Raw genomic sequence first — 57671 nt, forward strand, 5'->3', positions numbered from 1 at the left:
CTTTATATCAGTTAACTCCGACTTTGGCTGGTGAAACGGTTCTATTACTGAAATCGACGGCGTTAGCTTCAACGATCGCTGTTGTAGATTTACTTGGTGCTGCAAATCAGGTGCGTTCGATGACGTTTGATATTTACAAGCCTTTATTGGCGGTTGCTGTTATCTACATCGTTCTCACTTACCTGATTGAATTTGTCTTTTCTCGTATTGAGAAACGTATTCCGGTGCAAGGCTAGGGAGTCAATATGACAGAAGTGAATAAAGGGATTCTATTTAGTTTTGCGGCTTATATTTGTCTTGCAGCGCAAGATGCAGTGATGAAATGGATGGTCTCAGATTTTTCAGTTGCCGAGCTTCTGTTTTGGCGCAGTTTATCCATGGTTGTGGTGTGTTTGATTATTGGAGGTAAGACAATGGTCTCCGATACATTAAATTCACCGGTACTCAGACCTCTTATTTGGCGCAGCTTCGTCGCGGCAATGGCTTGGGTTTTTTACTACTTGTCTGCAATTACGTTATCTCTGGCTCAAATGACGACGCTTTATTACTCAGCGCCAGTGATCGTGGTTACGTTAGCTGTTGTACTGCTTAAAGAGCAGCCGACAAAAATGCAGTGGTCGGCAGTGGTCATTGGCTTTATTGGCGTGCTCGTCGCATCACGTCCAGGTTTTACTGACCAAACGCTTGCTGTCGGTTACGCGCTATTCTCCGCATTACTCTGGGCTTATACCTACATATTGCTGCGTAAGTTGTCCGGAAAAGTCAGTGTTCTGATTCAAATGTTTGCTGCGAACTCAATGTTTGTTGCAACTACAGGCGCAAGCTTGCCTTGGACATTTACCGCGTGGGACACGGGTACTGTTGTCCTCATGTTGCTGATCGGCTTGATTGGTGGTCTTGGTCAGTACTTTTTATTCGCAAGTTTCGAGCGCGTAGAAGCGTCAACACTCGCTCCAATTGAGTACAGCGGTCTGATTTGGGCTTTTTTACTTTCATTCTTTATCTGGGGAGATAAGCCAGACAGTTATCTGGTGCTAGGAGCGATTTTAATTGCGTGCAGTGGAATTATTTCAGTGATTGCAAATGGCCGGAAAACACGTGCGTTAGCCTGCAATGCTGGTTCCTGATTGAGTTAAACAAGGAGAAGTTGATATGAATAAGGCTCTATTGGTACTAACTGGCCTTTTGGCCACCCAATCTGTTTTCGCAGCAGAAACAGTGAAGTTTTCTGTAGCGGCAGAACCATACCCACCATTTGCTACTAAGCAGGCAGATGGTACCTGGCAAGGGTTTGAAGTTGATTTGATCCATAAGATTTGCGAAGAGGCGAGTTTAGATTGCCAGATCAAAGAGATCGCTTGGGATGGTATTATTCCTGCGCTTGTAAGTGACAAAATCGATGTAATTTTTGCTTCGATGACGGTGACAGACGAGCGTGCTAAAAAGGTATTGTTTACTCACCCATACTACAATACGTACCCTGCGGTGATTGGTCTTCAGGGGCAAGAGTTTGCGCTGAATAAAGATGCGCTGAAAGGCAAAATTATCGGCGTTCAGACATCGACTATTGCTGCTTTCTATGCAAAAGAGAAGTTTGGTAAGTTTGCCACCATTCGCCAATATGACACTCAAGATGCTGTTAACTCAGATTTATTGGCTGGTCGTCTTGATTACATGATTGCCGATGACATCCCGGCAACAGAGTTCTTCAATTCAAACAAAGCAGGCCTGGAGTACTATGGTAAAGTCCCTTACGAGCCAATTTTAGGTAAAGGTATTGCAGCAGCAGTAAGACTGGATGAAACCGCTCTGGAACAAAAGCTTAGCGCTGCTATCGATAAAATCGTGAAAAGTGATTATTACGACAAACTCTCCATGCAGTATTTCGGTACTAATATCGCGCCATAACCCGTGGGCACTTGAGCGGGTTTAAACAGCTCGCTTAATCAAAATTGATTCGTTATTAAGTAGAGATTATCAGGAGAAATAAATGTCTGAGTATGGATGTCAGTCAATGGCTGGAAAAATGACGCGAGTGTTGATGCGTAAACCGGGCTCAAGCTTTTTACACGCAGACGCTGAGGAGTGGCATTACAACCACCTTTTCAATCCAGAGAAAGCACTAAAACAGTATGAAGTGTTTTGCCAACTTATCGAGGAAAGTGGAGCAAAAATTGAATGGATAGACGATGAAGGTGATGGTCTGTCTGATGCGATGTTTACTCGTGATGCATCTCTGGTTACTAAAGCGGGCGTCATTCCACTGCGCATGGGCAAAACACTAAGAAAGCCTGAACCAGAACTGCATAAAAATAAATTCAGCCAATTAGATATTCCTATTCTTGGTGCGTTAACCGATGATGCCAAGATCGAAGGCGGGGATCTTATCTGGCTCAACGACAATACTTTACTCGTGGGCATTGGCTTCCGCTCAAATGAAGAGGGAGTGAGCCAACTTAATGCTCTGCTTAATCCACACGGAATTAACGTCCTTGGCTTTGACATGCCTTATTGGTCTGGTGAGAGTGCCTGTTTGCATCTGATGTCGGTTATTTCGCCACTGACAGAAAATAAGTACCTGGTTCACCCACCGTTGATTCCGACTCGCCTTTGGCAACTAATGCAATCTGAGGGCATTGAGTTTGTTATTGCACCTGAAGATGAGTTCGAAGCTTCGTTTGGCTTGAACTTAAACGTATTACCAACATCACCAGATAATTGCATCATGATAGACGGCTTCCCTAAAACTAAACAGGTGATGGAAGATCATGGTGTTAAGGTTAGCGTTTTTGAAGGGGATGCTTTGTGTATCGCTTGCGAGGGTGGCCCCACGTGTTTAACCAACCCAATTGTCCGAGAATAGTTTTACCTGGATACTTTGTGACCACTATTCTACTTTTACGAGTTGTAAAGCACTGACCTCTTCGGGACAAAGGGTCTTCATGTCCCGAGAGGCTTTTTATCACCGTGATATTTTAGGTATGCTTTGAAGTCGTATAAAACTAACAATTAGGATTTTGTTTGAGTTGGAATGATATGACCAATCAGGATAAGAAATTTGTCCGTTGTGAGCCGGATGAACGAAAAGAGCTATTAATTAACAGTGCTATTCAATGCTTAATCGCGGAAGGGTATGCTGGCCTGTCAGTGAGAAAAATAACCAAGCAAGCTCAGGTATCTCAGGGGTTGCTCAACCACCATTTTGGTTCGGTTTATAACCTTATTGCTCAGTCATACCGATACATCTCAGATAAGTATTTAACACTGATAAAGGACAAAATTGAGAATAGTCCTCAAAAAAGTGCTTCGGCAAAAATGCAGCTCTTTTTTGATGAATACATCTCCGCCGAAGTCCTTGATCCTGACTTACTGAAAGCTTGGTTAGTTTTCTGGAGCCTTACCCGAGATTCGCAGGAGATGTATCAAACCTATTCAGAAGTTAACCAGCAGACTTTAGAATTACTCAAAGATCTGCTTACTGATATTTGCAAAGAAGAAAATCTCTCAACCGACAACCTTAGCTTTGCGGCAGATAGCTTAATGGCGTTAATTGACGGGATCTGGGTAAGAGAATGTCTATCTTGTTCTGGTTTACCTGATGCCGAGAAGGGGCAACGTATAGCTGAACATTGGCTGAAAGGCTTTCGTAACGGTGCTTTTGACTAGCATCTCATTCACTCTCTAAGCTACCTTATATGGCTATCTCATCTGAACTGCCAGGTGTTCTAACTTTGATATATATAATGATCAGCCTTAAAAACTAACAAAAGCTTTTGTTCTTTGAGGTACGAAGATTCTCTTTCCGTTCTCATCAATACGGATATGCATAAAGTATGATTGGAGTAAATGAATACTAACTGTACCTGGTGGATGGTAATCCATAAACTTACCTGTATCGCTGGCTGTAATTCTAAAGAGCTTTGAACCTTTTACATGACCCATTAGATCTTTAGGGACTAATACTTCGAGCTTTATATTAGGGAAACTTTTTTCTGTAATGTTGTCTATCTAAGGTAACTGATTTGGAAAAAGTTGGATTCCTCATAGTTTTTAGAATCTTCAAATAGTGCATTTCTCTTATGGTGAATTAAGTTCCAATAACTAAAGTCAAGATGCGTTTTACTAAATAATGGATCTTCGATGAATGCTTAAGCTGTAATTGATTGGTTTGTTATTAATTGCTTGGTTTTAATTGAAGTTGATTCCATTAATGCTTATTGGAAAAACTCTACTCTTCATCACAAATTTTAAAATTTCACCGAGATGCAAAAAATTGCACCTTGGGGGAAATAAATCCAAATATAGACATCATATTATTGATTCGCCTTCTGGTTAGATATCAAGGAGAACATTTTATTAATTAATTTCAATGTTCATTCTTCTATTTATTGATATGGATAAATATTAAAGGATTTAAAATGAAAGAGAAGTTTTTCAATTCGAAACTGAAGCGGTTTGATGGTATTCCATCTTTATTGAGCCGGTTTATAGTAATTGGGCTATCTGTTGTAAGCCTGGCTGCATGTAATGACTCTGATACTTCTGTTATTTCTGATGCTTATCAACTGACGGTTCCGACATCAGAACATGGAGAGGTTAGTATTACTCCACAGAGTTTTGAATATAGTCTAGGAACCGAAGTTACCTTAACCGCTACCGCAGAAAGTGGTTATGTGTTTACTGGTTGGAGTGGAGATAGTACGAGCTTGGACGCGAGTATTACTCTGGTGATGGATAAGGATAAAACGGTAGAGGCCACGTTTGAGCGAGGCGTTATCATTGAGTTAGCTGACAGTGAGAATGGTCAATACACGGTAGAGCCACAAATTACTTCAGGAACAACGGTTCCTTTTGGCACTGAATTTACGATTACTGCGGTGCCTGACGATGGCTATGTATTGGACTCTACCTACAAAATGTTGTGGGTTATGGAGCCTGGCTGGAGTGATTACGTGGATGAATCCTTTAGTTCACCGCATACCATTCAAACTGATGCAAACGATGCTCGTTTTAAAATCTTTGGCGGTGAAATGGATAAATACGTCATCGGAGCGAGTTTTACTGCCGAAGATACTTGGGGAGAATTGCAAGAAACATTGAATGTGGTTTATGCAACACCAGGTAGTAAACCTCTAAAATATGATATTTATGCACCACCGGGTGCGATTGATTTACCAATTGTCATTATTGTACATGGCGGTGCATGGAGCTTGAACTCGGAAGACATTATGCGTGGTCAGGCGAGATATATTGCCCAAACCGGACGTTATGTCGTCGCGAGTATCGATTATCGTCTATTGGTCGACTTGGATAGTCCGGCACCAACCAAAGCGGATATGATCAATGATGTCTATGGTGCAATTGCTCACATACAGGAGAATGCTGAAGTTTACGGTGGTGATCCACAACGTATTATTATCACAGGGGATAGCGCTGGCGGTCATCTTAGTGCTTCAGCGGCGTTATTGACCCGTTATATTGGTGACCAAGGGTATACAGGAGAAATCGGCACATCTCATTTCATGCCTAGTTATATTCCATCTAGTATGTCTGTTGATGATGTTCGAAGTTCTATTCAGTCTTCCCTTATCGCTGTGGCTCCAAGTTATGGTGCATTTATCAGCACGGATAGGCTAGGGGTGATGGATCCAGCTGTAGAGCCAATGAGCAATATACCTTTGGCTAGCGAGTGGGTATTACCACCTCATTATCTACAAGTGGGTTCTGATGACACAACGGTAGGTCCTGAAGGGGTAAGACAATATGCGGCAGCACTTCAAGCCGCTGGTCAGCAAGTTCAGTTTGTAGAATACCCTGGGGTTGGCCATGCGTATTTTGACTGGAAACCGGAAGAACGTGTACTGGAAACCTTTAATACTATAGGTAAGCCAGCACTGGATGAGATGATCGACTTCTTTGATGCAGTCGTTACTTCTACCGACACGCAACCGTAACTTTTCTTAATGAAGCAAAAACCCCAAAGGGTGATAACTCTATGAGCTATCGCCCTTTTCAAACGTTTCAAGTTGAGCTAAATCACCGAATCCAACCACACTAAAATCATTTCAGCGTATAGGGTGATCAGCCCAATCACTAATCCTATTGCCCCAACCAGCAGAATCAGAAGGCTCATCGGTCACCTCCACGTTGCTGGCGATGCCAATGCACGACGTAAGCCAGAGAGGCGGTAACCCCAGCGAGTAACAGGGTAGGAATCCAGAGCCATCCGCTGCCGTCTCTCGCCAGTAATTCGTAAAGCATTAAGGCGATAAACAGGCCAGCTAAAAACAGTGGTGTATATCCCTCGTCCTTAACTTTGTACATAAGTGCTCCTCAAGTTCGCATTGCTGTTGATTATTGTTGTTAACCAGCAACTGTATCTCGGTTTTGGCAATATGGCCGTACCGATGTTTGAACTACTTATGAGTATAGATATGACAGGCTTTTATGACAGAACTGAAACAATAACAGCCGGCTTTGTTGCCTCAGCAAGTCGTGAATATGGCGCTACTCAGCGGCATTTTTTGCTGCGATGACCTGTTTTGCTATCTGTTCCAGATGGTTGTCCCAGGTTCCGCAGCAGCCACCCCAAATATCCATATGAGGGTAGCGCTTAGCAAGATCTCCGCATTGCTCTCCCAATTCTACAGGATCACCATCCTCCAGATGTCCAAGTTTACATAGCGCGATTTTTTCCATTTTTGATGCATTTGGTCTAACTCCACGAACTCGATTCATCCAGTCGCTTTGTTCAATAGCGGGTTCGTACTCGACAGGGTGAGAGCAGTTGATCAAATAAAACTCGACCGCATTATCCGTCTCCCTATCAATAGTTGAGATTGCCTCGGCTAAACTCGGGCCAGAGTTAAGTTTTGAATTGCTATCTAGTGTGAGTGAAATCGCCAGAGGTACACCTATTTTTTGGGCTGCTCGAACAACACCAATCGATTCCGGAATGTTATTAAAGGTTATAGCTAACGCTAAATCCACTTGGGCATTCTTTAAGGTTTCTAGTTGAACCGAGTGGTAGTCCTCTGCTTCATTCGCTGTGATCTTGTGATTGGTCGAATACGCATCGCCACGCGGACCTATAAGCCCTTGAAACAGAACTTCTGGAATATCAGCAGCGTACTCTTTCGCTACCTCTCTAAGAAACTCTATGCATTGTATATTTGCGTCAGCCAGACTTTGCGGAGAATAGCCCAACAGCGCACCCCAGTCAGGACTCGCTCGATAGTCGAGACCGCCCATAAGTGCACAAAGTTTATATTTTGCCGCGATGTTCAGGTAGCTACGGAACATTTCTCTCATCTTTTCAACTGCAGCGGGGTTGTCGAGTAAGGGGTACATAGCAAACTGAGGTAATTCAAAGCCGTACTTATACATGAGTTCTGTTTCCGTCCCACCTTCAGTGAGATAGAGTCGTCCATCTTGTTGAGTTGGAAAAGATCTTTGCGCGACCATTCTGAAACCTCCATCTAAGTGAGATGAGAATCGCTCTTTGTAGTTTAGAAACAAACCGCCATTAGTGACACTTAGAATGATAGATATATTAATAGATACGTCAGAAAGAGGGGAGATTATTGGCTTCGCACACCCCAGCTTCGCCTATACTTTTACACACTAATAGAATGAGCGATTAGTTGTGTATGGTGGGGACGGTGTAATGGAATTACTCGATAGCGACGACTACGGTTATCAACCTGACAGTGAAACTGAAAATATATCAGCGCTTTATCGGGAAGTTGACTGGCTAACGAATGTCATCAGTCAGGTGATTTGTAGCTATCTCAAACAAGACGGGCATGAGCAACATTGGTTTGACATTCCTCCTCCAGCCACAGCGCCAGGTAGCAGTTTATATGCAGATACGGTTATTAATTGGGAATTGAATGTGTTTGAGCGTCTTGCATTGGCGCTGGCAATGGCACCTTCTGTCCGCCCCGATGCACTCGATTTCTTTTTCGGCCTAAACGGTATGATTGATCGTCCGTTTACTGAATTCGGAGGCGTCGCTGACCGAACATTTAGTGGCTTCGTACCTACCGGTCAGACTCTTAACTTCTTGATTTGTGCCAACAACCCTGAGTGGCGTATCCATACCATGTCGATTCTCTCTCCTCGTCATAAATTAATGGCAGAGCAAGTGACAGAATTACTTTCTGTGGAGTCAGGGATTCCGGGTTTAGCTGGTGTTTATCGCCTCAATGATCATTGGCTTAATTATTTCATCACGGGAGAGCAGCATAAGCCTGAGCTTAGTGCGAGTTTCCCTGCTCATCCTCTAGAGACACCACTCGAGTGGTCGGAATTGGTGCTGGAGCATAGTGTGATGAGCCAGATTGAGGAGATTCGAGCCTGGCTGGCGTACGGCAGCACTCTGATGCAAGAGTGGCAGTTGGCTAAAAAGGTGAAGCCCGGCTATAGGGCTGTATTTTCCGGACCTCCAGGAACCGGTAAAACATTGACTGCGGCGTTACTCGGTAAATCTACCAATAGAGAGGTGTATCGCGTTGATTTGTCCATGGTGGTTTCAAAATACATCGGAGAAACAGAGAAGAACTTATCTCGCGTTTTTGATGCTGCCAGCTATAAAGAGTGGATACTGTTTTTTGACGAAGGTGACGCTCTGTTTGGTAAACGGACAGAGGCCAGCTCTTCAAATGATCGCTATGCTAACCAGCTTACGGGATATTTATTGCAAAAGATTGAGGACTTTCCCGGAACGGTGATTGTTGCAACCAACCTGAAAAGAAATATGGATGAAGCGTTCACCCGTCGATTCCAGAATATGGTGCATTTCACGGTACCCGGCCCTGAGGAACGTCTACAGATATGGAAAAATGCCTTCCACAATGTATGTGATCTCGGTGATGACGTCGACTTAAACAGCATAGCCTGTGATTACCAGATGGCGGGTGGGCAAATAATTAATGTACTTCGTCAATGCGCACTTACGGCAATACGTCGAAAAGAACGAATTGTATATCAACAAGATATCATCTCCGGAATTCGTCATGAGTTCAGAAAAGACAATAAACTGGTCTAAATTGACGATTGCGCTTTATTGCATAATATTCGTTCGATCCTAGACTCAATGTAAGCTAGAGCAACGTTTGAGGATAACCAAAGTGTTTTCTGAGCTTAAACAGCAATCCATTTCCCAGTACACAGATTCTGTCCAACGTAAGTCTGGTCAATCCAACGCGCAAGTACTGGAAGATAACCGTGACTTGAATTCTATCCAGCGTAAGCCGAACCGCACAGGTCTACCGGACAATTTAAAGTCTGGTATGGAAAGCCTGAGTGGTAAGAGCCTTGATCACGTAAAAGTACACTACAACTCAAGCAAACCCGCTGCCGTTCAGGCTCACGCGTACGCGCAAGGTAGCGATATTCATCTAGCATCCGGACAAGAGAAACACTTACCCCACGAATTGGGACACGTCGTTCAGCAAATGGAAGGGCGCGTCAAGCCAACGACCTCTGTCGGAGGAATGGCGGTAAATGACAACCCATCTCTGGAAAATGAAGCGACAGAGATGGGGAATAGGGCGATAAAGAATATTTCATGAAAGCAAACAAAGCTTATGTAGAATTTATTTTAGGTGAGTGAAGCTATCACATTTTACAACTATTTATAGGTGGGAATATGTATACGAAAATCGACAATTCCAAAAAGCGCCCTACAGTTCAACTTGCAGCGATATTGAGTAAACGGAAGAAAAACTTGAGTCAAAGAGCAGGACTAGAAGACAATCGGCGTAAAGATATCTCTAAACAACTATTACAAGACAGTACTCGAAGTAGTTATCAACTCCAGAGATTAAAATTAGTTAGTTCCGGTGTTATACAAGGTAAGGGGATTAATTTTGATGCTGGTCAGGGGTCTTTATGGCATGTTCATAAAGATCATGTTAAATACAATGGTGACAACAGTTCTAGAATAAATTTTGAAGGACGTACAAAAACGTATATTAAGAAAGAGATGGAGATGTACCATAACACCTTGTCTCATAACAAAAATCGGCATCATACATATTTAGAATGTAGAAAATGGATTAACAAACATCTTTAGTTCAGATTTAGTACCTCGTCATAATAAAGCCCCAATAGGTGCACCTAAATATTCGGGGCTTATTTTCATTTGCTCTAAGGCTTATCCCCCTCCATTGTTAGCCATCTGACCACTAACAATATCCATATAATTAACGCCATAAAGCCAAGCAATATAGGAACCTGATATGTATGGAAGTATGGGTCTGAAATAAACACCAACATCAATGCAGCCAGAGAGCCTATACAAAGCAGCACAAAAGGTAACTGAACGAGGTATTGTCTCAGTTCGTAATACCAGTTGCTGACAATGAGTACCGAGGCAATACCAATAAAGATGACAAACAATATGGTGCGTAATAACCATCGGTTAGGACAGATCCAGTCCATGACGACCATGATCTGTTCCTGTATTGCTGCAAACACTGACGGCAATGAAGTGGCTTTTGGATAGAAGGTGTCATCGACCAATTGTTGGCTCAGTTCATTTAGTGGGATTGGTTGGTAAGCCGCACCGATAAAGCTCCAACTTGAAAGGCGAAGCAGCTGTGTCAGCTCAGTTTCTGAGTCACGATTAAATTCAGTGATCAACATGGGAACAATCTGTTTAAACAGTTTTTCAACTGCGAGTTGATCGCTTTGATTACTTAACCAGCGATGGATTTCTTGTATTTGGGTCAATTCTTGCTTCGCAATTGCAGCTGGGGTTGTGCTGCTTTTCCTTTCGACCTCAGGTCGTATGATCAGCAGGTTAGTCACTTCACCGAGTGCGTTAATGTTATCAAATGTATAGAAACTGCCTGTGTCTGTATCGGCATCAGCATTGAGAACTTTGTTAGCAGATATGATGATGTTGAGAAAGTAACGATCATTTGGTGATGCTGTCACGTCATCAATATTGGTGATGCTGGAACCTTCTTGTTTAAGCAGGGCAAGCTTGAGTGTGCGAACAAAGGTAATAAATTCTAGTTGGCTTGAGTTGTTTTTAAGCACTGATAAGTCGATATCAAGAGTAATACCATCCCCGATGCTTGGGATTGGCTCCATACCCAGTGTCATGATTGGTTTCATGCGGTTAATGATAGAGCTGTCGAGTGGTTGAGCAATCGCTTCGACCAGTTGATCGATTAGCGACTTGTCCAGAAGCGCTACAAGTGAGGGCGAGGTCATGTCTCTTGGTGTTGTCACTACAAGGTCCACTTCGCTGCGGTAACGATGAGCCAAGCGGATAAATTGGGTATTTTCAGGCTCTGTCTTCCAATTAGGTGGTAAAACGAGCAAGCTGCCACTGCTGTTTGGTTTTGCGACAGCGGCAAAAAATCCAATACGATCCAGTTGGCTGAAATTAATGATTTGTTGTTCTTCGGCCTGATACCAGTATGGGGAAAAACCATAAAACGTAGCGTTACTAAAAATGGAGTCACGACCGTCCTGACAGCCACAACCAGGAGGTGCTGTCCACACGACTGGCTTGCTCGTATCAGGGGCAAGTCCTGATTTATAGGCCACTTTAAGTACATTTTCAGCGTCACTGGACGAAGTATCCATGCCTTCAAGGGTCATTGCTGCTTGCATTAAATATTGGCTGGCAAATACCTGATTAACGATAGGCTCAAGCTGTTTTTGAAGGTTTGCGGGTATGACATAAATGTCCTGATTTTGAAGCGCAGTCGCAAGTGAATTGCTGTCTAATTGCCAGCTAATCAAAGGTGCTGTTGTTTTCGTAGTAGCACTGGTGCTGCTTTCGGTCACACTCTTTGCATCATCAGTTGCTTTTTGGCTTGCTTCGCTGTTGCTATCACTGCCAGAGTCACTAGAGGTGCTTGTGCTTGTTCCTGAAGCAGGTGTGGAGCTTGAGTTTGAATCAGAAGTAGCACTTGAATTAGAACCAGAGCTTGGATCAGAACTCGTGTTTGCAGCAGATGTAGAACTTGGTGTTGAGTTTGTACTAGAACTAGAACTAGAACTAGAACTAGAACTTGAGTCTGTGGTCGTAGCAGTACTTGAACCAGAATCTGAGCCATCACTGCTCTTACTGGTTTGAGATGTTGTGGTGCTTTCTGTTTCGCTATTGCTTTGTGTGGCCTGGTCAATACTCTGAGATTGAATAAAGCTGTTGAGATCCAGCTCTGGGTTAAAAGTGACATCGAGCTGATCTATCAGGGTGACTAGCTGGTTATACAGTTCGCTGCGCTGTGAGAACTGCTGTTTTCCTAATGCGGTCAGTGCAGTGAGGGTGGCTTGACGGTTGAGATCATTGTCGGTCAGTTGATAGTAGTAACTTGTGATATTGGCTTGCGTGCCTGTAGATGAAGTTATTGTGGAACCTGAAAGCAGGTCGGGAGTCAAAAGTTCAGTAAGTTGTGTGGAACTTAAACTCAGTAGTTCACCTGTTGAGACGGTATCCCTCCAGTCCGGAAATACGGCACTGATCTTTGCAGCACGAGAAAGGTCTTTCAGTGTCGTGTCAACGAAATCTGAACTACTGCCGGACGTCTCAACTACGGTATCCGATACATTAAAGTCATTGCAAAAATTAATTAGCCACTGACGGGTCACTGGTCCGAAGATACCATCGGTAAGCATTCTGCCATTGGATTTTAGTGCTGCCTGAAAAGCAGAATCAGATAGATAAATCACCTTCAATTGTTTTTGAATGTCTCGCCCGTTATAACGATTGTCTTTTGTTGGCAATTGACCGCTACAACTATAGGCGGTAGAAACCGAGGGGGCCTGAGCCGACACCGATAAAAAGGATACCCAAATAATCGTGATGAGCATTAACCATCGCAGCACAGCGCGAGCGTGGATTTTTGGATGATGGTTATTAATCAGGTTCAGGAAAAAATCATTCATGATAAGTTATCCTCACCGCCACGTGACAAACAGGGGTTTGTCCATCCATGGGTATTTAATGGTTTGGAAGCTCCAGGGAATCTGGTCTAACAGCATGTCAAACGCACCAGATATCACGTTAAGCTGCCATTGCTTTTCTTCTTCCAAGAGTCGGCCTTCACGCAGGAGAAATGTTGTCCTCAAGCCTTCAATAGAGGTTGAACCAAGTGCACTCCAGTGGCTGATCATCGCCGTTAACAGGCCATCAATCATCGACATCGCACCATCAGGTAAATCGATTTGGTTCGGGATAGGTGTACTTAGTGGGACGCCACACAGTAACTTATTCAGTGTTAGTAAGTACTCTGGCGCTTCACTACGACCATCAACCATATATTGGAGGCAGAATAGGGCTTGAAACTTTGTCTTCTCACTGATGAACGCTTTTCCATCCGTGAGATTGAGCCGTTGAAAGAGAGTCGGAATATAGGTAGAAGAGAGGACTAAGCCGGCATTATTGATGGTTATCGGTTCTGACGTATTTCTCTCTTTTTCATTTTGATCTTTCCACAACAGAGGCTTGTTCACATTCTCTGAACGTCTTGGTTCAATCGCATCATAAAGGCGCTGAACTTGCGGTTGTGAACGGTCAAGCTCTACAGGAGCTGCAGGTGTATTCAACTTGGCCTTTGAAGTCGCTCGACTCAACGCTTCAAGCATCGGGACAAGTATCGACTGGCGAGAAACGTTAATTTTAGACGCTAACTGCTTTGTCTTGTCGTTTGTATTATCGGTACCAAGCTCGCTAACAATCGCAGGGTAGTGAGTGAGATCGTTAAGAATCAACTGAAGAAGTTGAGAGGCTGCTCCAGTGAAACCCTGAAGCAACAAGCGGTGATAAATTACACACCAAAATGCTTGCTTCCATTCTGGTGTATTCCCGAGAGAAAAAACCAGTGCCTGGTAAAGGCTAATCACTACGGGCATAAATTCGCTACGTTGTTGCGCGAACATTTCAAAGTGTTGATGAACGGCCAGTCTGTCAATCCAGCTGACTAGCTTGTCTTTATTTTGTAACTCGGTAGTCAGATGTTTCCATAAGGCGTGATGATAGCGACTCAGTGCGAGTTCTAATCGGTCATCATCCAATTGGTTCGATTGCAGAACATCCCAGTTTGTAATGTGTTTGATTGTCTCATCTTGTGTCGTCGAGGCTGAGAGCCAACGCTGGCGCTGAGCTAATGGAATATCTTTGGCTGAAGCTCGCTCAATTAGTGAATGTACTGTCTCTGAACATTGCTGCTCAGAAAAACCTGCTCTACGTCTTTTGAGTTGACGTACTAGTGCGTCTAACCAAGAGTGTACCGTTGTTGGTCTGTGTGGAGACAATAAATGTTGGTACAGCCATTGAACGGGTATTTCGAGATGATCAATTAGGTAGCAAAGCGCGGGTAAAAATGATTCGACAGATTGCGGTGTTGGGGCGATATGCGCAGTAATATTTTGAATTGATTGTAAGTCGTTTCGGAGTATCGATGCCGTTTCCGCTGATGCTTTTTCGAGGATCCACTCACGTAATTGCAAACGGCGTTTGTCGTTAAGTTTGAGTGTGGAATTAGCTGTCTGCACTTTTTGTAGCAACGATACTAAATCTGTTGGGCTTGAATGACTTTGCTGTAGAGCAGAATACTCAAGCACATTGCGAAGGTTTACGACCAATATTTGAGAGCCATTGAACTGCGAAGTATTGGACTTATCTGTTCTGAGCATAGCCTGAGCTAGCTCAGTGATTTCTATTTCGTAATGTTTGGCCAACATTCTAAGCAGTGAATTTAGCGCTGCTTCCGCACTGAACGGTTGTACTATGCGCGACAACACCGCATTAAAGAGCCATTGCCAAACTAAGCGATCAACGGACGATCTGACACTGGTTTTTGAATTGTTAGTTAAATAATGAACTGCCTCAACTATCCATGAGCGGACAGAAAGCACATCAAACGTGAAAGCCTCATACTGTTGATTTGTTAAAGCAATCAACTTTATGAGTGTTTTCTCGTCAAAGTTTTTAATCCAACGACTCCGTATCGTGTTGGACTCACTTAACCTCACGATTACGCAAGCAAGTGCTTTGGGATCGAGGCGAGCAAGATTTCCCTTGAGCACGTGCTGCCATTGATCGCTATTTGCATCCATCAGTGCCTGAACCATCTCGAAAGGTACTTCGGTGTGAATCGCAGCGATGTTATTTAACCGGCTTTGATCTGCCTTATTAAAGACGTGTATTTCGCTGGAATCTACCGAAGATGTTTTACGAGCGGAATTTGTCAGCTCTGGTAAAAGAGAGCGTAATGCTTTGACGAGGTGATGGTTGGCTTGACCATTTAACGAAGAAAGAAGCGAGCGAACCAGTTCGCGATGATGCACATTTCGGTGCGCAGCGATTTGATGAGTGAGCGAAAGTAAGTAACTTCGTTTATTAAATTCACTGCCTCGCTGAACTAATAAATAACTGAGGGTAAATTGCCACAAGCTGCTGCGCAGAGCATGGTCTTCAATTACCCCTGACTTAGCCTCAGTCGCAGTCGTTCTCTCAATGAGCTGGCGGCTGGAAAAAATGTCGTGAACCACTTCGTTCGCTTTAGGCTCAATGATGTCTACAAAGCGAAATAGAGTTTGGTTTGAAAAGTGTTCACTCCAATGCTCGCGAACGGCTGCTAATTGTCCAATCCAAACTAATAAGCGTTTGAGTACTTGTTTATCTTCAGGCAAAGCATGCAGCAGGCTTTGTTCGTTTCCTTGTTGAAGTATGAGCAGCAAAGCGCTGAGAGAGTCTGATTTATTTGTTTTGGGAATGACGATATCGCTCTGATTAGAAAGCCCGTCCCACGTGCTTTTTAGATCAAGCTTGCTCTTAAAAGTAAGGGTAGGCGATGAGCGTGAAGTCAGTGCTCTGATAACATTTTTCAGTGTGGTTGCTGGTAGTTGTTCCCATAAGTTTTGGCGAAATTTAGGCAGTGTTTTGAAAGCCCATTCAAATTGGGACAAAGACGCTGAATGAGTCAGCATCTGTTCTAAATGGGCAATTAACGTATGGCTGACTTTCAAGTCGATAATTTGCTGTACGAGCCAGGAGAGGTCGCTTGCTTCTTTGCTTGTACCACTCAGTGCTGTGCTGTTTGGCTTATTTGGAAATATTGCCGGTTCTATGTCATCCAAGAGAATCATCATTTGTTGTCTAAGTGAACTATTGACACCAATATGAAGAAGCGTGTTGCGAAGATCAGAGAATAATTCGGATGTTTTGAGGTTTTGCATCGCCGCCATTTTAATGATCATGCTTTTCATATACTGCTGTTTGTTGAAGCGACTGCCACGCTCGACCAACACATAGTGAAAAGTGAAGTGCCATAAATGGTGTGTAATGTTTTGACTTGATGCGACGGTGTTGCCTGTGCCTAAAGTTGTCATAGACTGCGTATCGACAGGGAGTAACCACAATGCCGGACTGGTTAAGAGCTGTACCAGAAATGGATAATTTAACGGCTCCAACCGTTCTAATAAGGCAAAACGTTGGTCTTCGTTAAGTGATTGGATCAGCAACAAGGGCAATTGAGCATCTCTGCTGTGTTTACCGATCGCAAAAAGCAGTCCTGACGAATCGCTCGTCATGAGCCGATCCCAATATGGGAGTAGTGAAGCCAGGTTTCTGTTTGAAATGGCTGAATCAATCAGGCTATTCCAATAACGTATTAGGTCTCTTGTCAGCCGTGATTTGTGGCGAACACCTGTTTCCAGTAACGCAATCATCAGAAGGAAACGGTTTTGCTGGTTCAACAGCGGTAATAGTTGCGCTAGCGACTCATCAGGAAGTTGCATTGCTAATCTTAAACAGAGTGTGACCGGGTTTTGAGAGGCACTCAGCGAGTTATCTATTCGTGCTGGATAATTGAGCAGCACTTCTACTAAACCTGTTTCGGACAAATGCTGGTTGTGTTTAAACGGCCAACGTAATTGCCCGGACTCGATAAAAAACCAAGCCTGTTGCCAGCGATAATCTATGAGCTCATGTTGAGTGATACTATTATCAACACTTCCACCACGCTGATTTTTAGCGTTATTTGTGACTGAGGTTCGCTCTTTTGTTGGAATGTCGGAATGAGTCTTTTGGTAGATCTCTTGGTACAACTGCTGCAATACCTGTTTGTGTAGAGAGCGGCGCAGGTTCTCGCTGGTAATATATCCAGTATCGATTTCTAATTTATCAATACAGATCATGGTATCTGCTGAGCAAAATTGGCTGAGTAGTTCGTCAATGGAAGGCAGAAGTTCGTGCATGAGCCACTGGTAAACCTTGGCTTCGAACTGTTCAGCAACGCGAGCAGAGTCGAAGTTTATATCGAAGTCTGCTTTCATTATTAAATGAGTTTGAGGCTCAGGATTCAGCGCTATTTTGCCAGCTTTGTTCATACGCTTGACGCCTCCTGCGTAAGATTTCGATTTTGCAGGAATTCCAATAATTTGGTCGCTAGATCGTCACAGTTCTGGATCGGCTCGCTGTAAGGCTGTTTGAGTGCCAAAGCTTTCTGTTTACGCCATGCGAGATAGTGGTTTTCAAATTCATAAAACGCAGCAAAATCTAACCACATCAGTTGAATATCCAGATGTGCCGGACTGTTGATTCTGATAAGTTGTTCAGCTTGTTGCCTGAATAATGGGCTGCAGTGACGAGAAGTGAAAGATGGCATCACAACACATACCGTATTGGCCAGAGAGGCAATATTGCTCTCTTTTTGACGCAGGGTTATTGGCTCTACAACATACAGCGTTTCTGACTGTTGATTGATTTCAACCAGCCAAGCTTGTAACCAGTGACAAAAACGAATCAGCTTTTGTTTGTGGTTATAACGTCCTATGTATAACCAACGTCTGTCATGGCTTGACCCCATATCAAAGAACAGTCTGTAATCACCCGTTTTTGCGCGTTTGAGCACCCGATAACGCTGATTGTCTATACCAGACTGTAAGAATGAATTTGGCAATGTCTGGCCGTTCAGAGCATACACAGAAGATCGAATTTTTCGCTTTTGCTCTACAGAAAGCGATATTTTTTCCTGGCTTTCAGGCAGGGTCTCAAGATGAGGCAAGACGCTGGGTTTAAGCTCGAAAATGGCGTTTTTACCGATATCACTTTGCAGGTACTCTTCATCGGGCACAATCTTCATCAGATAGCGACTGATATTGATCCCGACACTCTCTTGCTCTTCAGTGGAAGGGGACATGCCAAGTAGTAGCGCTAATCGTTGCTGATATCCACCTCTGTGTTGAGGAGCAAGCAGGTTATCTCCCAAGCCTCTTTGGTTACTGATCGTCACGATATTACGAATAAAGCGTTGTTTGTACTCAAGCAGCAGCCAGTCCATCTCACGTTCATTGCAGTAAGGGGTGAACATCCGATGAAGTTTATCGGGGTACTGTTCGCCATACAGTGCAATTAAGTAGTCATAGATGCGGCCTTTCCGTTCAGGGAAGTTGTCTAATTCAGATTGCAACGAGCGTAGACGCGATATGGCGTCAGCAGGGTAATGCTTTTCGATACCGTTGAATTCCTGCGGTGTTAGCGAGTGTATGTGATAACTGGATTGCTGCTTGTATGATGTAGAAAACAGGTCTGGCAGCTGGGTGAGGTCCTCACAGAAATTAGCCATCAATTGATCAAACAGCAGCAGGTAACTGCGCAACTGATGACGCTGTGCCTGAGATTTTGGGTCATTGCCAACATTGATTTTTGTTGCTAACTGATAGTTCCGTGGGAACAAGTTTTGTATTGAATCGTAATGGCTGAGGTCACGATGTTTACCAGAAGGTAGTGGTTTTGTTGTCGTAACCTGATGGCGTTCAATTGCTTGCTGTTGCAGCAGTTGCTCTATTTGAATCGCCACATCCGCAACTTCCAGATCGACACTATGCTGGTTTTGGATGATATTAAGGCGGATGTCATGCTCGGTTTCAGGCATGATCAAACTGGCGTACTCAGGAATGTCGGTTATCGCAACGCATGGCTCATCGGGTAGCGTTTCCGCTTCAAATCTTATATCGCTTACTTTTTGGATACTGACAGCGCTCAAAATCAGTTCTTCAAGCTCATTTAAATCGCCGTTGGTTCTTTGTCTTAACCATTGCGCACAGTGGTAATAAACACGAGCTGCGATCTGGTTCGCGTCAACACCGTCATTGTTGATTTCAATGGTTGCGGCGAGATGAATAGATGTTTCACCTATAACGCTGATGCTTTCGATGTCTTCGCCTAATCCTCTTACCTGGTGATAGGCTTGAACAATCTTTTGTAAGGTATGGTCGCTTTTTTCGGAAGGTGACTCCGCGCCAGTGCTTTGACTACTCTGCTGTTGGCGGCGATAGAAACGTTGCAGCAACCCCGAGATTTGATAGAGACCAGAGTCAGGGTACTGTTCAGAGGTTTGAAACCAAACTTGTTCCAACTGCGGAACCGTTTTAACAATAAAGTTTTCGTACTCATAAGCTACCTGAGGTGGTGGAGAAAAAATGTCATCGGGGCGAGCTAAACCATAGTGTGTGTAGTCGATTCTTCCATAATTATCAGCCAAGAGGTCACACACCGCAAAATCACTGCGATAGATAATATCGGTAAGCGCAAAACATACCTGTTCGAGGATAGTGACACCAGGGTCATGGGTATTGTAGTCAGTCCAGACTTTGCCAGTTAATTGCTGGACGTAGGTAATACCAAGCTGGAACAAGCGTTCAAACTTATCCGGGTCATTCTGATGTTCTTGCTTAGATATGGTCGCAGGCATAGTTAGTCCTGTTTATCCTCTTGGATTATCTCGCAATTGCTCATGTAGTCGTCGTCCCATAATTTAGTAATGTGGTAGCGGATATATCGGTTGTCTCCGTAACTGGTGTTGGTCCGAATCTGTAACCGGTAAGGTCGTTTGGTACCTTTTTCTGTATCGTGCTGCCACCTTAGCTTTAACTTATCTGCAGGGGAGCGAAAGAAAGCGTGTTGAGCCTTAATCGGGTTTTTTCTGCGCCATTGCCACCACCAGTGATTTGGCGCACAAGTGTTGATTGCGATGGCGTGGAGCATGGCATATCGACCTGTATGTCGGATGCCGATACCTGCAACGACTTCGAGCATATGACATCCTTCTAATGTTTCTGTGATGTCGTGCCATTTACCGTCAGCAGGGATAAGAGCCTCGACCGTTTCAATTCCCCTCCGGCCTTGTGAGGAGAGTGTCCCTTTAACATCGAGCGCGTGCTCGGGAGTATCTGTCTTGATACCGACATTTCCATTCGGCGCTAACGTTAAGTTGGTTTCAGGGACCTTTTCGTTTTCTGAATCGGTGACGTTAGCTAGTGGGTTAGCCTTAAAGTGTAAATTGGTGTTTTTGGCATCTAACCCCAGATGCCATAGAGCGGTATTGCGATCACTTTGCTGATAAAAGCTCAGTAAATGTTCCTGATCTAAGGCGGTTAATTGCAAGCCTGTCGCAGGTGGCTTCTCAAATCCATCCTCAACCTGATTGACGCAGGAGTCGATCAGATCCGCGAAGTGTTCCGCAGACGGCATATTGCCAGGCTGGAAAAAGTTCTTGAGTGTGCTTCTATTGCGTTTTGGCATAGTTATTCCGTCCCCTTATGATTATGCGAAGGAGTTTCTCCTTCGCTCATTGGTGAGTGGGGCTGAGTGCTGCTGTTAATAATGAACTCTTCTCCGATAACAAGATCGCCAACGCCAGCAGGCTTTGGCTCTAATTGCTGATGCGTTGGCGCTATGGTGATGAAATGGTGTCGAGAGGGAACCAATAAATACCAAGGTAATTCCGCCCCAATTGGCGCTTCATTTCGAGCGCTGTCTTGCAAGTGATAGTGGCTTGCTGATTGGTGGCTTATCTTAAGCACAGAAAGGCCGCTTATACTGGTAACGTGTTTTTGTTGGCCGATAAATGCCGCTAATTTTGAGAGTGACAGTTGCCATCCCAATCCCATGTTCATCCCTTCGTGATTCCACGGGCAGAGCGTCTGCATGATCGCGTACTCTAATTGGCGTAATGCTAATCCATGATGGATACCTTCCGTGAACGTGACAGCGCAGCGCACCTGGATGGTTTCATAACCCGGGTTCCGGACCTCAATTTTTGTGTGCGAGCGAGACACCGACATCAGGTAATCCCGAATCGCAATGAGTGTGGTTGAATCGATATATCGCTGCTGACAAGGGCTGTGATTACAGTCGCTATGTATTGGCATAACCGTAAGCAATAGGTGCCCAGCTTTGTTATTGTTCGAGTTAAACTGCTTGGCAGGAAAACAGTTTGCAGCGCTTATATCAGGAAACTGTTCTAACACCAGACGTTCGTAATCCCATGGTGTAATTGCTCTCCCTTTATGGCGCAGAAGCTCGCTGGTTCTCGTGATCCAGTGGCCGACGCTTTCATCTGGTCTCAATTGTTGTATCGGAGTGAGCTGCGTAATGGAGCCGAGGTTGGCGGATTTGGTCCGGCTTTGCCAGGATGCGAAAGGTGGTGTCTTATCTTCAGCATTTTGACCACCTTCAACTTGTATGACGTGTGTTGCTATCTGATGACATTTTGGATATTGATCAATACCTTTGTTCGTACTTACTCTCAGCCAATAAAAGTCCGACGGCATAATAGTGTGCTGGGTATTGATAGACTCGGGGATATCCAAAGTGATGATGCCCGACGTTAAAAAACGGTGGGTAGTATCATGAATGATCTGTTTAGCCGGAAGCTCGACCCATTGATCGCCAACAAGGTAATACCATTGATACTCGGTCGACGGATAAGGGGTCAACATCTTTGCTTTATCACCCAAGAGAAAATAGAGATTGAGGTAACCTGAGAGCTCTGAGGCAGTTAAACCTATAAACAGGTGACTGTCTTCCATGTAGTGAGCAAGAATACGAGGATAAGCGAATTTGTGTTTGTCACTGCGCGGATAGATCTCGACTTCGCCGAATGGGTGGAGGTGAATCATCCGACACTGTGTTTTAGTGGTCATATCGCCGAGCTCTACTTTACGCCTCGCCTCGTAGTTAATCGAAAGGCTGTTTAACATGGGCGTATATGGAGCTTTCGGTAGTGGCTTCTGTTTCTTGGACTTTGCATTCTCAGTCAAAGTCTTACTTAAAAGTAAGCCGTACGCATCGTGTCCAAAGGCATCCGGCGGTGTGACCAGAGTGATCTTAAACAGGCCATTACGAATGTTTGATTGAGGGCTGTATGGTGTCTGTGGCCAATTTTGGGTCGTGGGGGTGTAGCTGTTACTAATTTTACCAAACGTCAAAATATTCGAGCGCTCAAGGGCCCCGTCTTTGGGGGTGAACAGATTTTGTGTGCCCTCATCCATGGTTTCCCATCGGCCATTGTTCAGTACTTCTGTAACTACTCTGAAACTGTGGTTGCGGTACGGAAAAGGATATTCGCTATAGTGATCGCGAAAGCCATCACTTCCCTGCGGTAAACCAGACCAATCAAGGTGATAAGTGAGACTTTTAAGCGGCTTAGTCGCTAATTCTTTACTCGCTACAACCAAATACGAGCCTTCTTTAGGTTGCGCGCCTAACGGAAGGAAGGGGCGGCTTGGATCTGCCTGACCGTCCTGATTAAACAATTGAATCTGTGTCACTCCTTTTACTTGGCATTCCATTAAAAGCTGAGCGAATTCAAAGTCCCTGAATACGGTGTAGGGGAAGCAATTACTCTGAGCTTTTAAGCAAAGCTTTAACGCCGGCGCGGCAAAGTTCCATTGCGAATTGTGAGTTTCCAAAGAAGGGATGGTTGTTGCTGGAAACCCCGGTTCTAGCCGGATGTGAAGCCCAAGTTCCATCGTAAATTTACTGCCGTTTTCGACAGGAATGACTTGAGCGAAATCGACATTTTCCCATCCTTGAACCGTGGAAATTTTCACATCAAATATATCTTCAAATAACTGGTAAAAGGTTTGAATACGTGAATAGCTAAGTAAAAGATTGACAGTGTCTTTCACCGCATCGTCCAGTACCTTTTCTTTTTTCAGGTGGTCAGTGAGCGACATGATCTTGTTAATGTCGTCAGCGGATAGCCATTCTATGTGGTTTAACGCGTAGCGTGACACTAACTGTCCAAGTACCCGGAAAAATCGTTCTTTTTGGTCTGCGGCATTAATGCTTGCGGATGACTGGGTCGCGACTTCTTCGAGCAACGCAAGTAATACTCCGCGATAGACGGCTCTAAGTTGTTCTGTGGGTTCTCTGTCGGCTAACTGCAAAATCCGGTCGTCATTGACTTTGTCGACAAGATCTTTGCTGTGTATTTCATAGAGCCAGGTGCCTATAACGGGAATTTGCAATGAAACAACTTCTTTCACCACCGCTTCCAGAGCATCTCTGAGCTTGTCGGTATCGTGCGCTGAGGATTGGATAGCTTCCTGATCATGCTCGATATAAAACTGAGATAATCTTTGATAAACAAGACCATTGCCAACTTCTTGCAGTTGGAACTGTAAAGTGAGTTCTCTGTGACCTTCCGCTAAAGAGAGTATCGGATCCGAAATAACGAGTCCTAGATGCTGTTCCAGACCACTGCCATCTAACTGGCTGGTATCAAACATCTTAAATGCTTGAGTCGTGTCAGTTTGCGATCCTGATTGCAATGGATTGAGTTCCATGTGTTGGCGACTTACACCCGAGGTAAAGCCAAGTTCTCGTTCAGGAGAAATCAGTGGGTCACGCCTTAGTGTAAAACCAAAGGCTTTCTTAACCTCCGCGTCAGTGACCTCCAAGGCGTAGGTGGTACGAAATTCGATTGGCTCGAAAGTCGCGGTATTTCCGGGAGTAAAGGTATGTCCTTTATCAATAACGACTGGTGTGTTACTCGCTTTATTTTGCGATAACTTCAGAAAAACAGGTGCTTCTTGTGCACGATGAGGGTACTGATTAAGCACGTCTTGGTAGTAAAACAAAAGGTGCTTGTGGGTAAACTGATTGATTTTTCGTTGAGCACGTTCAAACAGCTTTAAAAAACTGATGTAAAGTGCCAGTTGCGGAGGATGTTCCCCATGATGAAGAGATTTATTAAACGCCTCACGGCAATCGAGTTTCAGGGAAGCGACAACGACCAGAATCTTCGATAAGCAATGCTGAGCTTCATCTTTAATATTCGATACTTGGTCAGGATGGTTTTCATCTTTTGATTTAGCAGAAAGCATCCAAAGAGGATCAAAGTGATCGTACTTATTACTTAGATTTTTAGGAGTACACCTAAGTAGTTGTTGTAAAGGTATATTGAGATGAGTTTGGTAGCTATTGAGTAAGCGCAGTTTTAACTCGTAACTTAATTCCGGAGTACTTGGTAAATGTTGGTACCAACTGTTTAAGACCGTAAACAGGTTAAGTATAAAGTCTAACGTCTGTTCTTCATCGAGATATTGAGCTTGTTTGAATTGACGCTTTAAAGCGGCTTCATCCATGCTTAGTATTCCAGCGCAAACCACCAGTTCATTTTGTTCGAACATCGCACTCCAGTTACCTTGTAGTTGCTTGTTCTCGTCCATGTAAGGAACAAGCTCAGAAAACTTCTTCGCCCATAGAATGAGTTGTTCGAAGCTCAGCTCATAAGGTTGAAAAAAATCAGACCGGAGTGCAGGATTTTCCCTCTCTTTTTGCTGAGTCATAACGATTCCCCTGACTCAAAATTTGGCAGTAAATCAGGGCTAATGAGCGTGCCTTCTTGCAGGTAAAACGGGTAAACCATGTTGTCACGAGTGTTGGTTGTGACAATCTGATAATGCAGTTCAATGACTATTTTTCCGTCTAAGGGGGCTGGCGTAAGTGTTATCGAGTCGAGATCAACACGTGATTCAAACAGCAATATCGCCTGACGGATTTCATACTCGATTTCGGTTAATGTTGTTTTAGTCAGTTCAGCGAAGACATAGCGGTTAATTCGGCAACCGAAGTCGGGATGCATCAGACGCTCACCGGGTGCCGTGGATAGAAGGATTGCGAGACTTTGTTTGATGTCTTTTTCATTACTGCATAGCTCAACCTTGCGGTTGTCCGACGCAAAGGTAGGGGGAAATGCCCAACCAGTCCCTAAGAATCCACTGTCTCTATCCATAATCCAGTCCTTTCTAATTTACAACTAGCCACCAATGATGACCGTGAAGCAGCCCATCACAACGTTGCCACCATGGTTAGTGGTATCACCAATTCGTGCTGCAGGTTTGCCTCCGATCATTACGGTTGCAGAACCCTTCACTATGGTCGAAGGAGGACCAACACATGTGCATGTGTCACCGACGACCGCTGCTGGCATTTTGCCAATCAACACCGTGGGTACTCCTGGCCCAATCACGGGACCACCGACATGGGGGACAGGTGGCAAACCGGGTGTTGCCATTGGGCAAACGTGCATATCTGTGATCCTTGCTGCTGGTGGCATATTTTCGTCCTCTCTAGATTGGTCGTTAGTTGATCATGACGATGGCGCCTTTAATGGTTGTATTCCCTGAAGCGGAAAGCTCCGCAGTTGCAGAGCCTTTGGCGGTTAATGCAACATTGGCCTCTGCTGAGACGTTCATTCCTTTTATATTGGCGTCGCCGGTTGCATCGACACTGGTATCGCCAGTAGATTTCAACGAAATGTTTCCCGTTGCTGAGATCGTAATATCTTTGGGTGAATCTAACGTGATCCCGCTTTCATCCATTGTGATGGTATTGCTGTTTTGATCGGCAAGTTTAATCAACTTTTCATCATCACTAATGGTGATGGTATTTGTTCCGGGCGTAGTGATCGTGATGACTTTTGTCTCGTCGTTGAACTCTATTTTTAACTTGTTTTTGGTGACAATCGCTTTGGTGTCGTTTTCTGCAGTCAGTTCATAAGGCATGGTCTTTTGGCTGCTGTACAAACTGCCCAGAATGATAGGCTGGCCAGGATCTTGATTGATGTAGCCGAGTACAACTTCGTCGCCGACTTCAGGAATAAAAAAGTTGCCACTTTCGCTGGTCGCGTAGTAACTGGAAAGTCTTGCCCATAACTCGTTATTGTTATCACCTAAGGCAGGCACTTTAACTTTGATTCGATACTGACTTTGTGGGTCTTCATTGAGTTGGCTGACAACACCTATCTGTAAACCGTCGACGGGAGGAAGCCATCCAGCCGCTGGTGGTGCGCCGATATCACGATGTTCAGCAGACCATGCTGGAGTAAGTCCTAAGTCAACTGTGGTTAGCCACTGGCTCTGTTCGACACTGTGATGTACGGCTCCGATGTAGTGAGAACCATTAAATCGATCACCAACCCCAGCTAACGTAATGAGGCTATTAATTTGTGCTTTTGCATTACCCTGAAACGTGACACTGCCACGTACTTTAGAAAGCATCGATTTTGTACGTTGTCCTTTTGCCCAGTTAGTAAGACTCTCTTGCGTGTAACTGGCCGAAGTTTGCATTCGATATTCGTCAATACTTAGCACGCCAGCCAGTTCACTGGCGGTTAAATTACCCTGGTCACTAATGGAAGTAGCAGGGGATTGCTGTGATAACATTTGCTGTGTGCTCGGGTCCCACGCAGTACTGGTCACTTTGTCAAATTGATATCGAGCGTCTACTTCCGCACACAGGTTTATCAGATCTGTTCCGTAGGTAACGATAAGTGCCGCAGAATCAGTGACAGAAGGCGCTTTCACTGAGATTTCATTTTGCTGGTTCACGACCACCATGCCGTTTGCCTCAGCGCGTGTCAGCATAAAATCCCAGTCACTGCAGTTAAATTGAACTAACTCATCGTATTGGACTGAGGTACTGTCTACGCTTGACGCTGTTATATTCGAATAGTTATTAATAATGGAATTAATAATGTCGCTGTCTTTTTGTTCCAAATAGCATTGGCTTTTTCTGGCAATGGTCATCGCCACTGCCTGATCTTTGCATGTAACGTTTAGCGTGGTTTGGTTATTTCCACTGATTCGAATTGCGTGATTGGTAACAACACCCTCAAAGATTGTCTCATCGTCATTCCCGTAACCCGCATTGATAGTGATTGTTGAGCCAGGCTTGAACGTGTTGCCTGAACTGACATCGAAAGCTTGGGTTGCGATGTCTCCGTCACTGATTTCAAGTTCTGCGTAAGCAATATGGTTAATCTGATAAAAAATATTGACAGAGATAATGCCGATCGAGCTATCAATCGTACTTCCATCTGCTTTGATGGTTAGTGTCACAATATCACTGTTTGTTTCAGTTGGAGATTCAGCCATGTTGCCTCACTACTAGCTTAATGGTGGAAAGTAGAGCTTGGTTCCAGGAGTAATGTTGCGCACACTTGATAACTGATTGAACGCAGCCACTTCGGGATAATACGAACTGTCTTTATAAATCTGATAACAGAGACCCGGTAACGTATCTCCCGCTTTAAAGATCACATGATGCGTCAAATCAGGGGATGATTTTTTGGCGATTGCTTCTTTCTCTTGCTCGGTCAGAAACTTAGTAAAATCAAGATTTACTGTTGCCCTTAGAGGTACGCCACTCGAGTCAAAAAGCACATAGGACACGGACATGGAAGTGAGGCGACCACGAAAACTGACGGCTGTTCCCCAACTGATTTTAACCGGGTTCGGTTCGTGCTGTTTTCCGTTGTAGTCATAGATCACTTTCCTGAGTAACGTCAGTTGTTCCTGAACGGATTTGCCTTTTTTATATTCAACAACACCGGTTGCATCGATCATAATTTCAAAACTGAGTGTCTGACTCTGGTAGCCTTGAAACTGTACCGTCGGTGCAATATCCCCCTGGGATTGTCTGTGTTTACACGGATCGTCGGTATAACCAATCCCATAGTCCTGCTTAATTGAATTGGGATTAAGCATGGCATTAAATGTGGTTGCGGTATTTCCGGATGCAGCAATGGACTCAATTTTTAGTTTGTCGACCATGTTTAACGTTCTCTGGTTTCTTGTTTTAGTTTGCGGTGCATCCACTTCATGGTTTGGAACTGTGCAGTGTGTTGCGATGAAACTTCAGAGAGCGCACCAGAGCCTTTATCGTCACCAGCACAGCGATTTTCCTTCTCTTTCTTCGAAGAACGCTTTTCTTCTGTCGTGACATTCGAACGAATCGACATTTGCTTAATTTCTATAGGCATACGTTGGTTTCCTCGTGACGATTATTTTGTTCGGCTTACATTGCTGTAGCACAGTTCGATTTCTTCTATCGCTACTTCGTTTTTTGTAGAACTGAACCCTTCTACCCGCCATTTCACGGGGTAGGCGTTATAAAGCACCCAAACTCGACATGGTGAACCTTTTTCGTCAAGTAATCGTACCGAAACCGTTTTGGGCTCGATCGCTTTAGAGAGTTGTGCTCCCAGAATATCCTGACACCATTTCACCAATGCTGAGCCTGAGTCTGCAATTCCTCTCTTTAACAATAAGTTGGAGTGCTTAATCACTTTAGGGAGATGGTAGATCAGATTATTGCCACCTTCCTGATAGTCTTCGGTATCAATTTGTGCTTCCAAACCAGAGATTTCCTGAAAAGCCGAATCATCTTGGTTGTTGCCAATCACAACATTGAAGTAAAACGCGGGTAGGGGCCATTCATCTGCCATGAACGTCGTTCTCCTTTAATAATCGGTATCGATTCAAGGAGTCTGGCCACTGCACCGTTCACAGTGACCAGACCATCAAATACGCCCTATGAGGCTGTGATTTCTAAACCTTCATGTGCCAATTCTATGGTTTCTACGGCAACTTCATTACCATCGGATTTCAGGTCTGTGCCAGTGACTTTAGTTGGCCATGCATTTTTCAGTTTCCAACTCATCACAACACCGTCACTTTCATCCAGTAAGTTGATGGTGACTGCGGTTCTTGCAATGGTGTTCATCTGAATCTTGCTAAACCAGTCATAGAACTTGTTATCACTTTTAAAGATGCCTTTTTTCAGCGTGACGTTGCTGGTTTTCACAAGTCCCGGCATCTTTATCGTCGAGAATACTTTGCTGTTTCCGGCACGATATTCAATTGGCTGAGATTCGGTATCCAGGCCGGATACCTCTTGAAATGCGGCGACCATACTTGCGTCGGCTCCCGCACCGCCGTCCCATTTGACTTCAAAATGGAACTTGGGCATCGGCCATACGGTTTCTGATTGAGCTGAACCATCATCTGCCATGGTAGTCTCCTTTCTACAATTCGTTCGTAAAGTTACGAAGGACTACAACTAAAAGCCCTCTGCGCTTTTAAGTACTAAGTGATTATGATTCTTGCATTTTTTGCTGGAAGGTGATTTCAATAAACTCAGCAGGACGGCTGATCGCCACCAGTACCGTAATTCTTAAAATACCTTCTAGAATATCGTCGCCAGTCATAGTTTTACCGAGCCCGACGCTCACGCTATAAGCCTCTGCTGGTGAAGCGCCAGCCAAGCCACCCCGTTTCCATATACCGTATAAGAAATTACCAATCATGCTTTCCATTGAAACCCATGTACTGGATACATTAGGCTCGAAAACATAAGCTTTTGATGCGAGTTTTATTGACTCTTCAAGCATAATCATGGTGCGACGAACGTTGATGTAGCGCCAGTCCAGACTGTTACCATCAAGTGTACGTCCACCCCAAACCAGTGTACCTTCACCCACAAATGGTCGAATCGCGTTGATCGATTTACCTTGTGTAGTGACGTTGAGGTCTTCTTGTTCATCATCGCTGATATTAACTGTTGGAGAAATAACAGCGTTTAAGCTGACGTTAGCTGGTGCCTTCCAAACGCCTCTGGAGTTATCTACCATGGTATAGATACCTGCCATTGCCGCCGCGGGAGGAAGGATATTTTGTTGGTGTTTCACTTCTTTCATTATGGTTTGGTATAGCGGACTGATCGTCATAAGCACTTTGTTAAGTAGCACTTGCTCTTGATCAGATAGATCGGTACTCAACTTGGCAATTTCATCAAGTATTTGCTGTTTACGCGTTACTCGAAGTTTATTACCACCGCTGTTTAGTTCGTCATCGGTGAGACCATCCAAATCTTTAAATGCTTCATTGACTTCATTGGTTAGTAGTTCTGCTAATTTGTCCAAGTTACTAATATTATGGAAGTTGATGTCGCTGTCCTGAACGATAGAGGTATTGAGCCAAGGGTAATAAGCAGAAGAGTAATCCAGGTAATTGATACCAAGTTTGGAGCGGAAATTCTCAACGCAGTCACCACTCGGGTCCTGACGGTCTTTAAATCCTTCCCAGAGATCAAGAATGGCGACTCGATTTTTCATTTTTCCGCCACAATGTCCAAGCATGGCTTGCTGAACATTAATGCAGTCATTTTCAGCCAGTTGAACGCTTTCAGGTATGACTAACATGGTGGCTTCCGGCTCTTTAATCAGTGGATCAATACCCGCCTTGAGAACACCAGGGTCAAGATCATCACTATAGCCACCGACTGACACGATATAACAAGGCCCACCGCCATTCTGGAAGAAAAACAGCATGTTGTGATAGAGCGTATAGCGCGTATTCGACTGTTTTATTTGATAAGCCGTGTCTTGCTGACGGAAAACAACTTGAACGGCAGGATCGTCGCCGGCTTCGCTTATTTCGAAGGTAGGTAGAGGGGCTCCACCGAAGTACTGGCGAAACTCTGACATCGACGTGATTCGCCAAGGCACTTTCCTGAGAGATTTTCCGCCATTTTCGGCTTTCTCTGTATAGCCAATAAAGGCTGGCACAGCAGTCGCGACTTCGACAACAGAATTGGGGAAGGCATTTTTCTCAACTATGTAAACGCCCGGTGTTTTCATTACAACCATAGTTAAATCCTTTACGTGAGAATTGAATGGTTACCAAATGCTCGCGATAAGCTGAGAAAGACTTCACTCAGTACTGCTGTCATAGCGAGTCAGATACTCCTATATAATGTAGTAAACAAAATTCACTGCATTTTATTTAATATTAGATCTGCAAATTGATTTTTGTATCATTAAGATAAACTTGGAATATAAGTCACTGTTTTTAGTAAGGGGTTAGTTTTTATCGCTATGCTAAATAAATATGACAGAGTCGTTGAACGTGGTTATTAACGGTCTCAAACTCTATATGAGCAGGCTGGGCGGTGGCGAGGCGACGATAGACAACTTTGTGGTTTGCTTTAAGTTGCAGTGACAGTTCAGAGCGATGTAATACAGGTAAAGGTTCACTTGAACGGAAGACGAGGTAAGGCCGCTCACCAAGTATCACGGTCCCTTTATTGTCGAATTGATGCTCTCCATTGGAATCTATAATCTGATATTCCTTTGTATTATCTGATGTCAAAAAATAATACTGCCAATAAGAATAAGTATGGCTGTAAATTAATTGTATGATTTTGTTTTGATTATAAAAATCCGCTTTAGAAATCGTTAAGTTTATTATGCCCACCAGGTTCTGGCTTAATTCAAACTCAGAAATCTCTTCATATTGTGTGTTGTTGAGAATCACTTCTGGTGTAAGCCACTGTTTAGGGAAAACCGAAAGAGAAGTTTTGCTGTCAGCTTTGACTTCGAATAGTGCAGCAGCCATTGGGGTGGTGAGCGGTAAGTCGGTATAGTTACGAAACAATGGGTCATTACTGAACAGTTTAAATTGCAGTAAGCTATCTGAACTGGGAGCTGGAAGCTCTTTTAGCATGTCTGTGTCGGCGACAATGCAAACTCCGCTCAGTGTAGGTTTTAAAAACATATGGTGGTGTTTAAGCCATTCCACTGTGTTGCTTGTTGGAACCACATCGATCGGTACTTTTGCACGGCTGTTTGAGAAGTACTCATGGTCTACAGATAAGGAAACATAGGGCGCATAATTCGACATTATTGCTCCCTTTTCTGCAGGTTAGATTTTACGAAATTAAGTGGCCCTGACTGTAACAGTAGTGCTTCACTGTTCGGGATAGCAACACGAACCTGATAAACGCAAGATGGAAGGTAATGTGAGCCAAGCATACTCCACATGTGACTCAAATTGGCTTCAGAGAGGCTGGCCATTTCCATTGCTATTTGTTCGATAAATTCCGGCATATCCGGTGAGTTTTGTCGATTAAATAACGGATTTCGATTAAAAAATGCTAACAGGTGGGACAATATTTTCAGACCATCCGTGTAATTAGATGCAGAGAAGTTAGCGGCGACAACGACGGAAACCGCTAGATAGAGCGGCTTGTTCGATATCGCTGTTCTTGAGTGTGGTTGGAATGCAGCAATATTGCCCCCCTTAGAAAATGGATCTCTTTCCAGCCCACTAATAAAAATCAGCACTTTATTTTCATTAGCGCCGTTTCCTTGCTTATTACTATCAGTAGGGGACGCCACGACGACTAAGTTTTCTGACAAATCAAAAGCTGAGTTTATCGACTGATTCATACGGTCGCACAGGTATTCAAGGCAGCTATCTAGCATAGTTTTCCTCTCTTAATTAAATTCAGTGTAGCTACGTTTAATTGGAATGCTGTACCAGTTGATAAAATCTTGTGGGATTGATATTTGTTGAAACGGACTGTCTGTTTATAGAGATAAGAGCGTCTATTGAGGGGGCAAAAGAAAGGATTCAAAAAAGGCCCTTGGAGATATAGGGCCTACGAGACTAGTGATTAATGCTCAGGAATTTCTAATAACTTAACAACGGTATCAACGGTATTGTTAAGGGCTTCGTTATTGTCTAGCTTTCCTGAACTTGCAGGACCAAGTGCACAGTTGTACAAAACGAGCTGCTTGTCGAAAGGTAGATCCAGCTGTTCATATAAGCTTTGACGGATTTGTGCATGTAGTTCTGGTTCTTGGCTTGCAAGGCTAACTAGCGTGTCATAAATAAGGTTTTTCATCGTAATCACATTTTTACTGTTGGGGGTGCATAAAGTGTAATGCTTTACAAGCTGAAAATCCGACGCTTTGGTCACATATCAAGGTGTTTTAGAAGTCTTTATCGCATAATGCGGACGAATGCTTTGATGAGGATCTTATTATTAGCAGTTTTGACTATAAAAATGAAAGTTTTATATCAGGTTCTAATAAATCATTAAAGATTAGAGCAATGTCCAACTCAACCACTCGTTTATGCGCTTTAATTTACACAAGTGAGCGAAAGGATAGGTGGCAACATGTTAAGTAAATTAAACAATCGTCTCTCTACTGTGGCAGCACACATGGCTGACCTTGAGTATCAGCTTGGCACATATCTCCAACCTGACCGTTACACTTGTTCAGTGGAAGGCCAGGAAGTATTCCTCGAATATCAGCATGATTTAGAGTTTGAAAACGCTGCAGATCAGGCGGAAGCACTGCTGACGTTGTTCAATATCCCAGTAAATGGTGACGAAAGAAAACTGCTGGTTGAAGTGACCGGAAAAGGTAATACGACCAAACTTCACTTAGATTTATCTTGTGATGACGAAAATGATCTCTTGCTCAAGTATATTTGTGCGGAGCTTTTGTCTGCGTTTAAGGCGTTGAGCTAGAAGTAGCAGAAGCTCACTAACCCCGGCATTCCAAGTATTCCCGAAAAAATGGGAAGAGAGTATTGCGAGTTACAAAGTTCTTTGAAAAGAGAGCGTTTCTGCATTTTGGTAATCAACAGATGTAAAACATGGATAAATTAGACCAACCTAATTTATCCATGTGGAGTTTTTTGTGGCTTTATTTGGGCTTGGTTACATTGTTGGAACTTGTTGAGTAATACAGTGAATATTTCCGCCACCTAACAGGATTTCACGGGCATTGACTCCAACGAGAACATGCTCGGGGAAGGCTACTTCCAGTACGGTTCTGGCATCAGAGTCGGATTTTTCATCTAGCAAGGGATACACTACTTGTCCGTTGCTGATTAAAAAGTTTGCGTACGAGGCGGCGAGTCTTTCTCCTGCTTCGCGTTCCATCCCTTCACTTTGATCAATACCTACTGCTTCTTCCTCTGTCATATAAAGTGGTCCCGGCATTGGTAGTTTGTGCACCTTGATAGTTCGACCTTTTGCATCTTTTTGACTACTTAAGATATCCAAAGCTTCGCGACTGATTTGATATTGTGGATCACGTTCGTTGTCACACCATGTCAGTACCACCTCGCCAGGTTTCACGACATGCATAATGTTATCTACATGACCATTTGTTTCGTCGTTATAAAGTCCTCTAGGCAGCCAAATTACTTTTTCTACGCCAAGGAAGCTTTTCAGATGATGTTCAATATCAGCTTTACTTAATCCCGGATTGCGGCTTGGGTGCAGTAAACACTCTTCGGTTGTAAAGAGCGTACCGTCACCATCGGTATGTACCGAGCCACCCTCGAGTACAATAGGTGCTTGGTAAATATCATCTGCAGTAAGGTTGAGCATTTTACTCGCAACTGCATCGTCAAGATCCCAAGGAAAATAAAGTCCATCAACCAAACCACCCCAAGCGTTGAACTGCCAGTTAATACCTCTGCGAGTACCATTTTCATTGGTTACATAAGTGGCGCCTATGTCTCTCATCCAACAATCGTTATAGGACATTTCGACGACTTTGATATCTGCTGGAAGTCGAGCTCGGGCGTTGGCAAACTGAGAATGTTCAACCAGCATCACCACAGGCGTCGTTTTAGAAATAGCAATTGCAACATCAACAAAGGCTTTCTGAGCCGGTTTCCCACTGTATCGCCAGTTATCACTTCGTGTCGGCCAGGCCATCCATACTTCGTTATGAGGTTCGTGTTCACCGGGCATGCGAAAGTTTTCATTATACGGATACGAATAGATCGTTTTGCTCATGCTAATTCTCCCTTAACGATGCTGCTATTTAGGTGTTTTGCACGCAACAGCAGAACTTCACCAATAGCGAGCGTACCAACAACACCAACAAGAATTGGTAGTGTGTATTGCCAGTCAATGCTGCCGAAGATGATGTCAGGGAAAATGAACAACACGACAGCTTGGAGCACAATTATAAAGCAGATTGCGGTAATCACTTTTTGAACCCCAAGAGAGCCCGGTACTTTAAATGGGCGAGGTGTATGCGTATCAGCGATTCTGAGCTTAAGATAAGCAGGAAACATCAGCAGGTAAGGCATCAAAAATACACAGCTTGAAAACGCAAACATAGACCAAAACAGTTCTTCATTGCTATTCGCGAACATCGCATAGGTCAAAATCACTGAAGTGGAGATCAAACCGGTAATAATGTTAGCACCGACAGGTGTTGCGTATTTGAGTGACGTCTTGCCTACCATTGTCGGAAGTTCACCTTCGCGAGCTGACTCAGCCGCAGCACGGCTTGAGCCCATCGTCCAGCTGACCATGTTGCCAATAAAAGTGATAAGCGCAACTATGCCCAATGCGTATGTCATAAAGTGGCCAATAGCTCCGTCACCAAACAGAACTTTCAGGGTATCGATAATACCTGTGACCAATCCGACCTCTTCTGCTGGCAGAGCCATAAGAATGCCCAGAGTTCCGATTATATAAAGTAGGGCGGTTGTACCTATAGCTAGAAAAACAACTTTAGGCATCTGTTTTACGTCTTTCATTTCACGGGTCATCGTTGCAACCAGTTCAAAACCCATCAGGTTGAAAACAAGAGCCGGAAGGAAAGCAAAACCGGAGTCAAATGACGGCATCATAGAAGACAAACTAAAGTCGTTAGCCACTCCATTTTTTGCCGCATACATAAAGCCACCCACGCCTAATACAGAAATGATGATGACCTTTAGTACCGCACAGAAGTTTGTAATCAATACGCCTATATCTGTGGAGACGTTGCACACCCAGACCGTACCCCAAGTCAGCGCGACGCAGATCGCGACCTGAGCTGTGATGGATAGATCGGGAGCAAATAATTCTGAAAACATACCAGCAAACATGATGTATACCGCTGGCATCCATAGACCTACATTGACCCAATAGAACCATGTTGTACGGATTGCCCAGTTCGTACCAAACGCTCTTTTGACCCAATCGTAAATACCTCCTTCACCGGGATATGTCGAGCTTAACTCCGAAGTAATAAGCCCATATGGTAAGACGAAGATAACCAGAATCAAAGCCCACCATCCTAGTGAACTGACTCCTATAGCGGCTGATGCGGTCAATGTATCTACAACCAGAACAGCGCACAGACTAAATAAAGCAAGCGGTGTAATTCCCATCTTTACATCAGCCATAACATTAATCCTTTAATTGACCGTCTAAAGTAATCAGATGCTTGTAATGCTCAGGTCTTCTGTCTCTGAATAGGCCCCATGCGCTTCGTTGAAAAGCAATTTCATCTAAATCAAATTCATGAATAAGAACGCCTTCTGTTGTTCTGTCCGCCTTAGCCAGAATTTCACCTGTGTAATTAGCAATAAAGGAAGAGCCAAAGAAGGTGAGTTCCAAGTCTCGGAATTGTGCCTTCTCTGTTCCAATACGGTTTGATGCGATCACAGGAATTTGGTTAGCCGCCGCGTGCCCTTGCATTACACATTGCCAGTGAGGTTGTGAATCCAGTTCCGGTTGGCTTGGCTCGCTGCCGATTGCGGTTGGGAAGAAGAGAAGCTCGGCACCTTGCAACGCCATACTGCGCGCCGTTTCAGGGAACCATTGATCCCAGCAAATACCAACGCCGATTTTAGCGTAGCGAGTATTCCAGACTTTAAAGCCAGTATCGCCAGGGCTGAAATAGTATTTCTCCAGATAGCCATCGCTATCAGGGATGTGTGTTTTTCGATAGACACCTAGCAGTGAACCATCTGCATCGATCATTGCCAGAGAGTTAAATCTTACGTTTCCTGCTTTTTCAAACCAACTGAAAGGTAAAACGACCTCAAGTTCTCGTGCAAGTTTGGACATGCGTTGAAATGCTTCGTTTTCCTCAAGTACTGAAGCCAATTTGTGGTAAGACTCGTCGATTTCGATACAAAAATATGGCGTTTCAAACAACTCTTGAATAAGGATAATTTGCGCGCCTTTTGCTGCTGCTTCTCGGACTAGTCCTTCTGCTTTATTAACATTGTCACTGACGTCCCACGAACATGCCATCTGTGTTGCTGCTACGGTTACTTTTTTCATTACATTCCCTATATACGTTTTAACCTTTTCCCTATTTTTAATGTGATTTTTGTTATGATGGAAGTGCGATATTTTTATTATGATATGAAGGATTTCGATAACCTATGGATATGGACATCAATCAACTCCGGCTTCTGGTTGTACTGGAGAGGGAGAGAAACCTATCTAAAGCGGCTAGCAAACTGTTTATGAGCCAGTCCGCAGCGAGTCATGTTTTGTCTAAGCTTCGTACTCGCTTTGACAATCCACTATTTATAAAAACGAAAACGGGTATGGAGCCGACACCTTTAGTACATGCGCTATTACCCGACATACAGAAAGGGTTGAATTACATTGATATGGCTTTTGATAGAATGAAGCCTTTCAACCCCAAAGTAGATGCAAAAACCTTTTATATTGGTGCGATCGACTATTTCGAGTTTTACGCACTACCGAAATTGAGTAAAAGACTGGAATCAAAAGCGCCTAACGTTCGGATTGCGATAGATATTCTTTCTGAAAACATGCAGATGGAGCGGGTAGAACAAGGGCATATAGACCTAATTCTAGCGGTTGATGAGCTTCAGGTGATGCCCCGATACTACAACCGTTATCACTGGTTAACTGATCGTTATGTAGGGATCGTCTCGAAAAGTGCGAGCATACCAGACAAGCTGACATTAAAAAGGTTCGTATCCATGCCCCAGATTCACTTGCCGTTTATTAATAGTGGTGCTGACCCAATTGACCGATGGTTATATCAGCAGCATCAGTCACGACAAATATCTATGATTGTGCAAAGTTTTGCTGTGGGAGGTATGGTTACGGCTCAAACTAACAATTTGATGTGTGTTCCTTTAAGAATTGCAGAAGAGCTTGAGCAGATGCTACCTCTTAAAATTGTCGAATTGCCGAAAGGTGCTCCGGAATTGTCGTTAAGTATGTTTACACACCAGCTTTATGATAGTCAGGAGAGTATTCAGTGGTTAATCAAAGAGATAAATGCCTGTACCTAAATGAAAAATTACACTGTGTGTTTGTTTTCTTAACTCAAATATCAGCCGTTAATGTTGTTGAAGAGTGGTCGCTGGCTTAGGCGGCCACTGGCAATATATTTTAAACGGATTGGGTTTGGTCTCGGAATTGTTGCGGTGTAATACCCGCGTGGTTCTTAAAGGCAGCAAAAAAGGAACCTGGGTGCTTAAAGCCACTGTCATTCGCGATATTTTTGATTGGGTTTCGAGTGTTACTCAGCAACACTTTCGCATGGTTAATTCGCATAATAATCAAATACTGTTTTATCGAGACACTCAGCATATTTTTAAATAGTCCCATAGCGTATTTCGGATGCAGTTTCACATGAGCAGCGATGTCGTCGACTTTGATGTCTTTGTTGTGATTTTTAGCAATGTAATCGAGCATGAGCTGGACGTTTTTGTAGCCCGTATCATTTGGGTGGCGAGAGGAACCGTTACGCAAAAAGCTGAACATTTCGACATTATAGTCGAATGAGCAAAGGCGGCGTAACATTAACCAGACCTCGTCACTGACTATTCCACTTCTCACATTACTGTCACTGTGATAGCAGTTTAGCCAACGGTTACTTTCGGCAAGGCTGACAACCCCATCTATTTGAGACGTAATAACCCCGCCATGCATGACTTGCTGGACAAACTCTTGGGGTAACACCCAACCAAGAAATGCACTTAAAGGTATATTGATGATGCCAAGCAGAGCGTCTTCACTGACTTTACTCACTCGATGTGGCGTTACCGCCCAAAATACCGCCATTTCTCCGGCCGATATTTTCACGTTGGCATTATTAATCGCGTATTCGAGCGTTCCTTTATGCAATACATTGATTTCTATTTGCTGGTGCCAATGATAGTCCGCCATGTAAAAAGGTTTGCGCTGCTCAAAGCTCAACTCGGTGTCGACATCAATTAAAGGTGCTGAGCGCATATCATTGACTAAATAGCTGATGTTTTCAGACTGAAATACTTCTAATTTATGCATGTAAATTTGTCCAAATAGCGTTGATCGGGTGCCATAAAGTAAGTTTTCGAGACAAGACTATCAGATGGTGCTTATTTGAAATGTGATCTGTATTGGCTTTGTGGTCTTGTTTGTAGGGGGTTGTGAGGTTTTATGCTTGGTGTGGAATATGCCTTTTGGTTTCGCTTTTTATCTAAAGAGTCTTAAAAAGTAAGGTTTGGTGATGTGGGTGTTTTTTTCGATTTGATGACAAAAGAAGAGTCGTTTAATTTGATTGCAAGTTAATCGTTTGCCACATGTCGAGTAAGATGTAATGAAAGAAAAAAAATTAGTTGAGTTAAGCGGAACGGAGTCCCAACTTATTATTGAGGTTGGTGACTTTGCAGAAATTCTACACTGGGGTAAGAAGCTAAGTGGCGGCTTAGAAAACTTTCGCACAGCTTTGCATCGTCCGGTACCTCATGGACGCTTAGATAAAGACGTAGCCATGACAACGTTACCAGAACTTGGTCGTGGTGTATTTAGCAGCCCGGGCTTAGAAGGTCATCGCAATGGTCAGGACTGGGCGCCAGTATTCTTCTTAAAAGATATTCAACAAAGTGATACTCAAGTCAGTCTTGTAAGTGAAGATGAGCAGGCTGGACTACAACTGTTAACAGAGATTTGTTTAGATGAATTTGATGTGGTTAAAACACGTCACACATTAACTAACCTCAAGTCCGGGCAATATTTCGTTAATCGATTTGCGAACTCAATGCCGTTACCGGTTAGAGTCAAAGAATTGATGACATTCCACGGCCGTTGGGCAAGAGAGTTTCAAACACAGCGTCAACCGCTCCTTCACAACGGCTATCAGCAAGAGAACAGACGCGGCAGAACTTCCCATGAACATTATCCGGCAATGGTGGCTGGTACGTCTAATTTCAATGAGATACAAGGCGATGTTTGGGGATTCCATTTTGCATGGAGTGGTAACCACCGATTACGTGCAGATGTAAAAACGGATGGTCGTCGTGTGATGCAAGCTGAAGTGATCTATTTCCCTGGAGAAGTCGCGCTGGAAAAAGGGGAAAGCATTGCTACGCCATGGTTGTATGCAAGTTACAGTGAGAACGGACTTAACGAGATGAGCCATCACTTCCATTCGCATGTAAGGCACTCGATCATTGCTGAAGACTTTCAGAAGAAGTTGCGTCCGGTGCATTTGAATACATGGGAAGGGATCTATTTCGACCACGATCCTGAATACATCATGGAAATGGCCTCGCAAGCAGCAGAAATGGGTGTGGAGCGTTTTATCATTGATGACGGATGGTTCAGAGGTCGCGATGATGACTATGCGGCACTAGGGGATTGGTTCTTGGATGAGCGTAAATACCCAAATGGCCTTGAGCCAGTTGTCGATCACGTTAACGCGTTGGGTATGGAGTTTGGCTTGTGGTTTGAGCCAGAAATGATCAATAAAGACTCAGATTTATACCGCGAACATCCGGATTGGCTACTTGCTGTCGACGGTTATGATCAACCGACAGGCAGACATCAACATGTTATTGATTTGCAAAATGATGATGCGTTCAACTTCTTATACGAACGATTGGAACATTTTTTAAGCACCTACAATATTCGCTACATCAAGTGGGATATGAACCGAGAAATCGTTCAGCCTGCTCATAATGGCGTGGCCTCTGGACGCAAACAGACAGAACGTTACTACCAGTTGGTCGATAAGGTAAGAGCTAAATTCCCTCACGTCAGTATTGAGTCTTGCGCGGGTGGTGGTGGCCGTATTGATTACGAAATTTTGAAACGCACTGACCGTTTCTGGCCTTCTGATAATAATGATGCTCTTGAAAGACAAGGGATCCAACGTGGTATGAGTTACTTCTTCCCGCCAGAGGTGATGGGCAGCCATATTGGTTCTGATAAGTGTCATTGTACTCGCCGCCGTCATAGCATTGAGTTCCGTGGATTGACGGCACTGTTTGGTCATATGGGAATAGAGCTTGATCCGGTGAAAGAAGATAGCAATGAAAAAGCGAACTTTGCTCGTTATGTCGCTCTGCACAAACAATTACGTACGTTACTACACACAGGTAAAATGTGGCGAACACCTACTGACGATAACTCACATCAGGTTTTATCGGTAGTAGCAGAAGATCAATCTGAAGCGGTTGTTATGGTTGCTCAATTGGATATGCCAACACATTCACTAAGTGGCAACCTGAGAATATTAGGCTTGGATGATTCAGCAACTTACCGTATTTATGTTTTGGACGCGCCGGCAAATTACAACGACATTGTCGTATTCCAGCCGCCTTGGACTGAAGCTGGTTGCGAACTCAGTGGTGAGTGGTGCAAAGAGGTTGGTTTAAGCATGCCGCTACTCGACCCAGAAACTGCGATGTTAATTAAAGTCGAGAAGATAAATTGATTCGGTATCTCGGATAAATATAACGGCTTTGGCTATCAATGAAATGTCGTTGGTAGCCAATTATGCCGAAGACAAAGAACAGGGTAGTAACATGTCTAATCAAATAACGATAAAAACCAAAGCATCCTACGGACTTGCTGCATTAGGTAAAGATTTCGCCTGTGCACCTATTTATATTTTTTTAATGTTTTACTTTACCGATGTAGCGGGTCTCTCGGCAGGCTTTATCGGCACTATCTTTTTAGCGGCGAGAATAATCGACGCTGTGACAGACCCTATGATGGGGATGATAGTAGACAACACACGGTCGAAATTTGGAAAGTTCCGTCCATGGATTGTCATTGGAACACTTTTGAATGCCGTCGTTCTGATAGCTTTATTCCGCACTCACACGTTTGAGGGCACCCCCCTTTATATCTATGCCGCTGCGGCTTATATCTTATGGGGCTTAACGTACACCATCATGGATATTCCGTATTGGTCGATGATACCGGCACTATCCAGTTCCCGAGAGGAAAGAGAGAAATTAGTCATTTGGCCGCGTATGTTTGCCAGTCTCGCCTGGTTTCTAACTGGTACTTACGGCCTGACTATCATTGGCAAGTTAGGTAACGGTGATCAGGGTGAAGGTTTCTCCAATCTCGCAATGTTAATTGCTGTACTGTTTATTATGAGTGCATTCTTAGTCGCAAGAAATGTTAAAGAAAGTGTGACCGTTAATAAAACAACGGAAAAATTTAACTTAAAAGATGTGGCTAATATTTTAAAGTCTAATGACCAACTCAAAGTATTAATCAGTTCAGTATTGACGTTCCAGATTGCCAATATGATATTTGGTGGCTTCGCAATCTATTACTTCACTTATGCTTTGAATAATGCCGAATTGTTTTCTACCTATATGATGGTGTCAGGGATTGCTGAATTCATCGGTGTCGTTACTTTTCCTCGTATAGCAAGGTTATTACCTCGTAAAAATTTATGGCTCCTTGCATGTGGTCTGGCAGTTTTATCTTGCTTCCTGCTTTATGTAATGCGTGTCTTTATTCCTGGTAGCGTACTTTTGATAGCTATGGGAGCTGCCGCTAAATCATATGGTGTGGGTATTGTGAATGCACTTCAGACCGTAATGTTAGCTGATGTTGTCGACTATGGGGAGTATAAGTCAGGTCACCGAAGCGAGAGCGTCATTTTCTCAGTACAAACGATGTTGGTGAAGTTTGCAGGTGCAGCGGGCGGATTCGTTGTGGGTGTTGGCTTGTCATTTGTTGGGTATATTCCAAATGCAGTTCAAAGTAGCGAAACCATAGCAGGCTTGGAATTCATGATGATTGGCCTTCCGACGTTATTAATGATAGCCAGTGTCGTTGTTTACCGGAAGTTTTATCGCCTTCATGATGGCTTCGATAAAAATAAAATTGAAACTGCGATGGCACGATATGGGTTTAAAGTTCCAAGCATTGCTTAATAATTAAAAAGTAAGTTTATATTTCCATACTATTTAATCTTGTATGGAAGTTAAGGGATTTAATTATTAAATTCATCTCAATACAACATGTAAGTAATAAATAGTGATATTTGCTCTTCACTATAAATTGACTCTTTGATTAATTTTTATATTTAATTTTAATTCATATTAGTCATTGAAATTTATTCAGTAACGCAATCATTGTCTTTTTACGAAAGGGCGGGGTTTATATTCTCTAAATTCCATAACTTAATAAAAATAAATATAGGTAAAATCATGAATAGAACATTTAAACTATCTCTGGGCGCTGTCTGTGTATCATTTGCATTGTCGGCAACTGCTGGTGTGAATATCATTGATAATGAACTGGGCAATTTCTCGATTGCAGGTAACGTGGAATTGAACTTTAACTTCCGTGACCGTGAGTCAAACGCATCTGGTGACCAAGAGTTTAACCAGGACGGCCGTGTGCTCATTGAATTTGCAGGCGAAAAATATACTGATAAAGATTACTTTGTTGGTGTTAAGGCACAGCCACTATTTGAAAGCACAGGTAAGGTTGTATTAGATGATGCTTACTTTGAGTTTGGTAAAAAGGATGGCTGGGCGATCAAAGCCGGTCGTTTTGAGGGGGCAGATATGTTCCCTGTGGGTTTGGATGTATTCCTCGAATATTCGGGCGATACCTCAAATGACCTCTACACAGATGGTTGGGCATACACTTACCAAATGAAAGAAGCTCGTGGTCGTGGTTCTGATGGTCAATTGATGTATCACCAGCAGTTTGGCAACCTCTATGTTGAACTGGGTTCGATGATGGGCGACCGCTCTAACCTGTTTAGGGACGGTGTTGATGGTACTTATCATGGCCATGAAATCGATAAAAGCAAAGACTCATTCTTAATTCGTCCTCTTATCGCTTACGATTTAGGTCAATTCCGCATTGCCGCAGCGATGGAAACCAACTTAGTTTCTAATGCAGTTGTGGCCAATGGTGTCGATATCTCTGACCGCACAGGCTATGGTGTGACTGGTAACTGGTCTAACGATGGTTGGTCAGTTAACGTCAATGTCGCTTATCTAGACGCCGTCGATGAAACCAACTTTACTACAGGTGTAAACGCACTTTGGAATAACGTCGGCATTGGTTATGTGTATGCAGATAATGAATACGACAATAAAGAGCTTACGGGCTGGGTGGATGGCAAAGTTGAAGTGTCAACAATTTACGCATCTTATGCGTTCAGAGATGTATTAGACGTTCAAGATTTCTCTATCCTTCTAGGCTCATACTATACCTGTATTTCGAATAAGCTGACTCAGACCCAATCTGATGATTACTTCAAAGAAGATGATGATTTTGGTGCTCGAGTACGTCTGTTCTACGCGTTCTAAACTAACATAACCTTAGCCATAGTTAATACCAGCTTGGATATTAGCTATGGCTTGTTTACCTGTAGCCACAGCTTTCAACGAAAGTGAGACCGCAACGCCTCTCTATCACATTGCATTATTTATCTTGCTATTTATCTGCGCGTTAAGTGCTTATTTTTTACCTGCATGAATGTTGACCTTAATCATTCCATTCAGGCTTTTTCAACAATTCTCTTTAGCTCTGAATCTCACTCTAAATATCAGACATTTCCAGAATATGACTGCACCTATCGATGTGTATCAGTCTATTATTTTTATAACACAGAGCATGTATCTGGTTTGAGTAGGACAGTCTCTTATCTTGATAAATAGTGATGATAAACCTGACTATTCAAGATGAAATATAATGTGACCTGAGTAATGTTTTTATAGTGCTTAATGTCAAAAGGTAAGAATAAAAAGGTGACGTAAACACGGTTTGTAGGTATTGGATTGTACGACTACTTTGAGTCTATACACTTTATGGAATCGGTTTAGTCGTGGTTACTTGTGATTGTGTAAGGAATTAATTCATTTACTCTGGAAAAGTAAGAATTGGTGATGTGAGGGCAGAACTGGATTTGATGATAATTCAAGAGTCGGATAATTTGAATAAACAAAAAGAAATAACACGTACTCTACCATCCATATATTAAAGGACCGTGCATAATGAATTATAAGAAGCATCTATTAGGACTCTCAATTGTATGCATATGCTTTCCTGCATTATCGGAAACGCTGCCAGAAGGTGCGACGAAAATTCCGAAGGCTTCGGAAATACCAAATCGTTTATCTATTGAATATTTTTCTCCTGATCAAATTGTCGAGTTCAAAAAACTTGACCACTACTCTGAGCCTCAATGGCTCACCGATAATTACGTAAAAACCGGCAAATTGCCGCCAGTTGAACAACGTTTGCCTGATGTTCCAATGGTATTAAAAACGGCATCTATGCCTGACGGTCTTGGTGTTTACGGTGGTGTTCTTCGCCATGTTATTGGTGGCCGACCACAGGGCTGGAACTGGTCTGCTGCACACTCACAAGGCTGGGGAGGTATCAATTATACCGTGCAGCAATGTCTAACACGCACCGGTCCAATGTATCAGATTAAACCTGATGAATTAGAAGTGCTGCCGAACCTAGCTCAGAGCTGGGAATGGTCTGATGATGGTAAGGCGTTAACCATGCATCTGATTAAAGGCGCTAAATGGTCAGACGGTGAACCATTTACCTCGGAAGATGTACGCTTTTACTGGGAAGATACAGTTTTAGAGCCAAGAATCCCGTCGTTCTCTTCCCAAAACGCATTGGGTGAAGGGGCGACTCTAGAAATCGTTGACGAATACACCATTCGCTGGCATTTCGAGAAAGCGTTTCAAAATCAGGCTCTTTACAACATGGCATTTATGACATTTTGTCCAGGCCCTGCTCATATTCTGAAACCGCTTCATCCTAAATATAACAATAACGTCACGTTCGAGGATTTTAGCAACGCGTTACCTGCCAATGCAGTACCTACTGTAACGATGGGACCATGGGTACCAGTCAGTTACAAAGAAGATCAGATTATTGTGCTGCGCCGTAACCCTTACTACTGGAAAGTGGATGAAGCAGGTAACCAGCTGCCATATATCGATGAAATGCGCTACAAGCTTTCTACGTGGGAGTCTCGAACACTAGAAACCATGTCAGGCAGTGCGGATTTTTCCAATATGGAAAACCCACCGATATACATTGAAACGTTGCGCAAACTCGCTGCGCCTAATTCACCAACTCGAGCCATGTTTGGTCCGCGTAATCTGGCGTTCCAGATTCAGATGAACATGAACCCGACTTTATCTGTGAGTGATGACCGGGAAGGGGCCATTAGACAGTTAAATCGAGATCTCAAATTCCGCAAAGCGATTTCCCATGGCATAGACAGAAAAAGCCTAGGGCAAGCACTGGTTAAAGGTCCGTTTACTGCTGAATATGCGGGTGGCTTGCACCCTGAAACGGCATTTTACAGAGCAGATGACGTTGTTTATTACCCATACAATCCAAGCTTGTCTAAGCAATATTTAGCAGAGCTAGGGCTGGTTGATACTGACGGTAATGGTGTTGTGAACTTCCCCAAAGAGGTGAACAACGGTGATGACGTTGAGATTGTACTAAACAGTGGCAACGGCACGGCAGACGGTGTCTTCAATGAAAACCTGGTTTCTATGATGGCAGACATTGGTATCAAACTGATCCCAAGGTTACTCGATAGCGTTCAGGGTGACTCATCACGCGACGCAGCAGATTTTGACTGGCGTTTAAACCGTAGTGATAAAGAACTGATTGTTCCAATGCAACGAATGGAATGGTTAGCTCCAATCGCACAAAGTGGTCCGGTATGGCACAGAGGTACGGAGAATAACCCTCAGGTACTTCAGCCATTTGAAGAGAAGATGGTTGGCTTAGCTCATGAAATATTCGCTGAACGAGACACAGCAAAACAAGCGGATCTTATTGGTCAGTTAAACCATGAAATGACCAAAAATGTGTACCACGTCGGCTTGGTCGCCTATCCAGGGGCTTTACTCGTTAACAAGCGTATTAAGAACGTTCCTAACGCACCAATCACGGCATACCAGTGGGCTGAAGATGCAGTAATGCGCGAGCGTTTTTGGGTACCACAAGATCAGCAGCTAAAAGAACTGCAACCACACACTCTTCCTGAGTACAAGCTTGATACTAAGAAGTAATACAAGGATAAGGCGGGAAGCATCTCCCGCCTGAATATGGGATGTAACATGATTGAATTTATTACTAAACGGATACTCAGCACTATCGGTTTACTGCTTGTGCTTAGTGCTATCACTTTCGTCATCATCCAACTGCCAGATGGAGATTACGGCGATTTAATTAAGAACCAAGCGATTTCTATGGGCGGAGCCTCTCCGGAACAGGCGCAACAGTTAGCGGATGCAGCAAGGGAGCGTTACGGATTAAATGAGCCGGTTCTTACCCAGTACGTGAATTGGTTAAAAAATATCGTTTTCCATTTTGATTTTGGCTACTCGTTTGCTTACAACAAACCGGTTATGGACGTTGTAGGAGAACGTTTACCAAGAACGATTTTTATCGCGTTGGGGTGTCATATAGGAGCGACTTTATTAGGGGTGTTTGCGGGGATATTCGCCGCGACTAACCAAAATAGAATCGGGGACAGAGTGGCGACGTTATTGTCATTTATCGCGATGACCGTTCCTCGATTCGTTATGGCCATCATTATTGTTTATTTCATGATATTCGCTTGGGACATTGGCTCGATCGGCGCGATGAACTCTCCCGAATATCTATTTGAACCGATGTCCTGGAATAAGTTCTTCGATACCTTGGTTCACATCTGGCCGGTAATTTTTATTGCTGCCTTCGGTGGTATGGCATTCAACCTTCGACTGATGCGCGGTAACTTGCTCGATATTCTAAAAATGCAATACATCGAAACGGCTCGTGCAAAAGGGCTACGTGAAAGCAAAGTTATTTATAAACACGCAGTACCGAATGCCTTACATAGTTTGATTTCTTATCAGGGTGTTGCATTGCCTTACATGATTACCGGCGAGATGGAAGCGGCGATGGTGCTTGGTATACCGACTATTGGTCCTCTCATCATTTCTGCAATGGCGGAGCAGGATACGTATGTCATTGGCACGATTATGTTGCTGGTCGCTGCTTTGCTCATTATCGGCAACCTAATCTCCGATTTATTGTTAGCCATCTTAGATCCAAGAATTCGTTTATCGTAGGTAGTACTCATGAAACAGTCACAAAGTTACTCGAGCTTAGTTTGGATACGTTTCAAACGAAATAAAATGGCATTGATGAGTTTGGTTCTGCTTACTCTTCTTGGCCTGACGTCTATTTTCGCCCCGTTTTTTTCTTCTAACGATCCAACGGTGCGCTTTAGTGAAAATATTTATGACGCGCCAGCAAATATTCATTTTTTCGATTCAGAAGGTAATTTCTATTTACGTCCATTCGTGTACGAAAAAGTCGTGGATCTCGACCCTGTTACGTTTTTACCTGTCGTCACTGAAAATAAGGACAGTCGCATTCATTTAGAATTCTTTAATCAGGGCTGGGAATACGAATTTTTAGGTATGAGCTTTAACACTCATTTAGTTGGGTTAGAAGACGGCTCACCACTTTTTCTACTTGGTTCAGACAACTTAGGGCGCGATCTGCTTGCTCGTTGTTTCTTCGGTAGCCGAATCACCTTGATCTTTGCGATTACGGTTGTGTTCGTTGTGGTCTCTGTCGGTACAGTTGTCGGTATTCTGTCTGGTTATTATGGTGGCCGATTTGATTTCGTTGTGCAGCGAATAGCAGAATTGGCTTTAGCGTTCCCGGCGGTTCCACTCTATTTAGCACTGATTGCCGTACTGCCAAAAACCGCCGACTCACTGAGCGTATTCATCATGCTTATCGTTATTCTTTCGTCACTGCAGTGGGCATTTGTTGCTCGTCAGGTTCGCGCGCAAGCCCTGTCGATGCGAAACCTGGATTACATTCGTGCAGCCAAAGCAGTAGGTGCGAAAGATATGCGTATTGTACTTCGTCATATTCTGCCTAACGTCACCAGTAACGTTGTTGTTCTTGCGACAATTATGCTGCCAACCATCGTACTAACTGAAAGTTTCTTCAGCTTTTTGGCGGTAGGTGTAAAAGCACCGATGTTTAGCTGGGGATCACTGCTCAATGCAGCCGGACAATTCCAAACCATCGGCTCTTATCCTTGGCTGCTTTATCCCGTTGGTTTCATCTTAATAGCTGTATTAGGTTTTAACGCACTTGGTGATGGTCTGCGAGATGCAGTTGACCCTTACTCTAACTAACCGCTGATGTTGAGGAAAAATCATGAAAGATAGAAATACACCTGATAGTCAAGCGGCTAACAGACAGACAATTGCGAGAGTGGCAGGCCTTAATGTGATCTTTAAAACCGAAGATGGTTTGGTGGAAGCACTGAAAGGCGTGAGTTACAACATTAAAGCGGGTGAAATGGTCGCGCTGGTCGGTGAGAGTGGTTCGGGTAAATCCGTCTCAGCTCGCTCGCTAATGGGGTTACTGCCTAAACATGCTCAAGTTGGAGCCGAGAGTAAGGTAACTTATCGTGATGTTGATATCACGGCAGCACATGAGCGTCAGTTGTTGAAACTACGAGGCAATAAGATCTCAATGATCTTTCAGGAGCCTATGACTTCGCTAAACCCACTTTACACGCTTGGTGAACAAGTCAGTGAAGCGATCTTAGTTCACCAGAAAATATCCAAAGCTGAAGCTAAAAAGCGAACCATAGAGCTTTTTGAAGCAGTTCAACTTCCGCATCCGGAAGAACGCTTTGATCAATACCCTCATCAGTTGTCCGGTGGTCAACGTCAGCGGGTTATGATCGCGATGGCGTTGACTAATAATCCGGACTTACTTATCGCCGATGAACCGACGACAGCACTGGATGTGACGGTTCAGGCCAATATTTTACGCTTGATTAAGAACTTGCAAGAAAAAACGGGCATGAGTGTTTTACTGATCACTCACGATTTAACCATTGTTCGCCAGTTTGCAGATTACATCTACGTGATGAAGCGTGGTGAAGTGGTGGAGCACGGATTAACCGAGAATATCTTCACCAAAGCCGAGCATCCTTATACGAAAATGCTTATCGACTCGGAGCCGAAAGGTGTCGCTTCACCTGTTCCACAGGCTTCTCCGGTCATTTTGCATGCTGAAAAGATGCGAGTGGAGTTTAAATTAGGTAAGAAAGGTTGGTTTAGTCGCGAACCAGAGAAAAAACTGGTCGCGGTTGATGATATTTCCGTGTCACTAAAACGTGGCGAGACGCTGGGTATTGTGGGCGAGAGTGGTTCTGGCAAGACGACACTCGCAATGGCGATGTTTCAGCTACTCAATTCCGGCGACATCAAGGGTAAAGTGACTTACGACGGAAACTGTCTGAACAGCATTTCTAATGAACAACTTCGCGTTTTGCGTAAAGAGCTTCAAGTTGTATTCCAGGATCCGTTCTCATCTCTAAACCCTCGTCTTTCGGTTAAGCAGATACTTGAAGAGGGATTGATCGTCAATGGCCTATATCCCGATCCGAGTGAACGTTTGCTTAAACTGGAGAAATCACTATTGGATGCAGGGTTATCCGCTAATATTCTCAACCGCTATCCACATGAATTCTCCGGTGGGCAGCGTCAAAGGATTGCCATTGCCAGGGCTCTTGTTCTTGACCCGAAAGTGATTTTATTGGATGAACCAACATCGGCTCTGGATTTAACCATTCAGAACCAGATCGTCCAATTACTAAAGCAGCTGCAAGAAAAGCGCGGCATCTCTTACTTGTTCATTAGCCATGATTTACGAGTGGTGAAATCACTTTGTCACCGAGTACTGGTCATGAGACATGGTGAAGTCGTGGAAGAAGGTTTAACTATTGATGTGCTAGAAAATTCAAAAATGGAATATACACAAAAACTGATAAAAGCGGCTTTTGAAATAGCTGCGTAAAGATAACTTAAATTATATTTTCCATCCTGTCTTTATATTCAAGATGATCGTTATGATGCACGTTGAATTTCTTTAAAAGATAAATTTAACGTGTACTTATTCCTTAAATAAAATGAAGAATAGTTTTGATGGTTATTCGATTTTATTTAAATAGCCAAGGTAAAAAATAGTATGCAACAACTAGCAAAGGATCCTTTTCGTCCAACAATGCACTTTACTCCACCATTTGGTTGGATGAACGACCCAAATGGTTTGGTTTATATCAATAATGAATACCACTTATTTTATCAGTTCTATCCATATGCGAATAAGTGGGGACCGATGCACTGGGGACATGCCGTAAGTTCTGATCTGCGTACTTGGCAACACTTACCACCAGCACTTGTTCCAGATGAGAAAGGCATGTGTTTTTCAGGGAGTGCCGTGGTGGATTGGCGCAATACGAGTGGACTGTTTGATAACAACACGCAACCGGGTGTCCTGGCGTTTTACACCGCGTGTATTGCTCATGATGACGGCAGAGACAGTGAACAAATGCAGAGTCTTGCTTACAGCAAAGATGGGGGCTTTAGTTGGAATAAACTTGCCGATAATCCGATATTGCCAAATCCGGGTTTAAAAGACTTCCGCGATCCGAAAGTCATTTGGCACGAGCAAAGCCAGCACTGGGTGATGGTTGTGACGGAAGGGCAGGAGGTAGGCTTCTATCGTTCTAAAGATCTTAAAAAATGGGATAAAACCTCAACCTTCGGCTTAAACGAAGGCAAACATGATGAGATGCCGTGGGAGTGTCCGGATCTTTTTCCTATATTATTGGAAGACTCTGAGGTTTGTTATTGGATCTTGATTGTCGGGGTGCAACGTTGCAGTCACGCAGGCGGTTCAGGTACCCAATATTTTATCGGTCAGTTCGATGGAGAACGCTTTATTAATCATCATGATGCTGAAACCGTGCTGTGGCTTGATTATGGCCGAGATTATTATGCCGCCCAAACTTGGTCTGATGTGACAGATGGTCGTCGTACCTCAATCGCTTGGATGAGCAATTGGTTGTACGCTAACGACGTTCCAACACAGGCTTGGCGAAGTGCTATGAGTGCGCCACGAGATTTAAAATTATCACGAACCCAATCGGGGTTACGTGTTTTATCTTCTCTACCTGAACAATGGGCGAAGCAGCAAGCTTCTATTGTGGTACAAGAAAAAGCGCTGAGTACCGGTGATAGCTTAAATATCACTCAGGATTATCAAGCGGGAATGCTAGAAGGTGAATTCGTTTTGAGTAGAGGAAGTGCGATAGCTTTTGCACCTCTGGGCAATGAATCTCTGGTTTATACCTTACAGCGCGGTGAAGAAGGTTATCTACTGACAAGCTGCAGAACTATTGACTTTGAGGGTGAGGAAAACTACCAAAAGGCATTTAGCCATGAAGTCAGTTTGGAGATTCCAGAAGCGGAATCTATTCAATTTACAGGGCTTATCGACCGATGTTCAAGTGAGCTCTTGCTACAAGATGGCGAGTTTTGCATAACGGATTTGAGTTTTGTAGCAGATGCGAGCGGCTTTAACGTACGCTGTCTTGAAGGTGAAGTAACGATTACCAGTTTGAGTTTTGTTTCAGAAGATAATTTGTAACCTTAAGCTGGGGTAAATAGATAAACGCACCGAGGGCTTCAACAAAAACTCTTGGTGCGTTTCTACTTTTTGGGTAAGTGACGTGTTGCGGTTATTTGCAGGTTTTAAGACCGCTATATGTTTCTCACCCGTTTAGATAATTATGCTGGCGGATGATTCTCAATCCAGTGTCTGGCAATGTTTTCTCGGGTCGCTATCCAAACCGCGTCATGAGACTGAATGTAGTCCAGGAAGCGTGTTAGAGCTTTGAAACGACCCGGCTTACCAATCACGCGACAGTGCAAACCGACCGACATCATTTTAGGCGTTTCTGCACCTTCTTCGTACAGACAGTCAAAGTGGTCTTTCAGGTATTCGAAAAACTCGTCGCCGTGACTGAATCCGTAAGGAGAGGAGAAACGCATATCGTTGGTGTCGAGTGTATACGGAACCACAAGGTGTGGTCGTGTACTACCTGCTTTATTTTTGTCTGGAACTTGTGTCCAGAAAGGCAAGTCATCACCGTAGTAATCAGAATCGTACAACATGCCATCTTGTTCCGCGACAAGTTCACGTGTATTCGGCGAGTCACGACCGGTATACCAGCCAATTGGACGAGTACCTGTAAGCTGTTCGATAATATCCAGTGCCTGGACCATATGCTCGCGTTCAACGTCAATTGGGGTGTTCTGATAGTGAAGCCATTTCAGACCGTGACAGGCAATTTCATGTCCTTCTTCTACGATTGCTTTGGTGACTTCAGGGTTACGCTGCAGTGCAGTGGCAACACCAAATACGGTCAGTGGAAGCTCGCGACGTTTAAACTCGTTTAAGATGCGCCATACACCAACACGAGAGCCGTATTCGTAAAGTGACTCCATGCTCATGTGGCGGTCTTTATACGCTTCTGCACCCGCGATTTCAGATAGGAATGTTTCTGAATGCTCATCACCGTGGAGCACACAGTTTTCCCCGCCTTCTTCATAGTTGAGGACGAATTGGACTGCGATCTTAGCGTTATTTGGCCAATTAGCGTGGGGAACGTTATTTCTACCGTAACCGATATAGTCGCGAGGGTTATTTTCTTCCATAAAGTAAACCTTGATATTAATATTTTTATAAAAAGCAGGATGGGTATTCTGTTACTTCTACTGAGACCAGTGCTTGAAAATACCGTGGATTGGTTTCACCAAAGGCGCCCCGTATTGGCCAATTTTCGATGTCACTAGGTTGAGTTGGTGAAGTGACTCAGCAAGTTTCACTGCCGCAGCAACACCATCGATCACAGGTACATTCAGTTCTTCTGCAAGCTCATTAGCTAAGTCAGACATACCTGCACAACCTAGTACGATTGCCTCGGCACCGTCTTCTCTAATCGCTTTACGGCATTCTTCAGCAAGTAGCTGGTAAGTATCCATACTTAGAGATTCAAGTTCTAATACTGGAATATCTGTCGCACGAACACCGCTGCATAAATGGTGGTAACCATATCTTTGAAGAAGGTGTTCACTTGCTGGCAACGTTCTGGTCATGGTCGTGACCACGCCAAAGCGGTAAGAAACTAGGCTAGCGAGCTGGAAAGCTGCGCCAGCGATACCAATAACTGGTTTGGTCGCAATTTCGCGTGCAGCGTCAAGAGCCGGGTCACCAAAGCAGGCAATGATGTGCGCATCAACACCTTGTTCTTCTCCAGTGCGAATCACATCAAGAAGTGCCGCAGCAGCGAGTGTTTCGTCGAATGCACTCTCGATACTTTCTGGACCATTGACTGGCGAAGAAGCAATGATTTGGGTAGTAGGTAAGGCGACGGTTTGTGCGCTGATAGCAATTTTGTCGGTCATTCCCTGACAAGTGTTTGGGTTGATCAAATTGATTTTCATTGTGTATTAGTCCATTTCGCAAAAAAGTGTATGAAAATTAACAGGCTCTTTAGATTTCGATTCCAACTCCAATGACGATTTGATCACTACTAAGTGATGTTTCATCCATTGCTGAGCCTTTTCATCCTGAAAGTTGTCGAGCAACTCTATAAGTTCTGAGTGAGAACCACAGTCACAGCTCACGCTATGTTTTGAACCATACGCAGCAATAACCAGCGATGAGCGATAGCAGAGTTGCTCTACGAACTCTGCCAAAACAGAATTTCCCGATTTCCTAGCAAGCTCGTAATGAAATCTAGCGGTGAGCTGAATGGATTCGGCCAGATCACCATGTTGGGTCGCTTTTTCTTCCTGGCTTACTATGGAACGAAGGTAATTAGATTGCTTTTCATCCCAGTTACGCAGAATGTCGGTGATCAGTAGCGGTTCTAGTAAAATACGGCTGTTCAGCACCTCTTCAGCTTCCTGCTTACTCGGGTTGTTCACGTGTGCGCCTTTATTAGGTTGAATCACTACAAATCGCTCGAGTGCTAATCGTTGTAACACTTTTCTAATCCCTGTTCGGCTTACGCCAAAAGCTTCTGATAGCTTGTCTTCTGGAAGACGCTCTCCAGGTTCAAGTTTATGTTCAACAATAGCTTTCAATATTTGTTGATAGATCTTTTCATCGTTTGACATAGCTAATCGATCCGTATTTTTCATCCAACCCAATAAAGCAATATGTATACCACTAAACGAACTTGCATGCATTATTGTATACAATACTTATCTAAATGTTTGCCAATTATAGTGTCTTTATTGTTTTTGTCTTCAAATTACTTGACCAAAAGGACAGGTGAGTTGAGTATATACGCACTGCTTGTGGCACCAAAAATGTGCACTATGGTCAAATCTGGTGCGCTGTAAGGGCGATTTCATGGGGCAAGTTTCACCAATTCGTTGTATGGCGGGGGTTTTCAGAATTGGCACGCTAATTGTATTTAGGATTGTATACAATTGGAGATGGAGATATGCACATGAAAAAGGAATTACCTGTTAGCCCAAGGCTAAGTAACGCGGATCTAGCGCCAGAGAAAGAGCAGAAGTGGGGCTGGTACAGCATCTTCGCTTTCTGGATGTCAGACGTTCACAGTGTAGGGGGATATGTATTTGCAGCGAGTTTATTTGCGCTTGGATTAAACGGTATCCAGGTGTTCATTAGTTTGCTGGCAGGTATATCTATTGTATTAGTCTTTGCCAATTTGATGGGTAAACCAGGACAAAAAGCGGGTGTTCCGTTCCCTGTCGTCGCTCGTATGTCGTTTGGTGTGTTTGGTGCGAATATTCCAGCTGTGATTCGAGGCATTATTGCTGTCGTTTGGTACGGTATTCAAACTTACCTAGCATCAAGTTCGTTCATTATCTTGTTGCTGTACTTCTTCCCATCGATGGAGAGTTTAGCAAATGATTCGTTCCTAGGTTTATCTTACTTAGGTTGGGTTGGCTTTAGCTCTATGTGGGTACTGCAAGCTATTGTATTTATGTTCGGTATGGACATGATTCGTAAAGTGATTGACTGGTCTGGTCCTGCGATTTACATCGCGATGTTTGCGCTTTGTGCATACATGATTAACCTCGCCGGTTGGGAGAACATCAGCTTTAACCTGGGTAAAGAGAACCTTGTTGGTACTGATGCAATCGTTCAAATGCTTATTGCAACAGCATTGGTCGCGGGTTACTTTGCGGGTCCGACACTTAACTTCAGTGATTTCTCTCGTTACTGTTCAAGCTACAAAGACCTGAAGTTCGGCAACCTGTTAGGTCTACCACTTAACTTTATTTTGTTCTCTCTTTTCAGTGTGGTTATCGTATCAGCATCGATTCCTGTTTTCGGTGAGATGATTGTTGACCCAGTTGAAACGGTGAAACGTCTTGATTCGGGTATGATTACAGTACTTGGTGCGCTGACCTTTATTTTTGCTACTGTAGGTATCAATATCGTAGCTAACTTTGTTGCACCAGCATTTGACTTCTCGAACGTGTCACCACAAAAAATCAGTTTCAAAATGGGTGGCTTTATCGCGGCTTTTGGTTCAATCCTGCTGACACCTTGGAACCTGTTTAATAACCCGGAAGTGATTCACTACACGGTTGACGTTCTGGCTGCGATGATTGGTCCTCTTTACGGCATCATCATTGTTGACTACTTCATTGTTAAGAAGGGCGAAATCGACATCCCGTCGCTTTACACTGAATCACCACAAGGTCAGTATTGGTACAAAAATGGCATCAACATGAACAGTGTCTACGCGCTAGTGATTGCGAGTGTCGCGGCAATTATTGCGACCTTCTTTATTACTGAACTAGCAAATTACGCATTGTTTATCGGTGGCTTAGTTTCAGCAGTCGTGTATAAACAGTTAATGCAGAAAAGATTGTTTTGGGCATCTAAAACGGCTTTAGCTAAACAATAATAACAACTTTATGTATGGCTATAGATGGAAATAAATCGCCAACGTAGAGATAAAGTAAACAAGTAACCTAGTGATTGGTTACTTGTTTACTGCAAAGGAATGAGAAGAATGGAAATCGATCAACGTATTTATTGTACCCAAGGGCCTGATTACCTTCCGGCTTTAAAGCAAGGCTCATTGGATGGGTTGAGTTTTGTGTTTAAAGACCTCTTTGACGTAGAAGGGTTTGTCACTGGCGCAGGAAACCCTAAGTGGTTAGAGACGCACAACAAAGCAGAAAGCACTTCTCCGTTAATTATCGCTCTTCTAAACGAAGGATCAGTGTGTAAAGGCCGGGTGCAAACGGATGAACTGGCGTACAGCTTAAATGGTATCAATGTGCATTATGGCACTCCGGTTAATCCATTAGCACCTGACTGCTTACCGGGAGGGTCTTCAAGTGGCAGTGCTGTTGCGGTTGCAAAAGGCGATGTCGATTTCTCTATCGGAACAGACACTGGCGGTTCCGTCCGTGTGCCAGCGAGTTACTGTGGTCTTTTCGGCATACGCCCGACATTGGGGCAATTGTCATTAGAAAGCAGTTTCACTCTGGCTGAAAGCTTCGATACTGCAGGTATATTTAGCCGAGATCTAGCGACGCTAGAAAAGGTTTACTCTTGCCTTGATCTTAAAAGCCAGTCTAAAACTGTCGCTCAAACTCTTGTGTTGGATGAGAGCCTGGCGAAGACATTGGGAAGCGAGCGTCTAGAGGAACTAAAACAGTGGGCTGCTTATGCCAAAATTCAGCTTGAATACAGCAATGCTCTGCAAGAAGCAGGCTATGACCTTGGCGAATTAAGCGCATTATTCCGAACCATCCAAGGTTACGAAATTATTGACCGCCACAGCGCGTGGCTTGATGAGTGGCAACATACT

46 protein-coding genes (2 of these 46 only partly in view) are annotated in these 57671 nt (G+C 43.8%); 21 read left to right on the top strand and 25 right to left on the bottom strand.

Going from position 1 to position 57671, the window contains the following annotated elements:
• The 6 genes from ACWYU8_RS12385 to ACWYU8_RS12410 all read left to right on the top strand — a co-directional run.
• Positions 1-236: the end of an ABC transporter permease gene (locus tag ACWYU8_RS12385; protein ID WP_457519859.1), read on the top strand. Its footprint begins 448 nt before the window's first position; 236 of the gene's 684 nt are visible here — the last part of the coding sequence; its start codon lies beyond the left edge, outside the window; its stop codon occupies positions 234-236.
• Between the two features lie 9 nt (positions 237-245).
• Positions 246-1127 (top strand): DMT family transporter, encoded by an 882-nt coding sequence (locus tag ACWYU8_RS12390; RefSeq protein WP_457519860.1) that lies wholly within the window; start codon positions 246-248, stop codon positions 1125-1127.
• A gap of 25 nt (positions 1128-1152) precedes the next feature.
• Positions 1153-1908, top strand: coding sequence for a transporter substrate-binding domain-containing protein (locus ACWYU8_RS12395; protein WP_457519861.1), 756 nt, complete (start codon positions 1153-1155; stop codon positions 1906-1908).
• 82 nt (positions 1909-1990) lie between these two features.
• The gene (locus ACWYU8_RS12400; RefSeq protein WP_457519862.1) at positions 1991-2863 is read left to right on the top strand and encodes a dimethylarginine dimethylaminohydrolase family protein; all 873 of its coding nucleotides are present in this window, start codon (positions 1991-1993) and stop codon (positions 2861-2863) included.
• A gap of 158 nt (positions 2864-3021) precedes the next feature.
• On the top strand, positions 3022-3666 hold the full coding sequence (locus ACWYU8_RS12405; RefSeq protein WP_457519863.1) for a TetR family transcriptional regulator C-terminal domain-containing protein: 645 nt from the start codon (positions 3022-3024) through the stop codon (positions 3664-3666).
• Positions 3667-4418: 752 nt separating this feature from the next.
• Entirely contained in the window at positions 4419-5954 is a 1536-nt protein-coding gene (locus tag ACWYU8_RS12410) for an alpha/beta hydrolase fold domain-containing protein (RefSeq protein ID WP_457519864.1), read from the top strand.
• Positions 5955-6129: 175 nt separating this feature from the next.
• On the opposite strand, the gene ACWYU8_RS12415 is transcribed toward ACWYU8_RS12410, so the two are convergent.
• Positions 6130-6324 (bottom strand): hypothetical protein, encoded by a 195-nt coding sequence (locus ACWYU8_RS12415; protein ID WP_457519865.1) that lies wholly within the window; start codon positions 6322-6324, stop codon positions 6130-6132.
• Positions 6325-6507: 183 nt separating this feature from the next.
• Positions 6508-7464, bottom strand: coding sequence for a homocysteine S-methyltransferase family protein (locus ACWYU8_RS12420; RefSeq protein ID WP_457519866.1), 957 nt, complete (start codon positions 7462-7464; stop codon positions 6508-6510).
• Positions 7465-7666: 202 nt separating this feature from the next.
• Here ACWYU8_RS12420 and ACWYU8_RS12425 point away from each other — a divergent pair, with 202 nt between their 5' ends.
• The 3 genes from ACWYU8_RS12425 (at position 7667) to ACWYU8_RS12435 (ending at position 10078) form a co-directional block, all read left to right on the top strand.
• Positions 7667-9049 (top strand): ATP-binding protein, encoded by a 1383-nt coding sequence (locus tag ACWYU8_RS12425; protein WP_457519867.1) that lies wholly within the window; start codon positions 7667-7669, stop codon positions 9047-9049.
• A gap of 82 nt (positions 9050-9131) precedes the next feature.
• Positions 9132-9575 carry an eCIS core domain-containing protein gene (locus ACWYU8_RS12430; protein WP_457519868.1) on the top strand — a complete coding sequence of 148 codons (444 nt, stop codon included), beginning with the start codon at positions 9132-9134 and terminating at the stop codon, positions 9573-9575.
• A 77-nt stretch (positions 9576-9652) separates the two neighbouring features.
• On the top strand, positions 9653-10078 hold the full coding sequence (locus ACWYU8_RS12435) for a hypothetical protein (protein ID WP_457519869.1): 426 nt from the start codon (positions 9653-9655) through the stop codon (positions 10076-10078).
• 74 nt (positions 10079-10152) lie between these two features.
• Here the strand turns inward: ACWYU8_RS12435 and ACWYU8_RS12440 are convergent, their stop codons facing one another.
• The 16 genes from ACWYU8_RS12440 to ACWYU8_RS12515 all read right to left on the bottom strand — a co-directional run bounded on the left by ACWYU8_RS12440 (position 10153) and on the right by ACWYU8_RS12515 (position 32791).
• Positions 10153-12912: a hypothetical protein gene (locus ACWYU8_RS12440; protein ID WP_457519870.1), complete on the bottom strand. Its 2760-nt coding sequence runs from the start codon at positions 12910-12912 to the stop codon at positions 10153-10155.
• Positions 12913-12924: 12 nt separating this feature from the next.
• A complete protein-coding gene (locus ACWYU8_RS12445; protein ID WP_457519871.1) occupies positions 12925-17358 on the bottom strand; it encodes a contractile injection system tape measure protein in 4434 nt (1477 codons plus the stop codon).
• Positions 17355-19724, bottom strand: coding sequence for a hypothetical protein (locus tag ACWYU8_RS12450; RefSeq protein ID WP_457519872.1), 2370 nt, complete (start codon positions 19722-19724; stop codon positions 17355-17357). Before ACWYU8_RS12450 ends, ACWYU8_RS12445 begins: the two co-directional genes overlap by 4 nt.
• A 2-nt stretch (positions 19725-19726) precedes the next feature.
• Positions 19727-20554 carry a hypothetical protein gene (locus ACWYU8_RS12455; RefSeq protein WP_457519873.1) on the bottom strand — a complete coding sequence of 276 codons (828 nt, stop codon included), beginning with the start codon at positions 20552-20554 and terminating at the stop codon, positions 19727-19729.
• Positions 20555-20556: 2 nt separating this feature from the next.
• Positions 20557-24609 (bottom strand): hypothetical protein, encoded by a 4053-nt coding sequence (locus tag ACWYU8_RS12460; protein ID WP_457519874.1) that lies wholly within the window; start codon positions 24607-24609, stop codon positions 20557-20559.
• Complete coding sequence (locus ACWYU8_RS12465) at positions 24606-25055, bottom strand: GPW/gp25 family protein (RefSeq protein ID WP_457519875.1); 450 nt, start codon at positions 25053-25055, stop codon at positions 24606-24608. The genes ACWYU8_RS12460 and ACWYU8_RS12465 overlap by 4 nt, the downstream gene beginning before the upstream one ends.
• 24 nt (positions 25056-25079) lie before the next feature.
• The gene (locus ACWYU8_RS12470; RefSeq protein ID WP_444492494.1) at positions 25080-25379 is read right to left on the bottom strand and encodes a PAAR domain-containing protein; all 300 of its coding nucleotides are present in this window, start codon (positions 25377-25379) and stop codon (positions 25080-25082) included.
• A gap of 25 nt (positions 25380-25404) precedes the next feature.
• Positions 25405-27198: a type VI secretion system tip protein VgrG gene (vgrG, locus tag ACWYU8_RS12475; RefSeq protein WP_457519876.1), complete on the bottom strand. Its 1794-nt coding sequence runs from the start codon at positions 27196-27198 to the stop codon at positions 25405-25407.
• 12 nt (positions 27199-27210) lie between these two features.
• Positions 27211-27876, bottom strand: a complete 666-nt coding sequence (locus tag ACWYU8_RS12480) for a CIS tube protein (protein WP_457519877.1) — start codon at positions 27874-27876, stop codon at positions 27211-27213.
• A 2-nt stretch (positions 27877-27878) separates the two neighbouring features.
• A complete protein-coding gene (locus ACWYU8_RS12485) occupies positions 27879-28085 on the bottom strand; it encodes a hypothetical protein (RefSeq protein ID WP_457519878.1) in 207 nt (68 codons plus the stop codon).
• 21 nt (positions 28086-28106) lie between these two features.
• Positions 28107-28550, bottom strand: coding sequence for a phage tail protein (locus ACWYU8_RS12490; protein WP_457519879.1), 444 nt, complete (start codon positions 28548-28550; stop codon positions 28107-28109).
• An 86-nt stretch (positions 28551-28636) separates the two neighbouring features.
• Complete coding sequence (locus tag ACWYU8_RS12495) at positions 28637-29116, bottom strand: phage tail protein (protein ID WP_444492499.1); 480 nt, start codon at positions 29114-29116, stop codon at positions 28637-28639.
• Between the two features lie 82 nt (positions 29117-29198).
• A complete protein-coding gene (locus ACWYU8_RS12500) occupies positions 29199-30752 on the bottom strand; it encodes a phage tail sheath family protein (RefSeq protein ID WP_457519880.1) in 1554 nt (517 codons plus the stop codon).
• 226 nt (positions 30753-30978) lie between these two features.
• Positions 30979-31785 (bottom strand): hypothetical protein, encoded by an 807-nt coding sequence (locus ACWYU8_RS12505; protein ID WP_457519881.1) that lies wholly within the window; start codon positions 31783-31785, stop codon positions 30979-30981.
• The gene (locus ACWYU8_RS12510) at positions 31785-32369 is read right to left on the bottom strand and encodes a DUF4255 domain-containing protein (protein ID WP_457519882.1); all 585 of its coding nucleotides are present in this window, start codon (positions 32367-32369) and stop codon (positions 31785-31787) included. The genes ACWYU8_RS12505 and ACWYU8_RS12510 overlap by 1 nt, the downstream gene beginning before the upstream one ends.
• 191 nt (positions 32370-32560) lie before the next feature.
• Positions 32561-32791, bottom strand: a complete 231-nt coding sequence (locus tag ACWYU8_RS12515; RefSeq protein WP_457519883.1) for a PAS factor family protein — start codon at positions 32789-32791, stop codon at positions 32561-32563.
• 276 nt (positions 32792-33067) lie between these two features.
• On the opposite strand from ACWYU8_RS12515, the gene ACWYU8_RS12520 reads away from it, so the two are divergent.
• The gene (locus tag ACWYU8_RS12520) at positions 33068-33424 is read left to right on the top strand and encodes a hypothetical protein (protein ID WP_457519884.1); all 357 of its coding nucleotides are present in this window, start codon (positions 33068-33070) and stop codon (positions 33422-33424) included.
• A 192-nt stretch (positions 33425-33616) separates the two neighbouring features.
• Here the strand turns inward: ACWYU8_RS12520 and aguA are convergent, their stop codons facing one another.
• From aguA to aguB, 3 genes are read right to left on the bottom strand one after another with little or no spacing between them, the layout of a single operon-like run.
• The gene (gene aguA / locus ACWYU8_RS12525; RefSeq protein WP_457519885.1) at positions 33617-34708 is read right to left on the bottom strand and encodes an agmatine deiminase; all 1092 of its coding nucleotides are present in this window, start codon (positions 34706-34708) and stop codon (positions 33617-33619) included.
• Positions 34705-36096, bottom strand: a complete 1392-nt coding sequence (locus ACWYU8_RS12530) for an APC family permease (RefSeq protein ID WP_457519886.1) — start codon at positions 36094-36096, stop codon at positions 34705-34707. The genes aguA and ACWYU8_RS12530 overlap by 4 nt, the downstream gene beginning before the upstream one ends.
• A gap of 4 nt (positions 36097-36100) precedes the next feature.
• The gene (aguB, locus tag ACWYU8_RS12535) at positions 36101-36982 is read right to left on the bottom strand and encodes an N-carbamoylputrescine amidase (RefSeq protein WP_457519887.1); all 882 of its coding nucleotides are present in this window, start codon (positions 36980-36982) and stop codon (positions 36101-36103) included.
• Between the two features lie 104 nt (positions 36983-37086).
• Here aguB and ACWYU8_RS12540 point away from each other — a divergent pair, with 104 nt between their 5' ends.
• Complete coding sequence (locus ACWYU8_RS12540) at positions 37087-37977, top strand: LysR family transcriptional regulator (RefSeq protein WP_457519888.1); 891 nt, start codon at positions 37087-37089, stop codon at positions 37975-37977.
• Between the two features lie 100 nt (positions 37978-38077).
• On the opposite strand, the gene ACWYU8_RS12545 is transcribed toward ACWYU8_RS12540, so the two are convergent.
• Positions 38078-38977, bottom strand: coding sequence for a helix-turn-helix domain-containing protein (locus tag ACWYU8_RS12545; RefSeq protein WP_457519889.1), 900 nt, complete (start codon positions 38975-38977; stop codon positions 38078-38080).
• A 292-nt stretch (positions 38978-39269) separates the two neighbouring features.
• Between ACWYU8_RS12545 and ACWYU8_RS12550 the strand changes: the two genes are divergently transcribed.
• The 8 genes from ACWYU8_RS12550 to ACWYU8_RS12585 all read left to right on the top strand — a co-directional run bounded on the left by ACWYU8_RS12550 (position 39270) and on the right by ACWYU8_RS12585 (position 52444).
• The gene (locus ACWYU8_RS12550) at positions 39270-41387 is read left to right on the top strand and encodes an alpha-galactosidase (RefSeq protein WP_457519890.1); all 2118 of its coding nucleotides are present in this window, start codon (positions 39270-39272) and stop codon (positions 41385-41387) included.
• 91 nt (positions 41388-41478) lie between these two features.
• Positions 41479-42852 carry a melibiose:sodium transporter MelB gene (gene melB, locus ACWYU8_RS12555; RefSeq protein WP_457519891.1) on the top strand — a complete coding sequence of 458 codons (1374 nt, stop codon included), beginning with the start codon at positions 41479-41481 and terminating at the stop codon, positions 42850-42852.
• Between the two features lie 276 nt (positions 42853-43128).
• Positions 43129-44247 (top strand): carbohydrate porin, encoded by a 1119-nt coding sequence (locus tag ACWYU8_RS12560; RefSeq protein WP_457519892.1) that lies wholly within the window; start codon positions 43129-43131, stop codon positions 44245-44247.
• A 687-nt stretch (positions 44248-44934) separates the two neighbouring features.
• Positions 44935-46995, top strand: a complete 2061-nt coding sequence (locus tag ACWYU8_RS12565) for an ABC transporter substrate-binding protein (RefSeq protein ID WP_457519893.1) — start codon at positions 44935-44937, stop codon at positions 46993-46995.
• 48 nt (positions 46996-47043) lie between these two features.
• Positions 47044-48042 (top strand): ABC transporter permease, encoded by a 999-nt coding sequence (locus ACWYU8_RS12570; protein ID WP_457519894.1) that lies wholly within the window; start codon positions 47044-47046, stop codon positions 48040-48042.
• Positions 48043-48051: 9 nt separating this feature from the next.
• On the top strand, positions 48052-49131 hold the full coding sequence (locus tag ACWYU8_RS12575) for an ABC transporter permease (RefSeq protein ID WP_457519895.1): 1080 nt from the start codon (positions 48052-48054) through the stop codon (positions 49129-49131).
• A gap of 22 nt (positions 49132-49153) precedes the next feature.
• Positions 49154-50809: an ABC transporter ATP-binding protein gene (locus ACWYU8_RS12580; protein ID WP_457519896.1), complete on the top strand. Its 1656-nt coding sequence runs from the start codon at positions 49154-49156 to the stop codon at positions 50807-50809.
• 171 nt (positions 50810-50980) lie between these two features.
• Complete coding sequence (locus tag ACWYU8_RS12585) at positions 50981-52444, top strand: glycoside hydrolase family 32 protein (RefSeq protein ID WP_457519897.1); 1464 nt, start codon at positions 50981-50983, stop codon at positions 52442-52444.
• Positions 52445-52584: 140 nt separating this feature from the next.
• On the opposite strand, the gene puuE is transcribed toward ACWYU8_RS12585, so the two are convergent.
• From puuE to ACWYU8_RS12600, 3 genes are read right to left on the bottom strand one after another with little or no spacing between them, the layout of a single operon-like run.
• Positions 52585-53514: an allantoinase PuuE gene (gene puuE, locus ACWYU8_RS12590; protein WP_457519898.1), complete on the bottom strand. Its 930-nt coding sequence runs from the start codon at positions 53512-53514 to the stop codon at positions 52585-52587.
• Positions 53515-53571: 57 nt separating this feature from the next.
• On the bottom strand, positions 53572-54303 hold the full coding sequence (locus ACWYU8_RS12595) for an aspartate/glutamate racemase family protein (protein WP_457519899.1): 732 nt from the start codon (positions 54301-54303) through the stop codon (positions 53572-53574).
• 6 nt (positions 54304-54309) lie between these two features.
• The gene (locus ACWYU8_RS12600) at positions 54310-54981 is read right to left on the bottom strand and encodes a GntR family transcriptional regulator (protein ID WP_457519900.1); all 672 of its coding nucleotides are present in this window, start codon (positions 54979-54981) and stop codon (positions 54310-54312) included.
• 338 nt (positions 54982-55319) lie between these two features.
• Here ACWYU8_RS12600 and ACWYU8_RS12605 point away from each other — a divergent pair, with 338 nt between their 5' ends.
• Together ACWYU8_RS12605 and ACWYU8_RS12610 are read left to right on the top strand one after the other, a co-directional pair.
• On the top strand, positions 55320-56756 hold the full coding sequence (locus tag ACWYU8_RS12605) for an NCS1 family nucleobase:cation symporter-1 (protein WP_457519901.1): 1437 nt from the start codon (positions 55320-55322) through the stop codon (positions 56754-56756).
• Positions 56757-56864: 108 nt separating this feature from the next.
• Positions 56865-57671, top strand: the 5' portion of a protein-coding gene (locus tag ACWYU8_RS12610; protein WP_457519902.1) for an amidase. 375 nt of this gene lie beyond the right edge of the window; 807 of the gene's 1182 nt are visible here — the first part of the coding sequence; it begins with the start codon at positions 56865-56867; the stop codon falls past the right edge of the window.

This window comes from Vibrio limimangrovi, assembly GCF_054064025.1.

Bases quoted from the DNA above. Each gene is read 5' to 3' on its own strand.
- ACWYU8_RS12390 (WP_457519860.1), top strand. From the start codon at position 246: ATGACAGAAGTGAATAAAGGGATTCTATTTAGTTTTGCGGCTTATATT.
- ACWYU8_RS12395 (WP_457519861.1), top strand. From the start codon at position 1,153: ATGAATAAGGCTCTATTGGTACTAACTGGCCTTTTGGCCACCCAATCT.
- ACWYU8_RS12400 (WP_457519862.1), top strand. From the start codon at position 1,991: ATGTCTGAGTATGGATGTCAGTCAATGGCTGGAAAAATGACGCGAGTG.
- ACWYU8_RS12410 (WP_457519864.1), top strand. From the start codon at position 4,419: ATGAAAGAGAAGTTTTTCAATTCGAAACTGAAGCGGTTTGATGGTATT.
- ACWYU8_RS12415 (WP_457519865.1), bottom strand. From the start codon at position 6,324: ATGTACAAAGTTAAGGACGAGGGATATACACCACTGTTTTTAGCTGGC.
- ACWYU8_RS12420 (WP_457519866.1), bottom strand. From the start codon at position 7,464: ATGGTCGCGCAAAGATCTTTTCCAACTCAACAAGATGGACGACTCTAT.
- ACWYU8_RS12425 (WP_457519867.1), top strand. From the start codon at position 7,667: ATGGAATTACTCGATAGCGACGACTACGGTTATCAACCTGACAGTGAA.
- ACWYU8_RS12435 (WP_457519869.1), top strand. From the start codon at position 9,653: ATGTATACGAAAATCGACAATTCCAAAAAGCGCCCTACAGTTCAACTT.
- ACWYU8_RS12440 (WP_457519870.1), bottom strand. From the start codon at position 12,912: ATGAATGATTTTTTCCTGAACCTGATTAATAACCATCATCCAAAAATC.
- ACWYU8_RS12445 (WP_457519871.1), bottom strand. From the start codon at position 17,358: ATGAACAAAGCTGGCAAAATAGCGCTGAATCCTGAGCCTCAAACTCAT.
- ACWYU8_RS12450 (WP_457519872.1), bottom strand. From the start codon at position 19,724: ATGCCTGCGACCATATCTAAGCAAGAACATCAGAATGACCCGGATAAG.
- ACWYU8_RS12455 (WP_457519873.1), bottom strand. From the start codon at position 20,554: ATGCCAAAACGCAATAGAAGCACACTCAAGAACTTTTTCCAGCCTGGC.
- ACWYU8_RS12460 (WP_457519874.1), bottom strand. From the start codon at position 24,609: ATGACTCAGCAAAAAGAGAGGGAAAATCCTGCACTCCGGTCTGATTTT.
- ACWYU8_RS12465 (WP_457519875.1), bottom strand. From the start codon at position 25,055: ATGGATAGAGACAGTGGATTCTTAGGGACTGGTTGGGCATTTCCCCCT.
- ACWYU8_RS12470 (WP_444492494.1), bottom strand. From the start codon at position 25,379: ATGCCACCAGCAGCAAGGATCACAGATATGCACGTTTGCCCAATGGCA.
- vgrG (WP_457519876.1), bottom strand. From the start codon at position 27,198: ATGGCTGAATCTCCAACTGAAACAAACAGTGATATTGTGACACTAACC.
- ACWYU8_RS12480 (WP_457519877.1), bottom strand. From the start codon at position 27,876: ATGGTCGACAAACTAAAAATTGAGTCCATTGCTGCATCCGGAAATACC.
- ACWYU8_RS12485 (WP_457519878.1), bottom strand. From the start codon at position 28,085: ATGCCTATAGAAATTAAGCAAATGTCGATTCGTTCGAATGTCACGACA.
- ACWYU8_RS12490 (WP_457519879.1), bottom strand. From the start codon at position 28,550: ATGGCAGATGAATGGCCCCTACCCGCGTTTTACTTCAATGTTGTGATT.
- ACWYU8_RS12495 (WP_444492499.1), bottom strand. From the start codon at position 29,116: ATGGCAGATGATGGTTCAGCTCAATCAGAAACCGTATGGCCGATGCCC.
- ACWYU8_RS12500 (WP_457519880.1), bottom strand. From the start codon at position 30,752: ATGGTTGTAATGAAAACACCGGGCGTTTACATAGTTGAGAAAAATGCC.
- ACWYU8_RS12505 (WP_457519881.1), bottom strand. From the start codon at position 31,785: ATGTCGAATTATGCGCCCTATGTTTCCTTATCTGTAGACCATGAGTAC.
- ACWYU8_RS12510 (WP_457519882.1), bottom strand. From the start codon at position 32,369: ATGCTAGATAGCTGCCTTGAATACCTGTGCGACCGTATGAATCAGTCG.
- ACWYU8_RS12515 (WP_457519883.1), bottom strand. From the start codon at position 32,791: ATGAAAAACCTTATTTATGACACGCTAGTTAGCCTTGCAAGCCAAGAA.
- ACWYU8_RS12520 (WP_457519884.1), top strand. From the start codon at position 33,068: ATGTTAAGTAAATTAAACAATCGTCTCTCTACTGTGGCAGCACACATG.
- aguA (WP_457519885.1), bottom strand. From the start codon at position 34,708: ATGAGCAAAACGATCTATTCGTATCCGTATAATGAAAACTTTCGCATG.
- ACWYU8_RS12530 (WP_457519886.1), bottom strand. From the start codon at position 36,096: ATGGCTGATGTAAAGATGGGAATTACACCGCTTGCTTTATTTAGTCTG.
- aguB (WP_457519887.1), bottom strand. From the start codon at position 36,982: ATGAAAAAAGTAACCGTAGCAGCAACACAGATGGCATGTTCGTGGGAC.
- ACWYU8_RS12540 (WP_457519888.1), top strand. From the start codon at position 37,087: ATGGATATGGACATCAATCAACTCCGGCTTCTGGTTGTACTGGAGAGG.
- ACWYU8_RS12545 (WP_457519889.1), bottom strand. From the start codon at position 38,977: ATGCATAAATTAGAAGTATTTCAGTCTGAAAACATCAGCTATTTAGTC.
- ACWYU8_RS12550 (WP_457519890.1), top strand. From the start codon at position 39,270: ATGAAAGAAAAAAAATTAGTTGAGTTAAGCGGAACGGAGTCCCAACTT.
- melB (WP_457519891.1), top strand. From the start codon at position 41,479: ATGTCTAATCAAATAACGATAAAAACCAAAGCATCCTACGGACTTGCT.
- ACWYU8_RS12560 (WP_457519892.1), top strand. From the start codon at position 43,129: ATGAATAGAACATTTAAACTATCTCTGGGCGCTGTCTGTGTATCATTT.
- ACWYU8_RS12565 (WP_457519893.1), top strand. From the start codon at position 44,935: ATGAATTATAAGAAGCATCTATTAGGACTCTCAATTGTATGCATATGC.
- ACWYU8_RS12570 (WP_457519894.1), top strand. From the start codon at position 47,044: ATGATTGAATTTATTACTAAACGGATACTCAGCACTATCGGTTTACTG.
- ACWYU8_RS12575 (WP_457519895.1), top strand. From the start codon at position 48,052: ATGAAACAGTCACAAAGTTACTCGAGCTTAGTTTGGATACGTTTCAAA.
- ACWYU8_RS12580 (WP_457519896.1), top strand. From the start codon at position 49,154: ATGAAAGATAGAAATACACCTGATAGTCAAGCGGCTAACAGACAGACA.
- ACWYU8_RS12585 (WP_457519897.1), top strand. From the start codon at position 50,981: ATGCAACAACTAGCAAAGGATCCTTTTCGTCCAACAATGCACTTTACT.
- puuE (WP_457519898.1), bottom strand. From the start codon at position 53,514: ATGGAAGAAAATAACCCTCGCGACTATATCGGTTACGGTAGAAATAAC.
- ACWYU8_RS12595 (WP_457519899.1), bottom strand. From the start codon at position 54,303: ATGAAAATCAATTTGATCAACCCAAACACTTGTCAGGGAATGACCGAC.
- ACWYU8_RS12600 (WP_457519900.1), bottom strand. From the start codon at position 54,981: ATGTCAAACGATGAAAAGATCTATCAACAAATATTGAAAGCTATTGTT.
- ACWYU8_RS12605 (WP_457519901.1), top strand. From the start codon at position 55,320: ATGAAAAAGGAATTACCTGTTAGCCCAAGGCTAAGTAACGCGGATCTA.